This window comes from Streptomyces sp. JHA26, from assembly GCF_002005565.1.
Classification (GTDB): domain Bacteria; phylum Actinomycetota; class Actinomycetes; order Streptomycetales; family Streptomycetaceae; genus Streptomyces.
Window position 1 is genome coordinate 115344 of sequence record NZ_BDJC01000002.1, and the last position, 55892, is coordinate 171235.

Sequence of the window (55892 nt, forward strand, 5' to 3'; positions counted from 1 at the left end):
CGCGAGGGTGGAACCGCCGTCGGCGTCCCGCACCCGCAGGACGAGCGCGAGCGTGACCGCGCCGGTGCCGCGCGACTCCGTGGCGTCGCCCTCGACGACGTACGCCCCGTCGTCGCGCGCGGTCAGGCGCAGGGAGCCCCGGTAGGTGATGGAGCTGCCGCCGATGCGGACCTTCAGCCGTCCCGCGACGGGATCGGCGCCGGCGTCCTGCTGGAGCCCCGGAACCGCCCGGGCGACCCGGACGGGGTCGGCCAGCACGTCCCTGAGCCGCTCGGCCGGAACCGGAACGAACACCTCATGCTCCATGTCTGCGCAGCCTACCCAGCGGGCGCCCGGCGCACCCCCCGTCGGCGCGAACTCGTCCGCCCCGCGGCACTCGGGCCGTCGGCCGTCGGGGGACGTGCCGGGCCCGCGCACCCGGTGGGTTCAGTACCGCGGATGCACCAGCGTGGACGGCGGCAGTCCGGGTACGCGCGTGCCGGCCGCCGACCGGGCGGCCGCGGTGAGGGACCGCCGGGTGAGGGTGCGCGGGCGGGAGGCCGCCGGGTCGAGGCGCAGGCCGGGGGACGTGCGGGCGGCGAGGACGAAGCCCCAGTCCCGGGGTGCGCGGGAGGTGCCGGCGGTGGAGCCGGTGCCGCGGCCGTCGACGCGGTAGGCCACGGTCCGCAGCCCCGCCGCGCGCAGCGTCGCGTCGACGGTCCAGAACGCCCGGGGCCGCGAGGAGACCGGCCCGGCGTGCACGGCCAGCCGCCCGCCGGGTGCCAGCACGCGCCGCAGCAGGCCGTAGAACTCCTGCGAGTACAGCTTGGTGCCGGCCGTGACGCCGGGGTCGGGCAGGTCCGAGATCACCACGTCGTACGTCGCGGTGGGCGTCGAGCGCAGCCGGTGGAAGGCGTCCGCGGCCCCGACGTGGACGCGCGGGTCGCCGTAGGCGTGCTCGTTCAGCGCGGACAGGGCGGGATCGTGCCGGGCCAGCCGGGTGAGGCCCGGGTCGGGTTCCAGGACGTCGACGCGGCGCACGCCCGGGTGGCGCAGCACCTCCCGCGCGGCGAGGCCGTCGCCGCCGCCGAGGATCAGCACCCGCGCGTGCGGTCCGGCCATGGCCGGGCGCACCAGGGCCTCGTGGTACCGGCGCTCGTCGCCGCCGACCCGCAGCCGGCCGTCCAGGAAGAGGTGGAGCGGCCGGCCGTCGGTGCCCCCGGTGAGGACCACCTCCTGCGCGTCGGTCCGGACGGCCACGCGGACGTCCTGGCCGTAGACCGCGCGCCGGGCCGCGCCTTCGAAGTCGTCGGCGAGGACGGTCGCCGAGGCGAGGACGGCCAGCACGACGGCGTTGGCGGTCAGCAGCAGCCGGCGGGCCCGGCGGCTCAGGTCCCGCCGGAACAGGCCGAGGACCAGGGCGGCGCCGACGGCCGCGTTGACCGTGCCGGTGAGCAGCGCGCCGGTCAGCTGGCCGAGGAAGGGCAGCAGGACGAAGGGGAAGGCGAGGCCGCCGACGAGGGCGCCGACGTAGTCCGCGGCGAACAGGTCGGCGACGGCGCCGCCCACGTCCTGGCGGCGGATGCGCTGGATCAGCTCCATCAGCAGCGGCACCTCGGCGCCGATCAGCAGGCCGATGGCGAGCGAGAAGGCGACCAGGAGGAAGCGCGGTCCGTCGGACCACAGGCCGCCCCAGCCGCCGGTCCAGGCGAAGACGGCGTACAGCACCATGGCGCTGGAGCCGCCGACGAGGGCGAGGACGGCCTCGACGGCGCCGAACCCGGCCGCCGCGAACCGGCGCAGCCGCTTGGCGGCGAGCGAGCCGACGCCCATGGCGAAGACCATGACGGACAGGACGACGGACGCCTGGGTGACCGAGTCGCCGATCAGGTACGAGGCGAGGGCGACCAGTTCGAGTTCGTACACGAGTCCGCAGGCCGCGCAGACGAAGACGCCCGCGAGGACCAGGAACCGCCCGGTGCCGGGCCGGACGGGCAGCCGGAGGGTCTCACCGGATCCCGCCGCTCCGGCCCCCGCCGGATCGCTCGGGCCACCCGGCCCCCGAGGGCCGCTGCGACGGTCCGGTCCGTCCGGGCGGCCGCCGCGCCCGTCCGCGCCGTTCCAGGACGGCGGAGGGCCGGGCGGAGCGGGAGCGTGCGGTTCGATCACGCAGTGACGTTACGTCACTCTCCCACTGCGCTTCGTCACCCACACGTGTGAAACTTCCGTTCCACGGGTCCCGCGGGTTTACCCGGCTCACGCCCCGGACGAGCTGAGCTGCGGCGCCGGCACCCGGACGCCGACCCGGGTCCGGGTCGCCACCAGCTGGCCGTCCTGCGGATAGGCGTGCCAGGTGCGCCAGTGCACCTGCCCCTCGTGCCGGTGCGCGAGCAGCGCGGTGAAGGCGTGCGGGCTGCCGGGGAAGACGCCGGCCAGCCCGTGCGGGTGGTCGGCGACCAGGGCCAGCAGTTCCTGGGCGCGGCCCGCGAAGGAACCCGGCGTGAGCAGCTCCACGCGGGCGGCGAACTCGTACTCCCAGTCGCCCACCCGCTTGGCCACACCGAGCGGAAGCGGGGTGCTGCTGCCCGGGATGCACGCGACCGTCTCCGAGCAGCTGCCGCCGTCCGCCTCCTCCAGCAGCACTTGGTGGGAGGCACCGAGGAGCCGCAACTGCAGCCTGGAGCCCGCCAGTTCGAGATCGAGGCTGGCCAGCGCGGGCAGCGGTTCGCGCCCCAGCGCCCAGGCCAGGTCGGCGGCGCGGGTGTCGGTGTAGGCGGTGTTCAGGGTCGTGAGCATGGATCGGCTCCGCAAGCGCACAAGGGAAAAGGGCGTGGGGCCCGCGCACCCCGGCACTGTCGGGGAGGTGGCCCGGTCAGCCCGGTCGGCCGGTCAGGAGGGGGGTCAACAGGTCGTCCGAGGGGCTGCGTCGACGAAGGAGAGCGAATCATGAACTGTGGCGGTACCACAGCGTTTTTACCCAACTTCGTGGCGTTTCCATCCCTCGGGGGGCTCCACAGCTCAACTGTTCAACCAGGGCGTGCGCCCGGCCCGCTCGGTGCGCGCCGGTGTGCGAGAGCGCCCACCGGGTGTGATTCCCGATGGGCGCTCTCGATGGGGACGCGGGACCCGGACCCAGGCGCGGGTCCCCTCGAAGCGGATGCGGTTCCCCCTGGCCGGAGCTCAGCTGCCCCGTGTCAGCTGCCTCCACCGCATCCGCCGCCCCCTCCCCCGCAGGACGACCCGCCTCCGCAGGACGAGCCGCCGCCGCAGGACGAACCGCTCCCGCAGGAGTGGCCTCCGTGGTGCCCGCCCGAGGACGAGCTGCTGTCTCCGGCCCACCAGCTGTTGTTGCTGCTGTAGCCACCGCCGGACGACCGCGAACCCCGGCCGCGCGCGCGGCCGGCGGTGGAGCCGCCCCGCACGCGGGAGACGATCCCGGCGAGGGCCAGAGCGACGACGACGACCAGGATGATGCCGACGAGCATGGCGTCACCCTCCTTCCATTCCCCCGGGCCCGTGGCCCGGAAGTTCCCCCGAAGCAACCCCCCGTGGGCGCCTCGCTTCCGATGGAGCTCGTTGCGTGAACGGGAGATGCCCTCGCCCGACGCGCCCCAAAGCAGAGTTGAGGAACTCCAGAGCTTCGGCGCAGGATGGCCGCCATGACCTCCAGCGCACGCCCCTTCCTCAACCGCCGGCTCGCCGAGTTCGGGACCACGGTCTTCGCCGAGATGTCCGCCCTGGCGGTGAAGACCGGGGCGATCAACCTGGGCCAGGGGTTCCCCGACACCGACGGCCCCGAGGAGATCCGGGAGGCGGCCGTACGGGCCCTGCGCGACGGGCGCGGCAACCAGTACCCGCCGGGTCCGGGCGTTCCCGAGCTGCGCACCGCCGTCGCCGCCCACCAGCAGCGGCACTACGGCCTGTCCTACGACCCGGACACCGAGGTCCTGGTCACCGCCGGCGCCACCGAGGCCATCGCCGCTTCCCTGCTGGCCCTGCTGGAACCCGGCGACGAGGTGATCGCGCTGGAGCCGTACTACGACTCGTACGCGGCCTGCATCGCCATGGCGGGCGGCACGCGGGTGCCGGTGACCCTGCACCCGCACGAGGGCGCGTTCCGCCTCGACCTGGACGAGCTGCGCGACGCGGTCACCGACCGCACCCGCCTGCTGCTGCTCAACACCCCGCACAACCCGACGGGCACCGTCCTGACCCGCGCCGAACTCGCGGCGGTCGCCGAACTGGCCCTCGAGCGGGACCTGTTGGTGGTGACGGACGAGGTCTACGAGCACCTGGTCTTCGACACGGCCGAGCACGTCCCCCTCGCGTCCTTCCCGGGGATGCGCGAGCGCACGGTGACGATCAGCTCGGCCGGCAAGACGTACTCGTTCACCGGCTGGAAGGTCGGCTGGATCACCGCGCCGCCCGCCCTGGTCACCGCGGTCCGCTCGGCCAAGCAGTACCTGACCTACGTGGCGTCGGGCCCCTTCCAGTACGCCGTCGCCGAGGCCCTCGCACTGCCCGACTCCTACCTCTCCGGCTTCCGCGCGGACATGGAGACCAGACGGAACCTCCTCGTGTCCGGCCTCGCGGAGGCGGGCTTCGACGTCTACCGCCCCGCCGGGACGTACTTCGTCACCACCGACATCCGCCCCCTCGGCGAGAGCGACGGCTTCGCCTTCTGCCGGGACCTGCCGGAACGCGCGGGCGTCGTCGCCATCCCCAACGCGGTCTTCTACGACCACCGGGAGGCGGGCGCCCCCTTCGTCCGGTTCGCGTTCTGCAAGCGGACGTCGGTCCTGGAGGAGGCCGTGCGGCGGCTGAAGACGCTGGGGGGCTGAACGGCGAGAGCCCGGCCCCGGCACACGACCCCGGACGGCGGTCGGTGCCCTGGCCGGGCTCCCCGGTGCGTGGGGGCGGACTACTCGCCGCCCTCGTCCTCGGGCTTCTCCGCCCCGTCGACCTCCTGCTCCAGGCCGAGCTGCTCCACCAGCCAGCGGTCGAACTCGATGGCGGCGCGCACCCAGCTGACCGTCGAGGAGACGAAGTGCTCCAGGCTGACGCCCATGCCGATCAGCATCTGCGCCTCGCCGATCAGGCGGACGGTGCCGTCGTCGTGGGTGTGGGAGTACACCTTGGGCCACAGGGTGCGCCGGTTCCAGTCGTCGAGCGACTCCAGCAGCTGCGGCTTGGCGTCGATCTCGTGGGGGCGGTCGTAGAACGTCCGCACCGAGAAGATCTGCTGGTCGCCCTCGCCGCGGAACATGAAGTACGTACGGAACTGCTCCCACGGCGCCGCGAGGTCGCCCTCGTCGTCGACGACGTACTTGAGCTCCATCTGCTCGAGGAGCTGCTTCACGAGGTCCTGATCCGGGACGACGGGGCCCGCCGGCCCTTGGGGCTGCGGCTCGGGCTGGCCCCCGAAGTTCGGAATCGAGGACGGGTCGATGCTCACCGTGTTTTTCCCTTCGTACGGATCACACCATCCTCCCCCATGCAGGGAGGGGCGTGGCAAGCCCGCCGTGGCCCTGTCAGCCCTGGGCTGACACGATCCGGCCGGTCGGGTGGACCCCGGCGGACGGCCGCGGGCGTCCGTACGGGCGGCCCGCCACCCCGCAGGGGGATGACGGGCCGCGTCCGGACCGTCGGGGCTACGGCGTCCTGTCGCTCGCCGGGCCCACGATCAGGTCGTCGCCGAAGCGGTCCACGCGGACCGTGTCGCCGTCCTTGATCTCGCCGGCGAGGATCTCCCGGGCGAGCCGGTCGCCGATCGCGGTCTGCACGAGGCGGCGCAGCGGGCGGGCGCCGTAGGCCGGGTCCATGCCCTCGTCGGCCAGCCACGCCAGGGCGTCGTCGGTGACCTCCAGGGTGAGGCGGCGCTCGGCGAGGCGCCGGGCGAGCGCGTCGATCTGGAGCCGTGCGATCCGGCTCAGCTCGTCCTTGCTCAGGGCGGAGAAGACCACGAGGTCGTCGAGCCGGTTGAGGAACTCCGGCTTGAACGACGCCCGGACCACCTCCAGGACCTGTTCCTTCTTCTCCGTCTCGCTGGTCAGCGGGTCGACCAGGTACTGGCTGCCCAGGTTGGAGGTCAGCACCAGGATGGTGTTGCGGAAGTCGACGGTGCGGCCCTGCCCGTCGGTGAGGCGCCCGTCGTCCAGCACCTGGAGCAGGATGTCGAAGACCTCGGGGTGCGCCTTCTCCACCTCGTCCAGCAGCACCACGGTGTACGGGCGCCGCCGCACGGCCTCGGTGAGCTGGCCGCCCTCCTCGTAGCCGACGTATCCGGGCGGGGCGCCGACCAGCCGGGCGACGCTGTGCTTCTCGCCGTACTCCGACATGTCGATGCGGACCATGGCCCGCTCGTCGTCGAAGAGGAAGTCGGCGAGCGCCTTGGCCAGTTCGGTCTTGCCGACACCGGTCGGGCCCAGGAAGAGGAACGACCCGGTGGGCCGGTCGGGGTCGGCGATCCCGGCCCGGCTGCGCCGCACGGCGTCGGACACGGCCCGCACGGCCTCGGTCTGCCCGATGAGCCGCTTGCCGAGCTCGTCCTCCATGCGCAGCAGCTTCTGCGTCTCGCCCTCCAGCAGGCGCCCGGCGGGGATGCCGGTCCAGGAGGCGACGACGTCGGCGATGTCGTCGGCGCCGACCTCCTCCTTGACCATGGTGTCCCTGGCCACCTCCTCCTCGGCCTCGGAGGCGGCCTCCAGGTCGCGCTCCAGGGCCGGGATCTCGCCGTAGAGCAGCTTGGAGGCGGTGTCGAAGTCGCCGTCGCGCTGGGCGCGCTCGGCCTGCCCGCGCAGTTCGTCGAGCTTCTCCTTCAGCTCGCCGACCCGGTTGAGGGACTGCTTCTCCTTCTCCCAGCGGGCGGTGAGGCCGCGCAGCTCCTCCTCCTTGTCGGCGAGGTCGCGGCGCAGCCGCTCCAGGCGCTCCAGCGAGGCGGCGTCGGTCTCCCGGCCGATCGCCAGCTCCTCCATCTTCAGCCGGTCGACGGCGCGCTGGAGCTCGTCGATCTCGACGGGCGAGGAGTCGATCTCCATGCGCAGCCGGGACGCGGCCTCGTCGACGAGGTCGATGGCCTTGTCGGGCAGGAAGCGGGAGGTGATGTACCGGTCGGACAGCGTCGCGGCGGCCACCAGCGCGCTGTCCGCGATCTGCACCTTGTGGTGGGCCTCGTAGCGGCCCTTGAGCCCGCGCAGGATCGCGATGGAGTCCTCGACGGTCGGCTCGGCGACCAGCACCTGCTGGAAGCGCCGCTCCAGGGCGGGGTCCTTCTCGATCCGCTCGCGGTACTCGTCGAGCGTGGTCGCGCCGACCATGCGCAGCTCGCCGCGCGCGAGCATCGGCTTGAGCATGTTCCCGGCGTCCATGGCGGAGTCGCCGCCGGCGCCGGCCCCCACGACGGTGTGCAGCTCGTCGATGAAGGTGATGATCTGGCCCTCGGAGTCCTTGATCTCCGCCAGGACGGTCTTCAGCCGCTCCTCGAACTCGCCGCGGTACTTGGCGCCGGCGACCATCGCGCCGAGGTCCAGCGCGACCAGCCGCTTGCCCTTGAGCGACTCGGGCACGTCGCCCTTGACGATCCGCTGGGCGAGCCCCTCGACGACGGCGGTCTTGCCGACACCCGGCTCGCCGATGAGGACGGGGTTGTTCTTGGTGCGGCGGGACAGCACCTGCACGACGCGCCTGATCTCGTGGTCCCGTCCGATGACCGGGTCCAGCCTGCCCTCGCGTGCGGCGGCGGTCAGGTCGGTGCCGAACTTCTCCAGCGCCTTGTACTGCCCCTCGGGGTCGGCGGTGGTCACCCGGCGCCCTCCCCTCGCCCTGCGGAAGGCCTCCTGCAGCTTCTTCGCACTGGCTCCCTGCCCCTCCAGTACCTCACCGGCCGCGCCGCCCTTCGCGGCGATGCCGAGGAGCAGGTGCTCGGTGGAGAGGTACTCGTCCCCGAGTTCCTTGGCGCGGGCCTGGGCGTCGGCGACCACGGCGAGCATCTCACGGTTGGGCTGCGGCGGCGCGACCGTGGACCCGGTGACGCTGGGCAGCCCGGCGAGGATGCGCTCGGCGCCGGACCGCACGACCGCGAGGTCGGCCTCGACGGCGGCGAGCAGGTCGGTGATGTTCTCGTTGTCCTGTCCCTGGAGCAGAGCCAGGAGCAGGTGGGCGGGGGTGAGATCGGGGTGTCCCTCGGTCACGGCCCGGTTGCTGGCCGCGTTGATCGCGTCCCGGCTCCGGTTGGTCAGCTCGGCGTCCACGTTCTGGCTTCCCTCCTGCGTCAACCGTCGGCGGTTCGGCCGCGTCTTCCATGACTGACTCGGCCAACGTGCACAAAGTTGAGTCTATTCCACTCAAGGGGGAAACGGCGGCGGGCCGTGCCGCGAGGGACTTCCGGCCGGACGGGAAACACATCGATGCCCGGACATGTCCGGGCATGACGACAGCGGCGTCACCGTGTTCAGGTCACGGTGACGCCGCTGCCGGGGGGAAGCACCTGAGCGATCTGTTACGACGGGGGAATCGCGTCAGGCACTGCGGGGGGTGGCCGAGATGGTCCTCACTTCGGGGAGCTCCGGCTGAGCGAGCCGGTGGTCCCTCTGGTCCAGGTTCACAAAGATCATTCCGTACCGGACGGCACACCGCACGGGCCGCGGCGCCCCCCGAGGCCGCCGCAGGCATCGGTACGCCCGTACGTCGCCGTCCTCGTCCAGCGTGACGACGACCGGCTCGCCGAAGACCGTCACCATCAGGGAGTCACCGGGATGCGGGATCGCGGTGACCAGATCGATGAAGTGCCAGCCGGAGCGGTAGGCGGTGGCCATCTCGCGACGGAAGGAACGGTCGTCGGGTGGAGTGGTCATCGTGATCAATTCCAAGACGTGTCGTCGGTGTGGTCCCCACCCACGACAACCGTGATCGACCCGGTGTTCGCCCGAACGTCACTGGACTTGCCGGCCAGGCCGCTCGCGGCCCCAAGCACCACAACGGCGGAAAGAGCAGCGGCAAGTACCGAGCGAAGCATTCTCTTACTCATAGTCGGCTTCGTCCTCACTCGATGGTCTCCTCTTCCCCCGTCGGGTAAGACGATGGCTCATTCGGGCACGTCATGGCCACACAATCGGTGCATCATGTTCCTGCATGTTCAGGACCCTGGGGGGTGGAAAAATGGGGACAAACGGGAAACAAGCGGCGCATCCCCATGCCATAACCGAACTTTGTGACGAAGGCAGCCGCCTCTACGTCAGCGCGCTGCGGGCCGGCCGCATCGCACGCGCGGACGTCGGGGAAGCCCCTTGCCTGATGGAGTTCGCCCTGCTCCACCCGGATCCCGACGACGCCACCTGGCTGCGCCCCGTCCCTCCGACGGTCGCCCTGGCACAGCGTCTCCACCCCCTCGAGCGGGAGATCACGGAACGCAGGCGCCTCTCGGTCGAACTCGCCGACGCCTTCGAGCCCTTCATGGCCGCGAGCGCCCAGAGCGCCGCGACCACCCACGCCATCACCGTGCTGGAGGGCAAGGATCGCATCAACGCGGCCCTGAACCTGGCCACTTCCGAATGTCACACCGAAGTCCTCACCGTGCAGCCCGGTGGCCGCCGGCTGGAGAGCAACCTCCTGAAGGGCCTCGAACGGGACAGGCCGCTCATCGAACGCGGAGTACGGCTGCGGACGCTGTACCAGCACACCGCGCGGCACAGCCCCGAGACCCTGGCCTACGTGGAGCGGATCGCCAACGGCAAGGTCGAGGTCCGGACCATCGACGAACTGGTCGAGCGGCTCATCATCTGCGACGAGACGGTGGCCTTCATCCCGACGCGGGAGGACCGCCAGGTCGCCCTGGAGCTCCGCCATCCCGGACTGGTCCGGTACCTGATCAAGGTCTTCGAGTTCATGTGGGCCCGCGCCGTCCCGCTCAAGGTCGGGACACCGTACGAGACGGCCCCCGACGGCATCACCGACATCCAGCACTCCATCGCCAAACTCCTGGTCGAGGGCCACGTCGACGAGGCCATCGCCCGGCGCCTGGGGATGAACGTGCGCACCTGCCGCGCGCACATCGCCAAACTCGCGACCGTCCTGGGCAGCGGCAGCCGCGCCCAACTGGGCTACCTGATCGCGCAGTCGGGGATCCTCGAACAGGCCCAGGGCGGCCAGGGAGGGAGCCACCCGTGACCGGGGGAACGCACCGGCACGCACGGGAGGAGCTGTGCGAAGCGGGCCTCGGCCTCTACGCCCGCGCCCTGCGGGAGGGGCACCTGCCCGGCGAGGAGGCGGCCGAGGCGCCCTGCCTGGTCGACAACGGCCTCCTGCACCCGTCGGTCGACGACCTGACCCGGCTGGAGCCCGTCGCACCGGCCGTCGCCCTGCAGCGCCTGCTCCGTTCCTCGGAGGAGCGCATCGTCGGCGAACGCCGCCGCGGGCAGCGGCTCGCCGACGCCTTCGAACCCCTCATGCGACTCGAGGGGCCCACCGCCACGGGCGGGGACACCCCGTCCCTCAGGATCCTCAGCGGCAAGGAACGGACGAGCCGGGCCATCACCGAGGCCATGGCCGCGGGCCGGGAGCAGCTCCTCGCCATCCAACCGCACGACGGCCTCGTCGCCCCGCCCTTCCACCACCACGAAGCCGCCATGCGACGGGACCAGGCGTTCCTCGACAACGGCGGCCGGGTGCGCGCGCTGTACCAGCACACCGTCCGCCACGCCCCCCTGGTCATCGGGCGCTACGAGCGCCTGACGGGCGACGTGGAGGCGCGGACCCTCGACGAGGTCACCGACCGCCTCGTCATCGTGGACCGCACCGTCGCCTTCATCCCCGCCAGCGCCGACCGTTCACTCGCTCTGGAAGTCCGCCACCCCGCCCTGATCGCCTACTTCATCAACACGTTCGACCGCTTCTGGCACCTGGCCGTCCCCATGTACCCCCAGGCGGTCCGGCAGCCCACCCTCAACGGCATCACCCCCCGCCAGCGCGCCATCGCCGCCCTCCTCGTCGAAGGGCACACGGACGCCTCGATCGCCGACCGCCTCGGCATGAACGTCCGTACCGCACGCGTCCACATCGCCAAGCTCGCCGCCACCCTCGGCAGCGAGAGCCGCGCCCAGCTCGGTTACCTCATCGGACGTTCGGGGATTCTCGACCAGGAACGCTGACGGAGGGCGAGCCGTCCAGGCCGGCCTGGGCGATGCGCACCCCCAGCTGGGTCCGGCTCGTCGCGCCCAGGGTCTCCGACAGGCGGGCGATGTGCGCCCGGCACGTCCGCACGCTGATCCCCAGCCGCTCCGCGACCACCGCGTCCTGGTGCCCCTCCGCCAGCAGCGCCGCGATGGACCGCTCGCGGTGCGAGACGCCCTCGAAGCCGGTGTCCGGGAGCGGCGCCGTCAGCGGGACCGCCAGGCGCCACAGGCGCTCGAAGACCGTCACCAGGTAGGCGATCAGCGCGGGGTGGCGCAGCTCCAGGGCCATCGTGCAGTCGGCGTTGGCGGGGATGAACGCCACCGTGCGGTCGAAGAGGATGAGGCGGTCGACGACCTCGTCGAGGGTGCGGGCCTCCACCGCGTCGCCCATCAGCTCCAGGTAGGTGAGCAGCCCCTGCCCGTGCCGGGCGACGTGCGTGTACAGGTCCCGCATCCGCACCCCGCGCCCGCGCAGCGCCAGCGCCCGGTGCAGCCCCTCCGACAGCTCGTGCTCGCGCCGGATGCCGCCGGGCTGGACGGTGAGCACCTCCGTCGTGCACGCCTGGGTCGCCTCGTCCATCGCGCCCTGGATGCGGGCCAGTCCGTCCAGCACCCGGATCGCCGTGCCCTCCGCGGCCGCCGGCGTCCGGACGTGCCGGCCCAGGCCCGCGTACCGCTCGAAGGCCTCCACCGCCGCGCCCACCCGCCGCTGACTGGCCCTGACCTCCTCGTGCACCCCGCGCAGCAACCGCGTCATGACCTCCTGCGGGGAGGTCGGCACGAGCCAGTCCATGTCGTCGGGGTCGGGGTGCAGCAGGGCCAGCTCCAGCAGGCAGGGCACCGGCTCCGCGTCCCGGCGCGGCACCCGGCCGAGCCGCACGGCCCGGGAGTACACGCGGTCCCCGGCCGCGCACAGCCGGTCGGCACCGTGTGGATGCTCCTGAGCCCCGTGCCCGGTCATCGCCCATCCCACCCCCGGTTCCGGCCCTTTCCGCAGCGCAACTATGCGCGGACGGGACCGGGTCCGCAACACGGCTCCACGCCGGTCGGCGACCGGGGGACACCGGTTCGCACCGGTATGCCCGTGCGGTGGGCGACGGCTACTTCAGCCCGATCTCCGCGCAGTCCGAGGCGAACTTCGGCGTGCAGATGTCGGAGACCTTGTAGAAGCCGTCCGCCACGACGGTGTCCTTGATGTTGGCCTTCGTCAGGGCGACGACCGGGACCAGCTGCGCCGGGATGCCCTGGTTGCTGGGGCTGTCGACCCTGTCGCGGGTGAGCGCGTCGAACTGGATGTCCCGCCCCTGGAGGTACGCCACGACCATCTCCGCGGCGCTCTCGGCCTCCTGCGGGTAGGGCTTGTAGACGCTCATGTACTGCTCGCCGGCGACGATCCGCCGGACCGCCGACAGCTCCGCGTCCTGGCCGGTGATCGGCGGCAGGTCGGTGACGCCCGCCTCCTCCAGGGCGTCGATGATGCCGCCCGCCATGCCGTCGTTGGCGGAGTAGACGCCGTCGATGTTCTTCGCGCCGATCGCCTCGATCGCCTCCGCCATGTTCGCCTCGGCGTTCTCCGGCGCCCAGTCCTTGGTGTCGAAGGACTGGGCGATGGTCACCTTGCCGTTCAGCTCGGACATCGCACCGGCCTTGAACTGCTTGGCGTTCGGGTCGGTGGGCGAGCCGTTCATCATGACGATCTTGTCGGAGGTGTCCGTCTTGCCGCCGAGCGCCTCGATGAGGGAGCGCCCCTGGACCTCGCCGACCAGTTCGTTGTCGAAGGAGATGTAGGCGTCGATCGGGCCCTCGGCCAGCCGGTCGTAGGCGATGACCGGGATGCCGGCGTCCTCGGCCTTCTGCACGCTCGGCGCGATGGCGTGCGCGTCCACGGCGTCCAGGACGATGGCGTCGACCTTGGCGTCGATCATCTTCTGCATCTGCTCGGTCTGCTTGGAGGCGCTCGCCCCGGCGTTGGCGTACTCGACCTTGCCCTGCTCGCGGGTCAGGGAGGCGATCTTCTTCTCGAAGTACGGGTGGTCGAACTGCTCGTAGCGCGTGTTCGCCGTCTCCGGGAGCAGCAGCCCCACCGTGATGTCGTCGCCCTTCGACGGGCTCGCGCCGTCACTGCTCTCCGAAGCGCCCAGCGCACCACAGCCGACCAGCGAAACGGTCATCGTGGACGCCGCCACGGATATGGCGATACGACGGATGCAGGAGATCACTTCTGGTGCCTTCCGGACGCGGGGGCCGCATTGCAACCCAGGTGACTGAAAAGCCAACGCGTCGCCGCCGCCATCGTCAAGCGGAACCACTTAACGAGATGACAACACCACGCTCCGCAGCCGATGTGGAGACGGAGCGGAATCATCTCCCGGTTCCCTTTACACGCCTTCCACGCACAGGGCACGCGAAGGGGTCCGGAGGTTCGGGCGAACCTCCGGACCCCTCGCGCGGCGTCAGTCCGGCACCTGCTGCTGCCGCTTGGGCCGCCACACCACCAGCGCGCTGGTCTGCTGGACCTCCTGGTACGGCACCAGGTCACGGCGGTACGACGCGTGCACCGCCGCCTCCCGCTGCCGCATCGCCGTGGCCGCGCCCTCCAGCGCGTCCGACAGCTCCGCTATGCGCGACTGGAGCGCGGCGACCTGGTTCTCCAGTTCGATGATGCGTTTGATCCCGGCCAGGTTGATGCCCTCGTCCTGCGACAACTGCTGTACCTGGCGGAGCAGTTCGATGTCGCGGGCCGAGTAGCGCCGGCCGCGCCCGGCCGTGCGGTCGGGGGAGACCAGGCCGAGGCGGTCGTACTGGCGCAGGGTCTGCGGGTGCAGACCGGAGAGCTGGGCCGCCACCGAGATGACGTAGACCGGGGTGTCCTCGGTCAGTTCATACGGATTGCGTCGACGACCGTCCATTCCCGTCAAGCTCCCTTCGCGGCCTGGAACAGCTCCGCCCGCGGATCCTCGTCCGCGGTCACCTCGCGATACGCCTCGAGCGCGTCACGAGCCTTCCCCGTCAGGTCCTTCGGGACACTCACCTCCACGGTGACCAGGAGGTCGCCGCGGGTGCCGTCCTTGCGGACCGCGCCCTTGCCCCGGGCGCGCATGGTGCGGCCGCCCGGCGTGCCCGCCGGCAGCTTCAGCGTGACGGGCGGACCGCCCAGGGTCGGGACGCGGATCTCGCCGCCCAGCGCCGCCTCGGCGAAGGTGACCGGGACGGTGACGGTGAGGTTGTCGCCCCTGCGGCCGAAGACGGGGTGCTCCTTGACGTGGACCACCACGTACAGGTCGCCCGCCGGACCGCCCCGCTCGCCCGGCGCGCCCTTGCCGCGCAGCCGGATGCGCTGCCCGTCCGACACCCCGGCCGGGATGCGGACCTGCATCGTCCGCGAGGACTTGGCGCGTCCGGAGCCCTTGCAGACGTCGCAGGGGTTCTCCGCGATCAGACCGCGGCCCTTGCAGTCCGGGCAGGGGTCGGTCAGCGAGAAGCCGCCGCCGGAGCCCCGGGCGACCTGGCCGGTGCCGACGCAGGTCGGGCACACGCGCGGCGTGCCGTTCTTGTCGCCGGTGCCCGAACAGGCCTTGCAGGGCTGCTGGCTGGACATGCGCAGCGGGACCGTCGCGCCCTCGATCGCCTCCGTGAAGCTGAGGGTGACCTCGGACTCGACGTCCTGACCGCGCCGCGGCTGGGTCCGCGTGCCGGGGCCGGCGTGGGGACCGCCGGCACCGGTGCGGTTGAACAGGCCCCCGAAGACGTCCCCGAGACCGCCGCCGAAGCCGCCGGCCCCGCCCTGGGCGCCGCCGAAGAGGTCGCCCAGGTCGAAGTTGAAGGTGCCGCCGCCCGCGCCCGGCCCCGGGCGGAAGCCGCCGTTGCCGAACAGCGCGCGGGCGTCGTCGTACTCCTTGCGCTTCTTGGGGTCACCGAGGACGTCGTTCGCCTCGGAGATCTCCTTGAAGCGCTCCTCGGCCTTCGCGTTGCCCTTGTTGGCGTCCGGGTGGAACTCGCGGGCGAGCTTCCGGTACGCCTTCTTGATCTCGGCCTCGGTGGCGTCCTTGGGGACGCCGAGGACCTTGTAGTAGTCCTTCTCGATGAAGTCCTTGGTGCTCATCCCCGACGTCCCTCCTCTCCTGCGTACGCGTACGTCGTGACGTCAGCCCTCCTCCGGGCCACCGTTCTCCTTGTCGTCGGCCGCCTCGGCCGGCTCCTCGGCCTTGACGGTCTGCGCACCCGGCTGCGGCTCGGCCACGGCCACCCGCGCGGGGCGGATGGTGCGTTCGCCGATCCGGTACCCGGGCTGCAGGATCGCCACGCACGTCGTCTCGGTGACGTCCGGTGCGTAGGAGTGCATCAGGGCCTCGTGGATCGTCGGGTCGAAGGGCTCGCCCTCCTTGCCGAACTGCTGCAGGCCCATCTTGGCCACCACGGTCTCCAGCGACTCCGCGACGGACTTGAATCCGCCCACGAGTTCGCCGTGCTCCCGGGCGCGGCCGACGTCGTCGAGCACGGGGAGCAGCTCGGACAGGAGGTTCGCGATGGCGATCTCCTTGACCGCGATGCGGTCCCGCTCCACCCGACGGCGGTAGTTCTGGTACTCGGCCTGGAGGCGCTGGAGGTCCGCCGTGCGCTCGCCGAGCGCCGTGCGTGCCTGATCCAGCTGGGCCACCAGGCCCGCGTTCTCACTCGCGTCCCCGGCCGGGGCCGCCTCCTCCTCGGGGGCGGCCGTCGGTTCGGCGGCGTCAGGGTCTGCGCCAGAGGGGACGTCGGGCTTCTCCTCGAAGCCCGGGGTCTCCTCGGTCACGCCGCACCGTCCTTGCGCTCGTCGTCCACGATCTCGGCGTCGACGACGTCGTCGTCGGCGCCCTTGTCACCGGCACCGGGGGCCTCGCCGCCGGCGGCCTGCGCGCCCTGGGCGTCGGCGTACATGGCCTGGCCCAGCTTCTGCGAGACGGCGGCGACCTTCTCGGTGGCGGTGCGGATCTCGGCGGTGTCCTCGCCCTTGAGCTTCTCCTTCAGCTCGGCGACGGCGGCCTCGACCTCGGTCTTGACCTCACCGGGGACCTTGTCCTCGTTGTCCTTGAGGAACTTCTCGGTCTGGTAGACGAGCTGCTCGCCCTGGTTGCGGGTCTCGGCGGCCTCGCGGCGGCGGTGGTCCTCCTCCGCGTACTGCTCGGCCTCCTGGCGCATGCGGTCGACCTCGTCCTTCGGCAGCGAGGAGCCGCCGGTGACGGTCATCTTCTGCTCCTTGCCCGTGCCCAGGTCCTTCGCGGTCACGTGCATGATGCCGTTGGCGTCGATGTCGAAGGAGACCTCGATCTGCGGGACGCCGCGGGGCGCCGGCGGCAGACCGGTCAGCTCGAACATGCCCAGCTTCTTGTTGTACGCCGCGATCTCGCGCTCGCCCTGGTAGACCTGGATCTGCACGGAGGGCTGGTTGTCCTCGGCGGTGGTGAAGATCTCCGAGCGCTTGGTCGGGATCGTCGTGTTCCGCTCGATCAGCTTGGTCATGATGCCGCCCTTGGTCTCGATGCCGAGGGACAGCGGGGTGACGTCGAGCAGCAGGACGTCCTTGACCTCGCCCTTGAGGACACCGGCCTGGAGCGAGGCGCCGATGGCGACGACCTCGTCCGGGTTGACGCCCTTGTTGGCCTCCTTGCCGCCGGTCAGCTCCTTGACGAGCTCGGCGACGGCGGGCATGCGGGTGGAGCCGCCGACGAGGACGACGTGGTCGATCTCGGACAGCTGGATGCCGGCGTCCTTGATGACGTTGTGGAACGGCGTCTTGCAGCGCTCCAGCAGGTCGGCGGTCAGCTGCTGGAACTGGGCGCGCGTGAGCTTCTCGTCCAGGTGCAGCGGGCCCTCGGCGGAGGCCGTGATGTAGGGCAGGTTGATCGAGGTCTCGGTGGACGAGGACAGCTCGATCTTGGCCTTCTCTGCGGCCTCGCGGAGGCGCTGGAGGGCCATCTTGTCCTTGGACAGGTCCACGCCGTGACCGGACTGGAACTGCTTGACCAGGTAGTCGACGACGCGCTGGTCCCAGTCGTCACCACCGAGGTGGTTGTCACCGTTGGTGGCCTTCACCTCGACGACGCCGTCGCCGATCTCCAGCAGCGAGACGTCGAAGGTGCCGCCACCGAGGTCGAAGACGAGGATGATCTGCTCGTCCTTGTCGAGGCCGTACGCCAGCGCGGCGGCGGTCGGCTCGTTGACGATGCGCAGGACGTTCAGGCCCGCGATCTCGCCGGCCTCCTTGGTGGCCTGGCGCTCGGCGTCGTTGAAGTACGCCGGAACGGTGATCACCGCGTCGGTGACCTTCTCGCCCAGGTAGGCCTCGGCGTCCCGCTTCAGCTTCTGCAGCACGAAGGCGCTGATCTGCTGCGGGTTGAAGTCCTTGCCGTCCAGGTTGATCTTCCAGTCGGTGCCCATGTGGCGCTTGACCGACCGGATGGTCCTGTCGACGTTCGTGACCGCCTGGCGCTTGGCCACCTCGCCGACCAGCACCTCACCGTTCTTGGCGAAGGCGACGACGGACGGCGTGGTCCTGGCGCCCTCGGCGTTGGTGATGACGGTGGGCTCGCCGCCCTCCAGAACGCTGACGACGGAGTTAGTCGTGCCCAGGTCGATGCCGACCGCACGTGCCATGGTGATTTCCTCCAGCTGACTTGAGTGGAACAGGCTCAAGTGTGCATGACGCGCACTGCTGGGTCAACAGACATGAGTCGAGTGGGCTCAACTCTTATCCGTTCCTTATACGCAAGGACGCGCTGACCTGCGCTTCCTGCGGACCGGTGGCCTGACGAACCGGAAAATCCGTCCCTCGAAGGGGGGAGTGCACGCCGGTGCCGGGACGCGAGGCGGGGACCCGGCGCGACCCCCGGGCGGCGGTGCCCGGGCCGGTCCACCGCGGCTCGTACACCCGCACCCGCAGCAGTCCCAGCACCGTGGTGGCCGAGGCGCCCGCCACCCCCAGCACGGCCGCCTCCCCCACCCGGCCGACGTGCACGAGCACGCCCACGAGCACCCCGCCGCACGCGCCCGCACCGAGCAGCACGACCACTCCCTGGGGGGTCAGCCCCAGCCGCCGCAGCCGGTGGGCGAGGTGGTCGGGACCGCCGCGCAGCGGGGACCGGCCGGCCAGCCGGCGCGACAGCAGGACGAGGACGGCGTCGACGCCCACCAGCGCGGTCAGCGCGAACAGCACCCCCGCGCCGGTACCGGGTGCCCGCCCCGCCCGGGTGAACACCGCGGCCCCGGCGAGCAGGAAGCCGGCGAAGAGCGCCCCGGAGGCCCCGAGCGCGATCCGGGCGGGGGGCCAGTTGTGCAGCAGGAACCCGGCCAGCGCGGCGGCCAGCGCGCTCAGCAGCACCGCGAGCCCGTCCATCAGCTCCGCCGCCGCGCAGACGCCGACGCCGAAGGCGGTCACGACACCCACCGCGCCGGCCAGCCCGTCGGCGTGGTCGAGCCCCCGGAAGGCCGTGGCGACCAGCGCGATCCAGACCGCCGCCAGCGCACCGGCCAGCGGCCCGGTCCCGTCGTACGGCACCACGCACGCCGCCGCGAGCGCCGTGCCGGCCAGCAGCCACCGCCGCCGCAGCCGCCAGAGGTCGGCGGCGAGGCCCAGCGCCCCGACGGCGCAGCCGGCGACGAGCAGCCGGACCACTCCCGTGCCGAGCGGGACGGCGCCCGTCCACTGGCAGGCGCCCGCGACCGCCCCGGTGCCGAGGACGACGGCCACGCCGCCGAGCAGGGGCACCGGGCGCGGACGGCGCCGGTCGACGAGGGCCAGACGCAGGGCGGACGCCCTCAGCAGGGCGGTGAGCAGGGCGGCGAGGAGGAAGGAGACGGTGGCGGCAGTGATCCCGTAGAGCACGGACCTAAAATAGGCCGAATATCACGATGTGCGATGAATGTCCTGTCCAGACCGGCGTGGCGGCGACGGGTGACGGCTCCCGGGCGGTCAGGGTTGCCTCAGCGACGCAGATCACCGCGGCCCTGACTACAGTGCGGCTGGAGATACGGGTAGTCTCGGACAGACTGCATAAGTTACCGCTTAGTAATGTCGGGGTGGGTGACGAACCCCCTCCCGATCCCTCGCAGGCCCGAGGAGCCCCCAAATGCAACTCGCCGCGATCATCGTGTCGCTGGTCCTGATTGTGGTCGGCGTGGCCCTGTTCGCCCGCGCCATCCTCCAGATCGTCAACTACATGCGGCTCGGCCAGAGCGTGCCCGCAGGCACCCGCACCGACGCACCCGGGCAGCGCACCGTCACCGTGGCCAGGGAGTTCATCGGCCACACCCGGATGAACCGCTGGGGCGTCATCGGCGTCGCGCACTGGTTCGTGGCGGTGGGCTTCTTCTCCCTGCTGCTGACGATCGTCAACGCCGCCGGGCAGCTGTTCCAGGCCGACTGGATCCTCCCGATCATCGGCGACTGGGCGCCGTACAACGCCTTCGTCGAGTTCATCGGCACGATGACGGTGCTCGGCATCCTGGTCCTGATCGTCATCCGCCAGCTGAGCCACCCGCGGAAGCCGGGCCGCAAGTCCCGCTTCACGGGCTCCAACTTCGGACAGGCGTACTTCGTCGAGGCCGTCATCCTCATCGTCGGCGTCTGCATCTTCATGCTGCACGCGCTGGAGGGCGCCCAGCACCACGTGGACGGCTACGAGGCCTCGTTCTTCATCTCGTACCCGGTGGTGACGTGGCTGGAGGGCATGGACCTCTCCACGCTCCAGAACCTCACCTACTTCTTCGCCGGCCTGAAGATCGCGACCTCCTTCATCTGGATGATCACGGTCGCCCTGAAGACCGACATGGGCGTGGCCTGGCACCGCTTCCTCGCCTTCCCGAACATCTGGTTCAAGCGGAACGCCGACGGCTCCACCGCACTGGGCGCGCTGCTGCCCATGACGTCGGGCGGCAAGCCGATCGACTTCACCGACCCCGGCGACGACGACGTCTTCGGCGTCTCCCAGGTCGAGCAGTTCTCCTGGAAGGGCCTGCTGGACTTCTCCACCTGCACCGAGTGCGGCCGCTGCCAGTCGCAGTGCCCCGCCTGGAACACCGGAAAGCCCCTCTCCCCCAAGCTCCTGATCATGTCCCTGCGCGACCACGCGCACGCCAAGGCCCCCTACCTGCTGGCCGGCGGCGGCAAGACCATGGAGGGCGAGGAGAAGGCCTCCGCCGAGCAGCTCAAGGACGTCCCCGCCGCCGCCCTCGCCGAGGCCGAGCGCCCGCTGGTCGGCACCGCCGAGGAGAACGGCGTCATCGACCCGGACGTCCTGTGGTCCTGCACCACCTGCGGCGCCTGCGTCGAGCAGTGCCCCGTCGACATCGAGCACGTCGACCACATCGTCGACATGCGCCGCTACCAGGTCATGATCGAGTCCGCGTTCCCCTCCGAGGCGGGCACGATGCTCAAGAACCTGGAGAAGAAGGGCAACCCCTGGGGCCTGGCCAAGAAGCAGCGCCTGGAGTGGACCAAGGAGGTCGACTTCGAGGTCCCGGTCGTCGGCAAGGACATCGAGGACCTCTCCGAGGTCGAGTACCTGTACTGGGTCGGCTGCGCCGGCGCCCTCGAGGACCGCGCCAAGAAGACCACCAAGGCCTTCGCCGAGCTGCTCCACATCGCGGGCGTGAAGTTCGCGATCATGGGCGGCGACGAGAAGTGCACCGGTGACTCCGCCCGCCGCCTCGGCAACGAGCCCCTCTTCCAGGAGCTCGGCATGGAGAACGTCATGTCCCTCAACGCCGCCTTCGGCGAGGAGATGGACGACGACGGCAAGGTCACCGAGGAGTCGCGGAAACCGAAGTCGGCGAAGAAGATCGTCGCCACCTGCCCGCACTGCCTCAACACCCTCGGCAACGAGTACCCGCAGCTCGGCGGCGACTACGAGGTCATCCACCACACCCAGCTGCTCCAGCACCTCGTCGACGAGGGCAAGCTGATCCCGGTCACCCCGGTCGAGGGCATCATCACGTACCACGACCCGTGCTACCTGGGCCGCCACAACAAGATCTACACGCCGCCGCGCGAGATCATCGCCGCCGTCCCGGGCGTCCGCAACGAGGAGATGCACCGCCACAAGGAACGCGGCTTCTGCTGCGGCGCCGGCGGCGCGCGGATGTGGATGGAGGAGCGCATCGGCAAGCGCATCAACAACGAGCGCGTCGACGAGGCCCTGTCCCTCAACCCGGACATCGTCTCCACCGCCTGCCCGTTCTGCCTCGTCATGCTGACCGACTCGGTCAACGGCAAGAAGAACGACGGCCAGGCCAAGGAGTCCATCCAGGTCGTCGACGTCGCCCAGCTCCTGCTGGACTCCGTCAAGACCCCGGCCGACCCGGCCGGCGAGGCGGAGCCCGAGAGCGCACCGGAGCCCGAACCGGTGAAGTGACCGGCCCACCCGGCAGCCCAACCACGGCGGCGGCCCCCGATCCCGAGCGGGTCGGGGGCCGCCGCCGTCGGCCGGGAAAGGGGAACTCCCGGGTACCGGGGCCGTACGACCCGCCGTCCGGCCCCCTAGGGGCCGCCTCGGCCGCCCCCCGTAAGGGATGTCACAGCTCGGCCGCAAAGAACCCCCCGAAAGCCCGGCCCCCGCACGTCACTCCCCGGGACCAGGTACGTTCGAGGGCGTGGCTGGATTCAGGATCGGACGCGGCCGGGACGACGGCGCTCCACACGCGCGACCGCAACACCCCCCGTACGGACAGCAGGCGCCCCAGGGACCGTCGTACGGCGGTCCCGCGACGCCTCGGCAGCCGTACCCGCAGCAACCGTACGGAGGTGGCGCACCCGGCCCCGGCAACGGCGGCTCACCCTGGCCACAGCCACACCACGGCCCTGGCCACGGCGGCGGCCACGGGGAGCCGGAGTACTTCGGCGACGGCGGCTACGGCCAGGGCGGCCCGCACCACCCGCACGGCGCACAGGCCCCGTACGACCCGTACGCGGCCAACAACCCCGGCCACACCCAGGCGTTCTCGATCGGCGAGGACCCCTACACCCAGGGCGAGACCTACCAGGCCGGCTCGGCGGCACCGCCCCCCGGCCCGATCGGCCCGCGCCTGCACTGGAAGGCCCTGCTGAAGGGCATCGTCACCGCCCCCGACCAGACCTTCCTCCGGATGCGGGACTACACGATGTGGGGCCCCGCCCTCGTCGTCACCCTCCTCTACGGCCTGCTGGCGGTCTTCGGCTTCGACGGCGCCCGCGAGGACGCGATCAACGCGACCCTCTCGAACGCGATACCGATCGTCCTGACCACGGCCGTCGCGATGGCGCTGAGCGCCTTCGTGCTGGGTGTCGTCACCCACACCCTGGCCCGCCAGCTCGGCGGCGACGGCGCCTGGCAGCCCACGGTCGGCCTGTCCATGCTGATCATGTCGATCACGGACGCGCCCCGCCTGGTCGTCGCGATGTTCGCCGGCGGCGACGCGCCCTTCGTGCAGATCCTCGGCTGGATCACCTGGGTCGCGGCCGGCGCCCTGCTGACCCTGATGGTCGGCCGCTCCCACGACCTGCCCTGGCCGAAGGCGCTCGGCGCGTCCGCGATCCAGCTGGTCGCCCTGCTGTCGATCGTCAAGCTGGGCACGTTCTGACACCCACCACGTGGAAGGGCCCCCGGCGCCGTACGCCGGGGGCCCTTCCACGTGTCCGGACGACTCAGGCGTCCAGCACCTGCCCGTCCCGCCGCACGACGGGAGGCAGCACGCTCCACGGGAAGTTGATCCAGTCGTCGGTGCGCTTCCACACGTACTCGCACTGGACGAGCGAGTGGGACTTCTCGTAGATCACCGCGCTGCGCACCTCGGCGACCGTGTCGAGGCAGAAGTCCCGCACCAGCTTGAGCGTCTTGCCGGTGTCGGCGACGTCGTCGGTGATGAGGACCTTCTTCTCGGAGAAGTCGATGACGTTGGGCACGGGCGCGAGCATGACCGGCATCTCGAGCGTGGTGCCGACGCCGGTGTAGAACTCCACGTTCACCAGGTGGATGTTCTTGCAGTCCAGCGCGTAGGCCAGCCCGCCGGCCACGAAGACCCCGCCGCGGGCGATGGAGAGCACTATGTCCGGCTCGTACCCGTCGTCGGCGATCGTCTGGGCGAGCTCGCGGACGGCGACGCCGAACTGCTCGTAGGTCAGGTTCTCCCGTACATCACTCATGCGCGCGTCCTGCTCATACCTGGGTCCGATGGAAGTTGATGAAGGACCGGGAGGCGGTCGGCCCCCGCTGCCCCTGGTACCGCGAGCCGTACCGCTCGCTGCCGTACGGGTGGTCGGCCGGCGAGGTGAGCCGGAACATGCAGAGCTGCCCGATCTTCATCCCGGGCCACAGCTTGATCGGCAGGGTGGCGAGATTGCTGAGTTCGAGCGTCACGTGCCCGGAGAACCCGGGGTCGATGAACCCGGCGGTGGAGTGCGTGACCAGCCCGAGCCGTCCCAGCGAGCTCTTCCCCTCCAGCCGCGAGGCGAGGTCGTCGGGCAGCGAGACGACCTCGTACGTGCTGGCCAGAACGAACTCGCCCGGGTGCAGGATGAACGGCTCGTCCCCCTCCGGCTCCACGAGCCGGGTCAGGTCCGCCTGCTCGACGGAGGGGTCGATGTGCGGGTACCGGTGATTCTCGAACACCCGGAAGTAGCGGTCGAGGCGGACGTCGATGCTCGACGGCTGCACCATGGAGTCGTCGAAGGGATCGATGCGCACCCGCCCGGATTCGATCTCGGCCCGGATGTCCTTGTCTGAGAGAAGCACGCACCGAGGATACGCAAGGCGCGCGGAGCAGCGACAACCGCCGCCGCGCCGCGCGCCCGGTACTGCTGGGATCTCCGTGCCCGGAGGCCGGCTACCGCTTCTCCGACACCACCGGCACGGCGCTCCGCAGCCGCGCACACCGCGGACATCGGACGAGCCGGCCGGGGCCGAGCCGCTCGGCCTGCTGCATCGGAAACGTGGCGGCGGTGAACACGTGCCCGTCGGCACAACGGAGAACGGTGCGCTCCATCAAGTCCTTCAAGTCCCTTCCCCAAGAGCCGCGTCGGCTGGACTGCCCTGACGACGAAAGCCACATTACGGGATCAAAGAGACGACTCTCCAGGCGGCACTCCGCCCTCCCGGGTACCCCCCGGAACGCCCTTCGGAACACCCCCCACGGTACGCCCCGACTCCAGCCCCGCGCAGCCGCTTCCCCCTCCCTGAAAGACCCTCAGGCCCCACGGCGTGAGCACCGGGGGCCTGGGATGGGGTAGAGTGACCGAGCGTCCACCACCGACTCCGGTCGGCGGATTACGCGGGTGTAGTTTAATGGTAGAACATCAGCTTCCCAAGCTGAGAGCGCGAGTTCGATTCTCGTCACCCGCTCCACAGGCAAGGCCCAGGTCATCGACTTGGGCCTTCTTGGCTGTCCGGCCCGCGTGCGTGAGCCGGGCACCTCATGCCCGTCCGGTGGCCTTCAGGAGCCGGCTTCGGCCGGTGGCCCGTCGTCGTTCAGCACCGGGGCGCTGCGCACCAGACGCAGTGCCGTCGTCAGGAGGAGGCCGCCGACGATGTTGCCCAGGACCGCCCAGGCCAGCCACACCAGCCAGTCCACGTAACCGTATGCCGTCCTGCCGGTGTGCAGGCCGGCGAACGCGATCAGGGAGTCCAGGACCGAGTGCCACAGCCCGAGCCCGGCCAGGACGAACGCGGCGATGATCGATGCGGTGATCTTCCCGGTCATGGAATCCGTGCCGTGGTGCATACGGGTCATGAGCGTGATGACGCCGCCGCCCAGCACGGCCAGGCAGAAGGTGCTCAGTGCGTACCCCCCGTCGACGAAGTGCGCGCCCGCCGTGACCGCCGTGCCGTGCAGGTCGGGGAAGGCCTGCATGACGATCCAGGTGAAGACCCACCCGCCGATCAGGTTCATCACCAGGACCGTCGCCCACATCCGCGCCAGGTCGAGCCAGGTGGCCGCGCCGGCGATCACGGTGGCGACGGGCACCAGGAAGCCCTCCGTGAACAGCTCGCTGTGGCCGAGCAACAGGGCGATGAGCCCCACAGAGAAGGCCAGCCCGGCCAGCAGTTCGCTGCCGGTCTCGTGCCGCACGAACAGCAACACCATGATGCCGACCCCCACGTCGATACCACCGAGCAGCGAGGTGGCCACCAGCGACGTCCAGGTGCGGTGCAGCCGCGGCCGGCCCTCGGCCACGATTCGTTCCGCAGCCTCGGCGACCCGTCGCTCTCCGGGGCCCTGCATGATCTCGCCGTCCGGCTTCATGTGGTTCCTCCGGCCCCGCGTGACCGCGGAAGCGTGTCGTCGGCCGCGTCGCAGAAGCGTCCCGGATGAATCTTCGGCGAGGCCGCCCCCGGATTCCGTCACCCACGCCGTCCCACCCGGTCCGGTTCATGGAGGACCCCGGAAACGGGCGTGCCGTGGCCGCTGAAGCACTGTCCCCGCTCAAGGTGGCGCACGACAGCGGAACAGCGGGACACGAGGAGGAGTGCCGCGCCGCTTCCCACCCGTGGCCTCCGCCGAAAACACCCGTTCGTACCAAGCGTGCTGGCACCCGGCTCCGTGGCGGGTGAGGGTCGACGCTGGCGCTCTTCGCCGGCGCCGTCGGTTCATCCCCTGCAAAGGAGTCTGGTGCCCATGTCCGAACGCAACACTCTTATGCGAAGTCTGCACGACGTGGGGCTGGCAACGTGGTTCGGTGGTTCGCTCATGGGTGCCGTCGGCCTCAACGGCGCGGCCCGGTCCGAGGGCGGGTCGCAGACGGCCACCGCCCGGTTCTCCTCGTCCGGCTGGGCGAAGTGGACGCCGGTCAACGCCGTGGCCATCGGCATCCATCTGTTCGGCAGCGGTGGCATGCTGGCCGCGGACGCTCCCCGTGTCGCCGGCCAGCAGGGCGCGGCCGCCGCCACGCTCGCCAAGACCGTCTTTACCGGTGCGGCCCTGGCCGTCACCGCCTACTCCCGCGTCCTCGGCAAGCAGGTGGAGCTGGCCTCCTCGGACGACCCCGAGGACGTCGAGAAGGCGGCCAAACACCCCATCGACACCGACAAGGCCCAGCGCCGCCTCGTCTACGCGCAGTGGGCGGTACCGGCACTGACCGGCTGCCTGGTGGTACTCAGCGCCCTGCACGGCGAACAGCAGCGTTACGCCGGGCAGGGGCAGGGCATGTGGCAACGGGCCCGCTCGATGGCGTCACACATGCCGTCGGCCACCGACTGGCGCTTCACGCACTGAGCGAGAGGGAGCGGTGAGGTTCCCCTCCTACTGTGGAGACCGTGACCGGAGGGCTGGGGCGAGGACTACCAGAAGCAGGCCGAGTACGAGATGGGCGTCATCATCCAGATGGAGGTTCCCCGGCTACTTCCTCGTGGTCGCCGACTTCATCATGTGAGCCAAAGAGCAGGGCGTCGCCGTCGGTGGACGCTTCCTCCGGACGGGGACTACCTCGTCACCACCACGTGGCGTGCCCTGTCGGCCTGCCTGGTTCGCGACAGCGTGCAGACCGACCAAGGAGTACGGCCGGGACGGAAGGTGATCCCTAGTCAGTGCCGCCGAGCGCCATCCCGTCCTGGCCCAGGATGAGGACCTGGGGGCTCTCCTGCGACCCGTCATTCCTCGGCATCTCCATGCCGCCGTTCTCGCGCACGCGTGCTTTCTCACACGGTGCGCCCCTGGACGAGGGTGATCCACCCTCGTCCAGGGGCACGGTCCGGCAGCGGAGGCTCAGTGCGCTTCGCGGCGGGCCAGCGCCCCGTGCGAGCGGGTCACCAGCGCGGCCAGCAGGGCGGCGCCGAGGGGTACGGCGACCAGGAGGGCGGCGAGTGTCTCCCAGGGGACGACGATCGGCACGTACGGCGGGGCGTCACCGACGCCGCCCCAGCCATTGTCGAGAGCCTCCTGATAGAAGCGCGTCTGCTCGCGCTCCTCGGTGAGCCGCAGCCCGACCGCGGGCAGGACACCGGCCGCCGAGCCGAGGACCACACCCATCGCGGCGACCACACCGCACTGGAAGCCGCTGAGCATGCGGCGCACCCGGGGCGGGGCGCCGACCGCGGCGAGCGTCTTGAGATCGGCCTCCGCGTCGGCCTGGGCGAGACCGGTGGCTATGCCGGCCGCACCGATGGTGACCAGGCCGGCGAAGACGGTCAGCGCGAGCAGGACGAGCCCGTTCCCGTCGACCCAGCCCTGCTCCACGGTCAGCTCGACGTCGCTGCCGAGCTTGGCGATCTCGGCGTCGAGCCTCTGCAGCTGCTCGGAGCTGGGCATCCGGTCGGTGCTGAAGAAGGCGCCGAGGGGGACGGTGGTCAGTCCGGCGGCCTTGGCGGCGGCGGGGCTGAGCACGCTCTCCACTCCGTAGGAGTCGGGCGAGCCGGACACCTGGTAGGCGGGGAAGGACTTCAGCTCGCCCGGGACCGGCTTGTTCTGCTCGGCGGCGCGGTCGGCGGCCTCCGGGTCGGTGATCAGCTTGATGCCGACGGTGCCGTTCCTGTCGACCTGGGGCCTGTGGAAGCTGACGAGCTTTCCGTCGGCGAGGGCCTCGGCCGCACCCGGGTCGTCGATGCCGAGGACCTTCAGGAGCGGGGCGTCGGCGACGAGGAAACCCTCCTCGACGTAGATGCCGTTGCCGTCGGGCGAGAGACAGCGCCAGTCCTTGGCGAGCGCGCGCCGCTGCTCCTTGCTGTACTTCTCCGCGGGGTCGGAGCCGTCGGGGGAGGTGGCCCACAGCGGGCACTCGTTGGCCGGCGGGATGACGACGTCGAAGCGGCCACAGCCCTCTTCCTCCCCGTACGGGGCGCAGCCGGGCTTTCCGACTGCGATCCGGAACACGTCGGCGCGGACGTCGACGGGCAGCGTCCGCTGCACGGCGTCGCGGACGGCGGGGACGTCCCGGCCGCCCTCCTCGGTGACGAGCGCGGCGACGGCCCCGTGCGGCAGGCTGGCCCGGTACTCGGCCTGGCTCTGGGCGTCGCGGCTCGCGGCGTACGTCGAGACGGCGACGGTGCCCGCGACGGCGGCCAGGACGGCGGCGACAGCGGGTGCCGTACGGCCCCGGTTGCGGACGGCGTCCCGCAGGGCGAGGCGCGGCGAGAGCGGCAGCCAGCGACCGGCCCGGCCGAACAGGCCGACCAGGGCGGGCGTCATGGCGACCACACCCAGCTCGGCGATGGCCGAGCCACCCGCGACCAGGACGAACTGGTCGGAGACGACCGAGCCGTACAGGGCGATGGCCGCGCCGAGCAGGAAGGCGCCGAGGCCGATCAGCGGCAGCACGCGGTTGCTGCGGCGCACGCCGCGACGGCCGGTGAGGGAGGCCAGGACGGTCTGCCGGGAGGCGGTGACGGCCGGGATGACCGCGGAGAGCAGGCCGGTGAGGACGGCGAGCGCGGCGATGGCGAGCAGTTCCAGCGGCCTGACGGTGAAGCCACCGAACCGCTGCCCCATGTAGTCCTCGAGGAAAGGCCGGAGGGCGAAGGTCAGGACCAGGGCGAGGACGATGCCGACCAGGGCCGCCGCGACGCCGATGACCAGGCCGCCGCTCAGCACGATGGCCCGGATATGGCTGCGGGCACCGCCGTTGGCGCCGACCAGGCCGAGCTGGCGGCGGGAACGACGGGCGCCGACGGCGAAGGCGGGACCGGCGAGCAGGCAGATCTCCAGCATCGCCAAGCCGACGACCGTGCCCACGGCGGCGAGCGCGGCGGCGTCGGCGGCCCCGCTGCTCTCGTAGTTGGCCCAGCCTTCCTTCTGGTAGAGCGGCACCTCGGAGTCGGCGGGCGGGTCGAGGGCCACGGCGCGCGAGGTGACCAGGACACCCTTGGCGTTGATCGCCTGGACCGTGTTCCACGTGAAACCACCGGTCTTCTTCACCAGGTAGGTGGTGGAGACGTCGGGCTTCGGCGCTCCGGCCTTCTCGACCGCCTTGGCGTACGGCGCGAGGAAGGCCCCCGGCAGGGCGTTGACCTGCTGTGCCGTGAGGTCGCTGGGCAACTCGTACGAGCCGCTGATCACATAGGTGCGGTCGAAGCCGCGGGCGGTGAGGGTGGAGCCGACGGACAGCCCGCTGCTCTCCAGGAACCGGGTGGTCGCGGCGATCTCGTCGTTCTTCTCGGGGAAGCGGCCCTCCTGCAGCCGCATGATGCCCCGGGCGACGGGATCGGCGGCGGCCAGCTCACGGACCTCGGTCTGGAGCAGACCGTGAGTGGTGGTCAGCTTGGCGGTGCCGCTGCTGTCGGTCAGCACCGCCGAACCGGCCGGGATGGTCTTGGTGACATCGGTCGGGCCGTCGGGCCAGGCCGTGCCCGGCAAGTAGTACTCATCCCCGGCCGGGGTGTACTGCTCGCCCTCGGGGTCCTGCAGGATGGCCACGCCGCCCGTCCGGGCGTCGGAGAAGCGAGCGTCGGCGGCGCCCAGGGCGCGCTCCATCCGCTGCGCGGGGGTGAGTTCGGCGCTGCGCACGGTCAGGTCCAGGGCGCTCACGCCCAGGATCGGCAGCGCGATCATGGCGAGGACGAGGAAGCTGCGGCCCTTGGAGCGCCAGGCGTCACGGCGGGCGATGCGGATCGCGGCCCGCCAGGAGTGGAACCAGGTCGTCACCGCTGGGCCGCCCGGCCGGTCAGGAGCGAGTCGGCGTCGCTGCGTAGGGTCTGGTCGACGACGGCGCCGTCCCGCAGGAAGACGACCCGGTCGGCCCAGGCGGCGAACCGCGGCTCGTGGGTGACCATGATGCCGGCGGCTCCGGCGTCGCAGCGGGAGCGCAGCAAGGCCAGCACGGACTCGCCGGTCTCGGAGTCGAGGGCGCCGGTGGGCTCGTCGGCGAGGACGAGTCGGCGGTCGCCGACGAGGGCGCGGGCGATGGCCACGCGCTGCTGCTGGCCGCCGGACAACTCGTCGGGGAACCGGTCGGCGAGTTGGCCGAGGTCCATCTCGGCGAGGGCGGCGAGGGCCTCGGTGCGGGCCTTGCGGGCCGATATGCCGTCCAGTTCGCGGGGCAGGGCCACGTTCTCGGCGGCGGTGAGGGCCGGGATGAGGTTGTAGTCCTGGAAGACGTAGCCGATGCTGCGGCGGCGCAGGGCGGCGAGCCCCTTGATGCCGAGGGCGGTGATGTCGGTGCCCTCGACGAAGACCTGCCCGGAGGTGGGGTTGTCGAGGCCGCCGGCGATGGTGAGCAGGGTGGACTTGCCGGAGCCCGACGGGCCCATGACGGCGACGAGTTCACCGGGGTGGACGTCGAGGCCGATGCCGCGCAGGGCGTGCACCTCGGTGGCGCCGGAGCCGTGGACGCGGGTCAGGTTCCGCAGGCTCAGCACGGGTTGCCGCTGTTGTGTGGACATGGTTTCCCCTCGGGCGTACGCCGGCGAGCGGCCGGACGTCGGTGCGACGGACGGTCGTTGGCAGCGCCGTGCGTACGGTATGGGTCTGGTCGGGTGGTTCGGAGTCTTCAGGTGCCACGAGTGGGTCGGGTGGAGCCGGTGGACTCGGTCGGCCCTGTGGGTCCGGTCGTTCGGGCGCTCGGGGCCGGTCGTGAAGGTCGGACGTCACGGGCGGTGGCGTGCGGCTTCCTCCGCCCCGGCCGCCGCCCGCGCCCCCGTCCCCGCCGCTCCCGCTACCGCTCCCGGTGGGGCCGGCTCCGGCCCCGCCGCCTGGGCGGTCGACGAGAGACGGATCAGCCGGGACTCGCAGTGGTCGAGCCAGCGCGCCTCGGCCTCGGTCTGGAAGATCAGCTGCTCCAGGACGAGGAGCCAGGCGATGTCGTCCCGCTCCCGGTCCCCGTTCTTCTCCACGGCGGTGAGGGCCTGCGCCTTCAGCCGGGTGTAGTCCTGCATGGCCTTCACGGTGTGCCGGCGCTGGGACTGGATGACGTCACGGATGTCCACCCCGGGCGCCCCGACGGCCATGGCCAGCTTGATGGCCAGCTCGTCACGGGCCGGGCTGGTGCGGTCGACGGGGTGCTCGAACCAGCTGCGAAGTTCGACGCGACCGCTGTCGGTGATCGCGTAGAGCAAGTGGCCGTCCTCGTCCTCACCGTCCTGCACGACCATGCCGTCGCGTTCGAGCCGGCTGAGCGTCGTGTAGACCTGACCCACGTTGAGCGGCCAGGTGGAGCCGGTGCGGAACTCGAACTCCGTACGGAGCTGTGAGCCGTAGCGCGGGCCGCGTTCGAGGAGGGCGAGAAGCCCGTGACGGATGGACATACCGAGTATGTATACCGAGTAAGTCCGTGGTGGACAAGCGTCCTGAGGCGGACGCCGGAGGTCCGACTCAGGGGGGACCCGGGCCGTCGCGAGCCGCTCAGCGGCGGCGCATCCGCACCCCGAGGAAGCCGATGCCGAGGCCCACCAGAGCCAGCCCCACGCCAGTGTGAACACGGGAATCCGCCGGTCGGAGAGGCCGAGGGGGGCCTCGGTGCCGGTCCCGTGAGCGGCCGCCGACTGCTCCGCGGGCAGGCTCTCGGCGGCCGGGGCCGTCCGTCTTGGGTACCGCATCGCCCCCCTCGTCCGACTCCTCGGCGGACTCCTCCTCTGTTGCCGTTGCAGTACGAGCGGGCTTCACCGGGCTCGTGGAGGACGGCGAGTCGGAGGGGGCGGCCGGTCGGCCGGGCCGCGCCCGGGACCGCCCGCAGCGGGTGCAGCGGGCACCTCGTCGGCCAGCAGCGTAGAACGAAAAACGCCCGGTCCTCCCGCCCGACTGGGTCTCTTCCGCATCACCGCACAAAACTCGGACCGCCAGCTCGCAGCAGCAACGAGACCGACCGGAGGAGACCCCGATGAGCAAGCTCACGGAAGGAAAACGGCAGCGAACCGCTCGTCGTCTGGGGCGTGCCGCCCTGTTCGCCGCAGTACGCGGCGTCGCCACGGCTGCGGGCTCTGCTCTTGTCGGGTGCGGCCTGGTCTGGTGGCAGAGCCGATGAACGAATCGCGGGCCGGCGCCGGAGCGGCAGCGTGGTGGGGCGAGCCCGGTGCTCATGAGCACAGCACGCCGCTTCCACTCGGCAGGGGAAGGCGTCGAGGCGGCCGAGGCCTTCGAGCCGCCCCGGCGCGTGGGAGTCAGTACGCTGAGTGCAGCGGGATCGGGCCCGCCGCACAGTGTCCGGGAGGCGTGTCATGACTGCCGAGATGGTGGCCCCGGCGTGGATGCACCAGCAGATCACGGCCGAGGAGTACGAGTCGTGGTCCGAGGAGCAGTGCGCCGGCATCGAGATCGTGGACGGAATGGTCGTCGTGAGCCCTAGCGCCTCCAAGCGGCACAATCGGCTGGCCCGACTCCTGGCGAACGCCCTGGACGCCGCAGCCGGCCCCGACTGGAACGCCGACACGGATTTCGACGTCCGGCTTCAGGACCTCCCGCTGACCAATCGCCGCCCCGACGTCATCGTCTACCGTGCGGACACGATCGACATCACACCCACCCGGCCCGAGCACGTACTGCTCGTGGCCGAGGTGGTGTCGCCGGGCTCGGAGACCACCGACCGGATCGTGAAGGTGGACCAGTACGCCAAGGCCGGGATCGGCTTCTACTGGCGGATCGAGCAGGCCGCGACGGGCACACCGCTGGTGTATACATACCTGCTCGATCCCGCGACGAGGACGTACCGGGACGGGGACGTGTTCACCGGTGTCCTGAAGATCACCGCCCCCTTCGCAGCGGAGATCGACCTCGGCCAGATCTGAACCGGTCGCAGGGCAGTCAGAGGGGTTGCTCAGCCTGCGGTGGTGCGCCCGGCAGACTCCTGCGGATGTTCGAAAGCAGCCGAGGCTCCCTCGGGCGAGCAGAGCCCGGAGGCGTAGAGCCCACGCGGACGCCGCCGCATCTCTGGTCGGACGGCTTCACCGTGCCGTGCCCACCGCGTGCCCTTCAGAGCGGACGACTACGGTCATCAGGAGCATGTACCGAAGAAGCACACCATCTTCGTTGAACGCGTAACTGCAGGTCAGCGCGAGGGCGACCGCCCAAGCGCCCTCGCTTCCCAAGCTGAGAGCGCGAGTTCGATTCTCGTCACCCGCTCCATGTGAAACCCCCAGGTCAGTGACCCGGGGGTTTTGTTGTCCAGACCGGTGAGCGGGCGCCGCACCATCGGCTCGTCGATGGTGCGGGCGGGCAGCGCCCGCAGGAGATGCGTAGGGATTCACGGGTGAAGGCCGATGGCCGGTACAGGCCCCGCTCCTCCAGTTGCCGCAACTCGCGGCTCGCCACTGCACCATGGACACGGGGGTCCCGTGGTACGACCGAGGCAAGGCCGTCCCCGTAGAGCAATGCCTGGTGGACGACCTCCGTGGGTGGATTCACGGTCGGGTAGTGCAGCAGCAGGCCCATCAGTCCCCCGGTCATCGCTCCTGCGGTGAGGCCGACGCAGCGCGGACAGCATGGTGGAGACACGACTGCATGTGTTCTCAGCGACCGTCCCCACCCTGCCGCACAACATCCGTGCGTACCAGAGCCGCACGAGTTGCCCGAGCACCGCCACTTCCCGAGCGAAGAGCGCGAGTTCGGCTCTCGTCGTATCAGAGCGGGAGATCGTCGGGGAGTACCCGGAACGCCTTGTGGTGGCCCAAGGGGCGTACGGCCCGGAAGCCACGTCGGTCGAGGGTGAGGATCGCGTCCGTGTCGTAGTCGGCGGCGAGCGCCACGTTGACCGCGACAGCGAGGTCGAGGTCCAGCGCACGGTAGCGGACACGGACGGACTGGGCGGCGCCCAGGTGGTCCTCCGTGATCTCCGGCATGACGACGCGCCCCCGGCCCATCCAGCGCCGGAGGTCGTCGACCGCGCCGAGGGCGGCCGCCCTGCCGAACTCGCGCGTGGCGACGTGATCCAGCTCGGCCAGCAGCAACGGGGACATGACCAGGAGGCCGGCCGCCATGATCGCCTCGTTCGCCGCCCGGTGTTCCGGGTGGGCCGAGTCCAGGGCCGCCAGGAGGCCGGACGTGTCGGCGATGACGATGATCACGCGGCGGTTCCGGAATCCGGGTCGGTCTCACGGCGGACGGCGTCGGCGACCGCGTCACGGACCTCCGCCTTGGAGGGCGTGCGGCCCGTCCCCTCGAAGGTGCGCGAGAACAGCGGCTCGTCCCAGACCCTGTTCGCCATGGCCGCGAGGTGGATGTCCTGGCGGATGATCTCGGCCTCGCTCATCCCCCGGCGCTTGGCCGCCTCCTTAATGATCGCCAGGTCCTCGGGGTCGGCGTAGACGTTGGTGCGCTTCATGGACATGTACCAAGAGCAGTCCATGTACCGGATTGATGTATCCGGCGCACTTCCCCATGTCCCGGTCGACGACATACCAGTACGCGGCGTACGACACGATCTCGCACGATCGCCCCGCCAGTCGCACAACAGGACCGGGCGCGCCCCGAGGCGGGCACCGGCTGCCGTCGCGGGTCGCTCTGGTCGGTACCCCGAAAACGTGGCTGAGGCCGGTGGGGATACAGCAAGGCACACATGCGCGCCTGATCGGTCGGCGCCCCGCCATCGTGGCCGGCTGTCGTCGGCTGAGGTACGGACGGGCCATGGGGAAGCGTTCACCGCCCGCCGGTGGGCCTGCGCGATCCTCCCCGCAACCCGTACGACCTTCAGTGACCGATCCCTCCGGAACTACGGATCGGAAGGGTTTCGAACCGGCCGCCAGGGTGGAGGCCAGGGCATCTCGCGCAAGGTACCGATCTCAGCTATCCGCAGGCTCCGCCGAGCGTGCCGGTAGAACTCGACGCGGGCGGCCCGGTAGTCACTGAAAGCCTGTGCCCACGATGCCGGATCGCCGGCCAACTGCCCGCGAGCGAGCCATTCGAGATGCCAGACGCACCGGTTGAGCTTTCGCACCGCCTCAGCCGTGGCAGCGTCGGTCAGGAGACTGAGAGCCTCCACCATGGTCGCCCTCCGGCCTTCCACGGTCGCGGCCTGTTCCAGCTCCGCATCCGTCGGTTCGAGGGGCGCCGGATGGTCGGTGAGACCGCGGTGTGCGGCAAACCGCTGGTAGCGGGTGGCGCACTCCTTCACCGCATGGCCGTAATCGCTGTATGCCTGAAGAAGCTGACCGTCCCAGCGTGTCTCCTGCTGCCTCCGCCATCGACTTCGCTCGGTCAGCGCCCCCACCACGTACGACATCAGGCCACCGACCACCACGCCCAACAGCGTCGGCAGCTGGTCAACGATCCCACCCATATGCCCCCCAGCCCTGAGACGTCTGAGGCCTGCATACCCGCGTGGGGGCGACAATGGCACTCCGCGTCGGAGCGCCGCTCCCTCGGACCATTCCTGCGCCGTACGACACCGCACGTCGTGGGCCGACCCGCACCACGGCCGCACCGGATCGAGCGGGGGAATCGCGGGGAATCACGGGGCGTGGCCTTCGCCTGCCGAAGTCGCGGCAGCGGCCCAGGGAGCGGAAAGGCGCGTGTCAGACGCGCCCACGTCGCAGATGACGGGAAGCGGCAAGGCAGGAGGACAGCCAGGTCGCCTCCGAGCGGTCGATGATCAGGTCCGAAACAGTGATCATCCCGTCCACCGGGCCGTCGAGCCGGATCGAGTGGTCGTCCACGCGACGCACCTCCCAGTCCGCGTCACTGTGCCAGAGGCGAGCGGTCCTCTCGCCCCGACGCTGAGCGAACACGAGGTCCTCCCCGTGTTCGTTCCTGAAGTAGCCGACGTAGTCCTCGTCGGTGATCTCACCACCGCACAGGTCGGCCAGAAGCGGTTCGATCGCGGGCGGTGTCTCGTTCATGTGGTGGGCTCCTCGTCCGAGTCGGTGTCCTGCCGGGCCGACGACAGGGCGAGCATGCGTGCGGCTGATTCCAACAACGCCCCGTACGTGATCACTTCTATGCGGCCCTGGTGCGTGTTGTAGGTCCGCAGCGTCTCCGCGACCTCATGCGCCGTGATGCCTCCGGTCACGTACCGCGGGTGTCCGATCACGACCGTCGCCGACGCCCGGCGGGTGTCGACTCCGTGCTCGGCCAGGATGCTCGGGCGGTTCTCGTCCATGGCCCGGAGGTAGTTCTGGGCCTGGGAGACCGCGCGGTGCGCCGGGGCACCCAGCATGAGGTGACCGGAGTCCCGTATGACCAGGTTCTTGATGTTGGCGCGCTTGAGCTCCACCACGTGCAGGGAGCCGTCGCCGCGCAGGAGCGGGATGTCGAGGATGGTGTCCGGGGTGTACTGCCGGCGTGCCAGCTCGGCCACGTAGGCCCCGCCGAAGATCCATTCCTGGTTCTTCAGACACCCGTGGAGGACGCTCTCGGAGCTTTCCGGGTCGTCCACCGCGGCACTCAAGGCAGCCAGACCGGCCTGCCTTGCTCTCAGTTCGAGCAACTGGGCCAACATTCCCGCGTCGACATCGGCCAGGGCGTCGTCCAACATCAGCGCGGCCTCGGCGGAGGCGGGCCGGGGCAGGTTGCGCAGCACTGTCTCCATGTGGCCGTACTGCTGGAGTCGCCTCACGTCTCGGCCGGAGAGCTGGATGCCGCCCTCCCCCTTCCCGAGGGCCATGTGGTCGACCGACCGAGCTATGCCACGGAAGAAGTCCCGGGCGTCTGCCGCTGTCGCGTCGGGGTTCTCCCGGCACAGGACATCGAGAGCAGCGACCGCCCGGTCGGCCCCCAGGGCGGCCCACCTCCGCATGCCCTCCTCGTGGCGACGTCGGGCATCCTCGTCGTAGTAGTGCTCCAGGATCTCGAGGAACATCTCGCCGCCGGCATACGCGGCGAACCGCTGAAAGCGCTGGGCGAGGTCGAAGTCCCCGCAGAGGATCGCCTCTTGGGCCACGTCGTTCAAGGCGTCCACCAGTGGCCTGCCCTTGCCGTACTTCCCGCCGGGCCCCTCCATGACGTCCAGCACCGCGTCGATGCGGCGCCGGACAAGCGCCTCCTCCGCGAGCTCACGTGCCGCCCGGACCATGCGCCAGAGCGTGAAGCTGGACCGAAAGGTAGTCACCCCGACACCCTAGGACCGGGCACCGACAGTCACGCCTGCCGAAGTCGTCCTGCTCTCCGGCATCCGCCGTGACCTGCGCCCGGGAGGCAGCCACGGCCAACAGCACTGCTCTTGCCTCACCAGCCCCGAAGAACTCCCGCGCCCTCGCTCGGTCGTCCTCGACTCGCGGTGCTGTCGCTGTTCCTGCGCGGCGACAGCGCGATGACGGCCCGGATCGAGGCGACCCGCAGAGCGGGGTTGCCCGTCCGCGTCCCGGCGCTGACCGTCGTCGAGGCGGTACACGGCAAGACCGACATGCCGCGCCTGCACTGGTACCTCTCCCGGCTCCGGCCGTCGTCCTCACCTCGGACAGGGACGACTGGGCCGGGCTCTGCGGTGACCGCGTCGTCATCCGGGACGTCTGACGCCCCGTCCGGACCGTGCGCGACCGCGACCGGGCGTCCACACCCTGCCTCCGCCCGACCGGGAACCGGCACCACGGATCCCCCCCACCCGCCCCCGACGGGCCGCCACGCAGTGTCCGGGCCCGGGAGGAGGAACGCGGCCCGGTGGAATACGACTTACGACTTCGGCAGCGCCCTTCCCCGGGGAGTCCCCCAGGGCAGGGGCCACGGCCCGGCCGCCGCCTCGATCGCCCGGCGGCCCCCGGGTTGTCCGCGAACTTCCCCGGAATTGTCCGTGATCGGTAACGGACGCATCCTGTGGCCGCCTTTCTCCGTCCTGTCAGGTGGACTCGAGGTGATCGAGGCGGACAACTGCGGGAAGGCGGGGCGGGCATGGCACGGCACAGTGGCGGACGGGGCTGGTACGGCAAGGTCGTCGGGGCGGCGGTCGGGGTGACGCTGCTCGCCGTCGGTGCGTCGGTGTGGACCGCGCAGGCCGACTCCGTGGGCGCTTCGTCGACGCCGAAGGCGACCGCGTCGGCCACGCCGGGCGGTGCCGTCGAGAAGGTCGCGGTGACCATCGCACACGCCTCGGACGCGGGGGCGCGCGGCGTCAACATCACCATCGACGACGGTCCGGACCCCGCGTGGACGCCCCAAGTGCTCGACGTGCTGCGGGAGTACGGGGTGAAGGCCACCTTCTGCATGACGGGGACGCAGGCGCAGGCCCACCCGGACCTCGTGAAGGACGTGGTCGCGGCGGGGCACCGGCTGTGCAACCACTCGGTCTCGCACGACACCGCCATGGACAAGAAGTCCGAGGCCTACCAGTCGCAGGAGATCCTCGACGCCGAACGCATGATCGTCGAGGCGTCCGGGGGCGTGCGGCCGATGTACTACCGGGCACCGGGCGGCGCCTTCACCCCCTACAGCCGCAAGCTCGCCGCCTCCCACGGCATGCGCCCGCTGGGCTGGAACGTGGACACCAAGGACTTCGAGCGACCGGGCACGGACGCCATCGTCGCCACCGTGGAGCGGGAGCTCCCCAACGGGCCGACGGTCCTCTTCCACGACGCGGGGGGCGACCGTTCCCAGACCGTCGAGGCCCTGCGCCGCGTCCTGCCCCGGCTCGAGGAGCAGGGCTACTCCTTCGGCTTCCCGGTGCGCTGATCCCGCACCAGGGTGCCGGAGGCCCTCGACCACCCGGCCGAGGGCGAAGGAAACGAGGGACACGGGCGGCTCCGGCCGCCCGGAACCGCACTCGGACACCAGCTGAGGCCGCGCGATACCGCCCCATCGTCCCGGAATCGCCGCGCGCCAGGCAGACTCTGCGGTGTAGTTCCGTTGACAGAGGAGGACTCGCGCATGATCACGCTCACCAAGGAAGACGGCCCGGCCGACCTGGACGGAGTGACCCATCTGTCCATCGGCGTCTCCTGGGACCCGACCGCCGGAAGCAGCGGCGGGGTCATGGGCAAGCTGCGCCGCAAGACCGGTACCGACCTGGACCTGATCGCCATCGCCATGCAGGGCGGCGACCCCGTGCGCCTCGCCGGGATCGACTCGCTCGACCCGATGGGCAACGGCTCGCTGCTGCACAGCGGCGACAACCAGACCGGGCACGGGGACGGGGACGACGAGACGGTGACCGTCGAGTTCGCGCGGCTCCCGTCCGCGATCACGTCGATCGTGTTCGTCGCCGCGGCCTACAAGAAGGGCAGCTCCTTCCAGAAGGCCCGCAACGTCAGCTTCAAGGTCTACGACGCGACCGGCGGCAGCTCCCAGCAGGTCGCCGACATCTGGCCCAGCCTGCTCAGCCAGGACAACGGCTGCGCCGTGGCCAAGGCGGTGCGGGTCGGTGACACGTGGAAGCTGCAGGTGATCAACGAGACGGGGAAGATCAAGCAGGGCGACGAGCACGCCCTGATGCGGTTCGCCGTCAGCAAGTAGTACGGGAGCGACGGCGCGGCAGCCGTCGCCCGGGGGGCGGGGTGCGGGGGTCGGGGTACGGGGTCTGCGGAGGGTTCCGTGCCGGTGGCGGTTCCGCCTCCGCCCGTCCGCCCGTTCGCCCGGTCCCCGGCGACCGTCCGGCGGCCGGCCTGGAAGGCGTGCCGCGTCAGTCCTCCTCCGCGGCCCGCGCGTCCCCCAGCAGGTCGCGCAGCAGTCGCTCGTCGGCCGGGTCGAGGCCGGCCACGAAGCTCGCCAGGACCGCCTCGCGGTCGCTCTCCGCGTCCAGCACCCGGCGCATCCTGCGGGCGGCCAGACCCGCCTGGTCCGCGGCCGGCGTCCAGGCGAACGACCGGCCCGCGCGTTCCCTGCTCACCACGCCCTTGTCCAGCAGCCGGGTCAGGATCGTGACCACCGTCGTGTGGGCCAGGTCCCCGCCCAGGCGCTCCCGCACCCAGCCGGCCGTCGCCGGACCCTCCGCCTCACGCAGCACCGACAGCACCAGCGCCTCCAGTTCGCCCTGTCCCCGCCGCCGGGGACGCCGGTGATCCGTCACGCCGCACTCCGTTCCGCCGCCGCCCGCTTTCGGGCGGACATCGTATAGACGCCCGGGCCGGCCGGAGTGCACGCGCATCGAACGGGCATCCGCATGGGCGAGGCAGGACCACTCGAGGAGCAGGCATGGAGATATCAGGCATCATCAGCGCCGTCGTGATCGGCATCGTCATCGGCGTCCTGGGCCGGCTCGTGGTCCCCGGGCGTCAGCGCATCGGCGTCCTGTGGACCATCGCGGTCGGCATCGTGGCCGCCCTCGTCGGCTCGGCCCTCGCCGCGGCGTTCGGCGTCGCCGACACCGGGGGCGTGGACTGGGTCGAGTGGCTCATCCAGATCGTCCTCGCGGCGCTCGGCGTGGTCGCCCTCGACCGGGCCAGGGCCCGCCGCTGACGGGCCCCGCCCCCGCCCGCGGCCGGTGTGCTCCTTGTCTCGGTCCGGGACGGGGACGCGTGTGCGGCGTCCTCCGTGCCCGGACGGGCGCCGGCGCCCCCGCGAGGCCGTCGGCGGAGGTCACGGCGGTGCGGACAGCGGCGGCACCGGCGGACCCTGTGGCCGGAGCGGTGCAATATCTGTGGCCGCGGGAGAAGAATTCACCACGGCACGCCGAGAATATTCCCCTCCCGGCCGTCCGGGGCCGGATTATTCCACGCGTCCGGGAGATCACGGCGTGCTAGTGTCGATGGCAGTTGCAGTAGTGGTTGCCTGAAGGTTTTTCCGACGGGGTGATCATCGCGGCGACCGGAGTGCGCACAGGGCGGGCTCCGAGCACCGTTTCCGAAGGAGATTCATCATGGCCACCGGTACCGTGAAGTGGTTCAACGCCGAAAAGGGCTTCGGCTTCATCGAGCAGGACGGCGGCGGCCCCGACGTCTTCGCCCACTACTCGAACATCAACGCCCAGGGCTTCCGCGAGCTGCTGGAAGGCCAGAAGGTGTCGTTCGACGTGGCGCAGGGCCAGAAGGGCCCGACGGCCGAGAACATCGTTCCCGCCTGACGCTCACACGCACTTCGCAGCTGGGGCCCGCACCTCGAGGGGTGCGGGTCCCAGCTCGCCGCGTTTCAGGGCGCGATTCCGCATTCCTCCGGGACTCCCCCGGTCATTGCATTCCCTGAATTCTTCGATTCCCCGGATTCACCCGATTCTCCCGGTCGCCCGGCTCACCTCGCCGAAGCCGACCGGGGCCGGCTCGTTCTTGCGATTCCCTGCGCTGCTCCTCACCGCGGGACTCCCTTGATACGTGCCGTATCAAGGAAGGTTCCCCATGAACCGCACACGAACGAACAGCCGCTTCTCCCGCACCCGCGCCGGAGCCCCGGGCTCCGGCAAGGGCGGTGGCCGGTTCTCCGAAGGCTCCGGGCGGTCCGGCGGTCCGCGCCGCGCCCAGGGCTCCGGACGCCGGCCGGCCGCTCCCCAGGGCGAGTTCGCGCTGCCGAAGACGATCACTCCGGCGCTGCCCGCCGTGGAGTCCTTCGCCGACCTCGACATGCCGCCGGCCCTGCTGGACGCGCTCGGCCGCGAGGGCGTGACCGTGCCGTTCCCGATCCAGGCGGCGACCCTGCCCAACTCGCTGGCCGGCCGTGACGTGCTCGGCCGCGGCCGTACCGGTTCGGGCAAGACCCTCGCCTTCGGCCTCGCCCTGCTGGCCCGTACGGCGGGACGCCGTGCCGAGCCGCGGCAGCCGCTCGCCCTCGTCCTCGTCCCCACCCGCGAACTCGCCCAGCAGGTCACCGACGCGCTCGCCCCGTACGCCCGCGCCGTGGGCCTGCGGTCGGCCACCGTCGTGGGCGGCATGTCGATCGGCAGGCAGGCCGGCGCCCTGCGGGCGGGGGCCGAGGTCCTCGTCGCGACGCCGGGCCGCCTCAAGGACCTCATCGACCGGGGCGACTGCCGGCTGGACGACGTCGAGACCACGGTCCTGGACGAGGCCGACCAGATGACCGACATGGGCTTCATGCCCCAGGTCACCGCCCTGCTCGACCAGGTGCGCCCCGACGGGCAGCGGCTGCTCTTCTCCGCCACCCTCGACCGCAACGTCGACCGGCTGGTGAAGCGCTACCTGACCGACCCCGTGGTCCACTCCGTCGACCCGTCGGCCGGCGCGGTCACCACGATGGAGCACCACGTGCTGCACGTGCACGACACGGACAAGCACCGCACGACCACCGAGATCGCGGCGCGCGACGGCCGGGTCATCATGTTCCTGGACACCAAGCACGCCGTGGACAAGCTGGTGAAGCACCTGCTGAACAGCGGCGTCCGCGCGGCGGGCCTGCACGGCGGCAAGTCCCAGCCGCAGCGCACGCGCACCCTCGCCCAGTTCAAGGACGGACACGTCACGGCGCTGGTGGCGACCAACGTCGCGGCCCGCGGCATCCACGTCGACAACCTCGACCTGGTCGTCAACGTGGACCCGCCCACCGACCACAAGGACTACCTGCACCGCGGCGGCCGTACGGCCCGCGCGGGCGAGTCCGGCAGCGTCGTCACCCTGGTCACCCCCGGCCAGCGGCGTGACATCAGCCGGCTGATGGCGGCGGCCGGCATCACTCCGCAGATCACCCCGGTCCGGTCGGGCGAGGCGGAGCTGACCCGCATCACCGGCGCGCAGGCGCCGACCGGTGTCCCCGTCGTCATCACCGCGCCGGTCGTGGAGCGTCCCCGACGCGCCGCGTCCGGGGGCTCCTCGTCCCGTGGCCGCCGTGGCCGCGGCACCGGACAGGGCCGCACCGCGCAGGGCGGCGGCACCGGCCAGGGGCGCACCGGACAGGGCCGGTCCCCGCAGGGTGGTTCCGCCCAGGGGCGGACCGCCGGGGAGGCGCCCCGGCGCAGGCCGCGGCGGCAGTCCGCCGGCGGCTCGGCCGCCTAAGGCCCAGGCCGGCAGTGGACCGGGCCCCACCACCGGGGCCCGCCACCAGGCCCCCCATCGGGGCTCTACCACCGGGCCCCACCGGGGCCCTCACCCGGCCGAACGGCCATCACGAACGGCAAGCTCCTCCGATCCCCTCCCTTCCCCTGTGAGGCGTCATGCGCTGTGTCATCGCCCGGTACCCCTTCGACCTGACCAAGGACGGAGTGATCAGCTCGATGAAGGGCGTCACGCCCGAGCCCGTCACGGGCGAGTCCGTGACCATCGGCCGCCGCCGCTACCCCGTCAAGCAGGTCGGCGCGGTCGTCACCCGTCAGGACCGCCGTGACTTCACCGGCGGCGAGGTCACCCGGGCCATGGCCCGGCTCGGCTTCACCTGCCACCCCGCCCCCGGGGCCGTGCCCGACCCCGCGCCCGCCGCCACGCCGGTGCAGACCGCGTCGGCGCTGCTGGGCGGCGCCTCGCCGCTGGACGACTGAGGCCGCGTCGGAACGCGGGACGGACGAGGGCCCCGGCGTCAGCCGGCGGCGGCCAGACCGGTCGCCCGGCCCTCGTCGTCCCACCGGACCTCCAGGACCCGTTCGACGGCGTCCCGGTCGACCGGGCCGAACACGTGCGGGAACAGGGTGCCTTCGGCCACCCCGGGCGGCGGGACGGGGACCGCCGCCTCCCACACGCACGGCGAGGTGAGCCGCTCCTCGTCGATGCCCAGGGCGAGCAGGGGGCGGGGAGCGGTGCGGTAGTAGGCGTCGGCGACGGCGAGGGTCGTCTCCTCGTCCGGTGAGCAGTGGACGAAACCGTCCTCGGCGAGCGACGCGGGCGCGTACGGCCGGCCGGGATCGGCGTCCCAGTCGGCGAGCGGTACGACGTGATAGATCATCGTCCGATTGTCCCCGCGGTACGCCCTCGCGTCCTCACGCCGAGGGCGCGGCCGCGGTGCCCGGGCGGGTCGTCGGCCCGCCCGGGGGCGGGACCGAGGTCGCCGGCACCGGCCGGCCCACGGTCGGCGACGTGCTCGGTTCGGCGGACGGCTCGGCGGGGGCGGACGTACGGGGGACCGGCCGGCCCGGGTCCCGGGACGGGACGTCGGACGGGGAAGGCGCGGACGTCGACGGCGACGGAGACGGCGCGGACGGCGACGGCGAGGGGGCGGCCGGGGGTGCCAGCGGTACGGCCGGGCGGGCCGGCGGGCCGGGGTCCGTCCACGGGACGGGCAGCGTGAACAGGGCGGCGACGGCGGCACAGGTCGCCGCGGCCCCGGCGGCGGCCCGCAGCAGGCGGCGTCGGGACGCCGCCCGGCGGATCGCCTCGTAGCGGCCCGGCGGCGGGCCCAGGAAGTCCGGCTCCGGACTCAGGACCACCAGCAGCGGGTCGTACGGATCGTCGTGTGCGTACTCCGGGCCGTCCGGATCGTCCTCAAAGCGTGTGGTCAAGGCTTCTCCTCAGATGGACGCGGAGCAGTTCGCGGGCCGCGTGCAGGTCGGCCTTGACGGTTCCTTCCTTGCGCCCGGTCAGCGCGGACACCTCCCGGATCGGCATGTCAGCGTAGTAGTGGAGGAGGATCGGCACGCGCAGTCGCTCCGGCAGGGACTGCACGAGCAGGCGCACCGAGGGGTCGGCCTGCTCGGAATGCGGGCGGACCGCGACCTCCGCGGTGACCCGGCGCACGGCCCGGCGCTCGCGCTCCAGTTTGCGCCAGTGGTCGCGGACGAGGTTGGCGGCGGTGACGTAGAGGAAACCGCGCGGCTCGTCCACGGACGTCCAGCGGGCCCAGAGCCGGGTGAACGCCTCCGAGGCGATCTCGTGGGCCGTCCCGTCGTCGTCGACGAGGCGGCGGCACCAGCCGGCCAGGCGGGGGTAGAGGGCGGCGAACAGCTCGGACGCCGCCCTGTCACGGGACCGTTTCAACGCTCTCCATGGTCGTGTGGGGGCCGGGGGGAAGACGCCCGCGCGGGGGTGCGCGTTCCCGTGGTCACGACGGTGCGGAAGCCGTCTGCGCGCCGGCCGCCGCCGTGGTCGTGGTCGTGGCGGTCAGCTCGGCGAAGACGATGACGTTGTCCCGGTAGCCGTCGCCGTCGTGCGGGCCGCCGCACGTGATGAGCCGCAGCTCCGGGCGGTCCACGTCGCCGTAGACGTCCCGGGTCGGGAAGTGGGCCTTCGCCACCGTGCGCACGGACGTGACGGTGAACACCGGGACCGTGCCGTTCTCCAGGCGCGCCTCGATCCGGTCGCCGGGGCGCAGCCGCGCGAGGTGGCGGAAGACGCCGTCCCCGTGGCTGCCGACCGTGACGTGGCCGAGGACGACCGACGGCCCCACCTGGCCCGGCGTGGGCGAATGCCGGTACCAGCCCGCACGGTCGTGGTCCGTGAGGGGCGGCACCTGCACCGTGCCGTCCGGTTCCAGCCCCAGCCGCATCACCGGGGTGTCGACCCCGATGGCCGGGATGCGCAGGCCGACCGGGACCGACCGCGCCAGGGGCCGCACCGGCCCGTCGTGGGACCGCGCGGGGGGCGCCGTGCGCGCGGGCGGTGGGGTGGCGGCCTCCTCGGTCCCGTGCCCGCCGCCGCAGCCCACGAGCAGCGAGGCCAGGACGAGACCGGTCAGGGCGCGCCCGGAGAACGCGGTCACGCCCCGGTCGCCCGGCGGCGGCGTACGACGAAGGCGACCGCGCCGCCCGCGACGAGCAGCGTGCCGGCGCCCGCGCCGACGAGCACGTCACCGTTCCCGGAGGACGACGGGTCCGTCGCGCCGGTGTCGGGCGCGCCCTCGGGCACGGTGGAGACCTGACCGCCCGAGGACCCGCCCGGCGCGGCGGCCGCGGGCGGGGAGCTGACGGACGGCACCGGCACCGGCACCTCGCTCGGCTCGGTGGCCGGGTGGCTGACGGACGGCACGGGGCTCGGCACCTCGCTCGGCTCGGTGGCCGGGGAGCTGACGGACGGCACCGGGCTCGGCCCACTGCCGGGTGCGGTGGTCGGGTCGTCGGCGAACGCGGGGACGGTGCTCGCCAGTACGGCGGTGCACGCGAGGGCCAGGGCACTGAGGACGGTGCGGCGCATCGGGTCGCTCTCTCTCGTCGGTCGGTCCGCCCGCCCGCCCGTGGTCGGCGGGCGGGGACGCGTGGTCGCGTGGATCGCGGATCGAGCGGAGAGACGAGGCGGCGACGGAGCGGGTTGCAAAGAGATGGCAAAGTCGTCGGTGCCCGCACACGCAGGAGGGCCCGCACCGTACGGTGCGGGCCCTCCTGTGCGGTTCGCGCGTGTTACGCGGGAACGATGTTCTCCGCCTGCGGGCCCTTCTGGCCCTGCGTGACGTCGAAGTTCACCCGCTGGCCCTCCTGGAGCTCACGGAAGCCCTGGGTGGCGATGTTCGAGTAGTGGGCGAAGACGTCGGCGCCGCCGCCGTCCTGCGCGATGAAACCGAAGCCCTTTTCGGCGTTGAACCACTTCACGGTACCGGAAGCCATGTTTTTTCTCCTAGGCAGTGCTGGGGACCCGCACCGTGCGAGTCCTCCCATCGCTGCGATGATCACCTGCCCGGAAAACCGGTAACGCACATGGCAACCACAACTGCAACTGATGTCGACCCTAGCACGAAATGGCCCGGAGACCCGGGTGAAAAAACACGGCGAAAATCACCGCGGGAATGGGAATGCAGTTGTCTTCTCGCTTACCCGTGAATATCTGTTTCGCCGGTATCAGATTTTCCCCCGTCACCGTGGACGCCGCCGGACCGTCCGGACCGCCCGGGCGGCGCGGCGCGGTCCGCCGGGGGCGCGACCCGCCGTGGCGCGGGCCGCCGTGGAAATCCGTTTCCCCGCACCTGAACTCCCGTCGTGCCCGTCGGATATCTGCCGCGGCGGACACACATACGGCGACGGCGGACCACGTTCCGCGTGGTCCGCCGTCGCCGTGTCGCGCCTGTCAGGTCACGACGCCACCGGCGCCGGCCCCACCAGTTCCGTCAGGACGTCCTCCATCGTCACGAAGCCCAGGACCGTGCCCGTCCCGCCGGTGACCGCGGCCAGGTGGCTGCCCTCGGCGCGCAGGGCGGTGAGGGTGTCGTCGAGGGGGGTGTCGATGCGGACCCGGGTGACCCGGTGCAGGGCGCCACGGGGGAAGGGGCGGTCGCGGTCGGTGACGCCCAGGGTGTCCTTGATGTGCAGGTAGCCGAGCACGGTGCCGCCGGGGCCGGTGACCGGGAAGCGGGAGTAGCCCGCCTCGGCGGCCAGGCGCTCCAGTCCGGCCGGGGTGATGGTGTGCGGGACGGTGCGCATCCTGGGCGTGGGGACCAGGATCTCGCCGACCGGGCGGGTGCCCAGCTCCAGCGCGTCCCGCAGGCGCTCGCCGTCGGCCGGGGTCAGCAGCCCGGCCTCGCTGGCGTCGACGACCATGCGGGCCAGCTGGTCGTCGGTGAAGACGGCCTCGACCTCGTCCTTCGGCTCCACCCGCAGCAGCCTGAGCAGCGTGTTGGCGAAGGCGTTGATGCCGAGGACGACCGGCTTCAGGGCCCGGGTGAGGGCGACCAGCGGCGGGCCGAGGACCAGCGCGACGGTCACCGGGGCGGCCAGCGCGATGTTCTTCGGGATCATCTCGCCGATCAGCATGTGCAGATAGGTCGCGAGGGCCAGGGCGAGGGCGAAGGCCACGGGGTGGACCAGCGCGTGCGGCATGTGGACGGCCTCGAAGACCGGCTCCATCAGGTGCGCGATGGCCGGTTCCGCGACCGCGCCGAGCACCAGGGAGGAGACCGTGATGCCGAGCTGGGCCGTCGCCATCACGGCCGACAGGTGCTCCAGCCCCCACAGGGTCATCCGGGCCCGCTTGTCGCCCGCCTCGGCGCGCGGCTCGATCTGGCTGCGACGCACGGAGATCAGGGCGAACTCGCCGCCCACGAAGAACGCGTTGGTCAGCAGCGTCAGGGCGCCGACGAGGAGCTGCACGGCGGTCATCGGGCCACCTCCGGCTCCCGGCGGGACGACCGGTCGGCGGCCACCGGCTCCACCGGCTCCACCGGCTCCGCGGCCGGCTCGGGCCGTGCGGGGGCGGTGACGCGCAGGCGGTCGGCGCGGTGGTGGTCGACGTCCAGCACGTCCAGGCGCCAGCCGTCCAGGTCGATGACGTCGCCCACGGCGGGGATGCGCGCCAGGTGGGTGGCGACGAGGCCGGCCAGGGTCTCGTAGGGGCCGTCGGGCGCGGTCAGGCCGATCTCCGTGAGCCGGTCCAGCCGGAGCGAGCCGTCGGCCTCCCAGGCCGCGCGGCCGTCCGCCGGGGCGGGGACGGGCAGCAGGTCGGGCGCCTCGACGGGGTCGTGCTCGTCGCGCACCTCGCCGACGACCTCCTCCACGATGTCCTCGACGGTCGCCACGCCCGCGGTGCCGCCGTACTCGTCGATGACGACGGCCATGGTGCGGGTGGCGCGCATGCGCTCCAGGAGGCGGTCGGCGGGCAGGCTGTCCGGCACCAGGAGCGGCGCGGTGGCCAGCTCGGTGACCGGGGTGACCGCGCGCCGCTCGGGCTCCAGGGCCAGCACGTCGCGGATGTGGACGGTGCCGACGACCTCGTCCAGGCCGCCCCGGTGGACCGGGAAGCGGGACAGGCCGGTGGCGTGGGCGAGGGCGGCCGCGTCCGCGGCGGTGGCGTGGGCCTCCAGGGCCTTGACGTCCACGCGCGGGGTCATGACGTTCTGCGCGGTCAGCTCGCTCAGGTGCAGGGTGCGCACGAACAGCTCGGCGGAGTCCGCCTCCAGGGCGCCCTCGGCGGCCGAGTGCCGGGCGAGGGCGACCAGCTCCTCGGGGCTGCGGGCGGAGGCCAGCTCCTCGGCCGGTTCCAGGCCGAAGCGGCGGACGAAACGGTTCGCCGTGTCGTTCAGGTGCCGGATGAAGGGACCGAACGCGGTGGTGAAGCCGCGCTGCGGACCGGCGACGGCCTTGGCGACCGCCAGCGGGCTGGAGATCGCCCAGTTCTTGGGGACCAGCTCGCCGACGACCATCAGGACGACGGTGGAGACGGCCACGCCGAGCACGGTCGCCACCGTGGAGGCGGCACCGCCCAGGCCGATCGCCGTCAGCGGGCCGCGCAGCAGCACCGCGAGCGACGGCTCGGCGAGCATGCCGATGACCAGCGAGGTCACGGTGATGCCGAGCTGGGCGCCGGACAGCTGGAGGGTCAGGGTCCGTACGGCCTTCAGGGCGCCGTCGGCGCCGCGCTCACCGGACTCGGCGGCCCGCTCCAGGTCACCGCGCTCGACGGTGGTGAGCGAGAACTCGGCCGCGACGAAGAGCGCGCAGGCCAGGGTGAGGAGGAGGGCCAGCAGGAGCAGCAGGACCTCGGTCACCGCGCCACCCCGCTTCCCTCACGCGCATACAGGGGGACTGGCGGGCCGTCCATGTCGGCACGGCCGGTACTGGGGGGCTCCATTGCGGAACGGGACTCCTTAGCGGGGTCGGTGGGGGCGGTGCGGTCCGCCCGAGGTTTCCCTCACAGGGTAAAGGACGAGCAAAGAAAGCGGGAGTCCGCGGACCCCTATGCTTCTACTCGCCTGTAGAGAACGGCCGGACGGTTCCGGTTGTTCCCCGCACGCACGTCCCCCGGCACGAACGTGAAGGAGTGAACGCCTCGATGGTGTTCAAGCGGCTGCTCGGTCCCCTCGGCGTGGGCGGTCCCACGGTGGACACCGCCCTCGACCCGGCGGCGGCCCGGCCGGGCGGTGCGCTGACGGGCCGGGTCGACCTCGTCGGCGGCACCACGGACGTCGACGTCGAGCACGTCGTCCTGGAACTGGTGGCCCGGGTCGGGGCCGAGCACGCGGACGGGGGGAGCGAGGGCGTCGTCACCTTCGACCGGTTCACCGTCGGCGGCGGCTTCCGGCTGGCCGCCGACGAGCGGCGCAGCGTGCCCTTCACGGTGACGCTGCCCTGGGAGACCCCGGTCACCGAGCTGCACGGGCGGCCGCTGGGCGCCGCCCTCGGCGTGCGCACCGAGCTGGCGGTCGCCGGCGCCCGGGACAAGGGCGACCTCGACCCGCTGGCCGTGGCGCCCCTGCCCGCGCAGGAGGCCGTCCTGGACGCGCTCGGGCGGCTCGACTTCGGCTTCCGCTCCGCCGGCCTGGAGCACGGCCGCATCGGCGGCACCGGGCAGCGGCTGCCCTTCCACCAGGAGATCGAGCTCACCCCGGCCCCGCGGTACGCCCACCAGGTCGACGAGATCGAGCTGACCTTCCTGGCCGCGCCCGGCGGGCTGGAGGTGGTCCTGGAGGCGGACAAGCGCGGCGGGCGCCCCGGGGACGGCCACGACGCCCTGAGCCGCTTCACCGTGCCGCACGAGGGGACCGCGGCGCAGGACTGGGACGCCCTCGTCGACGGCTGGGTCCGGGAGCTCGTCGAACACCGGGCGTCCTACGGCTCCCACGCCGTGTACGGGCACGGGGGCGGGAACGGGCACGAGCCGGGGCACCGCTCCGGCCCGGGCGCCGGCACCGCCGTCGCGGCGGGTGCGGCCGGGTTCGCGGTGGGCGTCGTCGGCGGCATGGTGGCGGCCGAGACCGTGGACGAGATCGTGGACTTCCTCGAGGGCGACGAAGGGGAGGCAGAAGAGGGGTGAGCGGCGGCACCGCCGGGCCCCGATCGACCCGGGGCCCTTCCTGCCGTAGATTCCGACCGGGCCCGCGACGCGGGCCCGGACCGCACGCCACCTGGGGAGTCCCGTGTTCGGACTGAGCGAGTTCGCGATCGTTCTCGTCGTCGTCATAGCCGTCCTCGCCGTCAAGAAGCTCCCCGGTCTGACCCGCTCGGCGGGCAGGTCGGCGCGCATCCTCAAGGCGGAGGCCCGGGCGGCGGAGGACGAGCGGGCCCCGGGGACGCCGCGCGTGATCCCCGGCGAGACGGTCCGGCGCGAGGACACCGGCGGCGGCGCCACCGGCACGGGAGACGCCGGCACCGGAGACACCGGCACCGGACCGGGCCGGGGCGACGCCCGGGCCTGAGGGCACTCGGCGACCCGGCCCGGGGACGCACGGACCGGATACCGGACCTCCGCCGCCTCCCCTCGCCGGGACATATCGGGCGCTTTATCCCCAACTGGGGTACATAATCAGAACATGAGTACGGCAACGTATGAACTGCTGGCCGCTTCGCACGCGCTCAACCTGACCGGTGCCTTCATCGGCGGACTGGTGGTCGCGGGCGTGCTGATCCTGGCCGTACGCATCGGCATGAGGGCCATGGAGCAGGAATCGCCCCGCCCCCACGCCGACGAACAGCCTCACCTTCCCCCCACCGGCCCCGTCTACGAGGAACGGGAGATCCGGGAACCGGACGAGATCCCGCTGAGTACCGACGGGAGCCCACGGCTGATGCCGTACCAGCTCCACCACGCGGGCAGCCGACGAGGAACGGACCAGAGCCGGCGCCGTTGGCTGCCGGGATCGAGCGGCTCCTTCGGCAGCGGCAGCCCGGGACGCATCTGACCCTCCGCCGCCGTCCGTCCGGCCTCGTCCGGGCGGACGTCGGCGTGCGGTCCGGCGCCGGGGGACCTTGACTGGAGGGACCCCCGCGTGTCCTCGCGGGGGCTGACGCGTACGAGGTCCCTGGAGGCGACATGGCCGGTCCCCGGACGTTCAGGACGGCGGCGGTGGTGGCGCTGCTGACGGCCACCGCGCTGGCGGGCTGCTCCGACGACGGTGGCGACGGCGACGGCGGCGTCCCCACGGATCCCGCGAGCGCGGCGGTCAGCCGGGCCGCGTCGGCCGCGTCCTCGCTCGCCTCCGAGGGCTCGGACGCCCTGGCCTCGGCGACGGCGGAGGCCGGCCGGTGGCTCGAGGACATCACGGGGGGCGCCGACGTCAAGGGCGACGTGAAGGCCGGGACGCCGAAGACCGGCACCGACGGGCGCACCGCGGTCGACGTCACCGTCCACAACACCGCGGACGGGACGAAGTCCTTCGCGGTGCAGGTGAACTTCACCAGCCCCGACGGCACCCTGCTCGACACGGTCGTCGTCACCGTCGACGACGTTCCCGCCGGCCGGTCCGGCAGCGCCACCGCCCGCAGCAGTCACGACCTGTCCGGGGACGTGCGGACGGTGGTGGCCCGCGCGGTGCGCTACTGAGGGACCGCGCGGCCCGCACCGGGCGGGCCGCGCACGCCGCACCGCCGCTACCTCACCAGCCACGCCGTCGTGTCCGGCCCCAGCCGGCCGTCCTCCAGGGGCACGCTGGTCAGCACCACCTCGCCCGCCGGCAGGGCGACCGGCGCGTCCGAGAGGTTGGCGACGCAACGCCAGCCGTCCGAGCGGTCGAACTGGAGCACGCCCGGCGGCACGTCGTCCGCCCAGGTCAGCGACTCGCCGTCGAGCAGCTTGCGGCGCAGGCGCAGGGCCGTGCGGTACAGCTCCAGGGTCGAGCCCGCCACCCCGTCCTGGGCCTGCACGGAGTACTCCGCGAAGCGCGGCGGCTGCGGCAGCCAGGCCGCGCCCGCGCCGAAGCCGTACGACGGCCCGCTCGTCGTCCACGGCAGCGGCACCCGGCACCCGTCGCGGCCCTTGCGGACGTGCCCGGTCTGCTCCCAGATCGGATCCTGGAGGACCTCGGTGGGCAGGTCGGCCACCTCCGGCAGGCCGAGCTCCTCGCCCTGGTAGACGTACGCCGAGCCGGGCAGCGCCAGCATCAGCAGCGTCGCCGCGCGGGCCCGGCGCAGGCCCGCCCGCTCGTCGATCGCCGGGGCGCGGCCGCCGGACAGCAGCCAGGCGTCCGTGTCGGTGCCGGGCGGCAGGATCAGCCGGGAGGCGTGGCGGACCACGTCGTGGTTGGACAGCACCCAGGTCGCGGAGGCGCCGGCGGCGTGCGCGTCGGCCAGCGAACCGGCGATGATCTCGCGCAGCTCCGCCGCGTCCCAGCGGCCCTGGAGGTACTCGAAGTTGAAGGCCTGGCCCAGCTCGTCCGGGCGGGCGTACAGCGCGCGCCGGGCGCCCGGGACCCAGGCCTCGGCCACCGCCGTCCGCGGCGGGCTGTAGGCGTCGAGGATCTTGCGCCAGTCGCGGTAGACCTCGTGCACGTCGTCGCGGTCGTAGAAGGGGTGGGTGCCCGGGGCGAACTCCGTGAGGGCGGCCTCGCTGCTCAGCTCGGGGGCGCCGAGGTCCCGCAGCGGCTCGGTGAGGTCCTTGACCAGCGCGTGGGCCACGTCGACGCGGAAGCCGTCGACGCCGCAGTCGCACCAGAACTTCAGCGTGGTGCGGAAGTCGGCGCGGACCTGCTCGTTCTCCCAGTTCAGGTCGGGCTGCTGGGGTGCGAAGAGGTGCAGGTACCACTGGCCGTCCGGCACCCGCCGCCAGGCGCTGCCGCCGAAGACGGACTGCCAGTCGGTGGGCGGGAGCTCGCCGTGCTCGCCGCGGCCGTCCCGGAAGACGTAGCGGTCGCGGGCGGCCGAGCCGGGACCGGCGGCCAGGGCCTCGCGGAACCAGGCGTGGCGGTGCGAGGTGTGGTTGGGGACCAGGTCGACGATCACCTTCAGGCCGAGGCGGTGGGCCTCGGTGACCAGGGCGTCGAAGTCGTCCAGGGTGCCCAGGCGCGGGTCGACGTCGCGGTGGTCGTCGACGTCGTAGCCGCCGTCGGCCAGCTCGGACGGGTAGAACGGGCTGAGCCACAGGGCGTCGACGCCCAGGGCGGCCAGGTGGGTCAGGCGCTGGGTGATGCCGCGCAGGTCACCGAGCCCGTCGCCGTCGGCGTCGGCGAAGCTGCGGGGGTAGACCTGGTAGATGACGGCCTGCCGCCACCAGTTGGGGTCCTTGGACGACAGGTCGGGCGTGCTGGTGGTGCTGCGTACGGTCACGCGGGCTCCTTCGCGGTGCGTGCGGGCGACACGAGTAGGTCTGTCCACATCACCCCAAAAGTGAACGCGCGGGCGGCGGGACGCGCCGGTGACCGGGCCCTCCGGCGGAATCCGGACGGCACTGCCTAGTCGTCGCGGTCGAAGCGGTGCCGGTGGGTGAGGACGTCGTGGGCGACGTCGCGGGCGGTGCGGCCCCGGGCGAAGGCGGCGCCGCGCAGCCGGGCCAGGGCCTCGTCGGAGCCGACGCCCAGCTGGGCCATGATCATGCCGACGGCCTGGTGGACCTCGTCGTGGTCGTCGGTCAGCCCGCTCGGCCAGGCGACCTCCCCGTCCCCGTCGTCGTCCTCCCCCTCGGGCGGCAGCGCCATCAGGGCCGTGGTCATGACGCCGGCCAGGAGCCGGGCCGTGTTCAGCTCGGGCCCGGTGAGGCCGCCGGGGGTGTCGCGGTAGAGGTCGAGGGTGCCGACGCACACCGTGTCGCTGCCCAGCGGCAACGCGTGGACGGCGCTCACGCCGACGGCCGTCGCCTCCTGGGCGAAGAGGGGCCAGCGTTCGGCGTCGGCGCCGGACCGCAGGTCGCCGGCGAGCACCGGGGCGCCCGTCGCGGCGGCGAGGACGCACGGCCCGTCGCCCAGGGTGGCCTGGACCTCCGCGAGGTACGAGGCGCGGTCGTTGCTGGCGCACAGCCGGACCGGGAGGCCGTCACCGTCGCGCAGCGACGCGCTCGCGCCGGTCACCGGCAGCAGCCTGACCGCGACCCTGCAGAGGCGTCCCGGCACCCCGGCGTCGTGCCCGTCGTCCGGGGGCCGGCGGGAGTGGTCGCCGGGCAGCACGCGCACCGCCTCCTTCGCTCGCGTGGCCGCAAGCCCGACTACCCGTGACCGACCGGTGGAAACCGGGACGCGGGGCTCCAGGGCCTGTTGCGAGAGCGGCTCTACAGCGGAGGCTGCGCGGGCGCCGGGCCCAGGGTGGTCGTGCCGGGTGCCGTGCGGTGCCCGAGGCCGGTGCGGTAGGCGTCCAGGGCCGCCTCCACCCGGCCGGTGCGGCGCAGCAGGTCGCCCAGCAGCCGGCACAGGTCGGCCAGGTCACCGGCGGCTCCCGCCCGCTCCAGCAGGCTCAGCGCCCGCACGTAGTGCTCCTCGGCGGCCTCGGTGTCGCCGGCGTCCTCGGCGATGATGCCGAGCAGCCGGTGCGCGCCCGCCGCGTGCACGGCACCGCGTTCGGAGGACAGGTCGTCCAGGACCCCGCGCAGCAGCTCGGCCGCCTCCGCGGACTTGCCGCGCCGGTGCAGCACGTCGGCCAGCTCGACGGCGACCTGGCTGCTGTAGAGGGCGGCACGGGTGACGGACAGCATGTCCAGGGCCTGCCGCATCTCCTCCTCGGCGCGGGGCAGCTCGCCGTTCTGGGCGCAGACGTAGCCGCGCATCCAGTGGCAGTTGGCCAGCTCGGTGCGGAGCTGCAGCGTGCGGTACAGCTCGGCCGCCTTGGCCAGGGAGGCGTCCGCCTCGGCGAGGCGGCCCTCGGCGAGCAGCGTGCGGGCGACGGAGCGGTGCATGCGGGCCACCAGCGCCGGGTCGCCGGCCCGGGGCGCGAGGGCGAGGGCGAGTTCGGCGGCCTGGGCGGCCCGCGCGTGGGCGCCCATGTCCATGTAGGGGCCGATGACGCTGGCGTAGAGCAGCAGCAGCGCGTCGGGGTCGTGCAGGCCGCCGCGGTTCAGCTCGTCGAGGGTGGACTCCAGGAGGTAGACGGCGTACCGGAGCTCACCGGCGAGGTAATGGGTGAGGGCACGTCCGCGCAGGGCCGGGACCCGGGCCGGCAGCGGCGCGTCGGCGTCGGCCAGGCACTCCTCCGCCCGCTCGAAGTACCGCCGGCCGCTCGCCAGCTCGCCCGTCTCCACCGCGCACTCGCCGAGCCCGAGCAGCGCCTCGGCCCGCTCCTCGGGCAGCTCGTACGCCTCGGCCTCGGCGAGCAGCTCGCCGTACTGCCCGGCCGCCCGCTCGGCGCCGCCGGTGGCGAGCGTGCGCCGCGCCTCGGTGAGCCGGAGCCGCAGGTCGGTGGCGAGCCGTGCCGGACGGCCGGTGGCCAGCTCCTCGTAGCCGACGCCGAGCCGCTCGGCGAGGTGCCGCAGCGCCTCGTCGGAGGGGCGGACGCGGCCGGCCTCCAGGGTGGAGATGTAGGCGGCCGTGTACGCCGGTTCGGCGAGCTGCCGCTGCGTCATCCCGCGCTCGGCCCGCAGCCGCTGCACCCGACGTCCGATGGTC

54 protein-coding genes, 1 tRNA gene and 1 pseudogene (2 of these 56 cut by a window edge) are annotated in these 55892 nt (G+C 72.2%); 18 read left to right on the forward strand and 38 right to left on the reverse strand.

Features of this window, described 5'->3' with window-relative positions:
• The 4 genes from JHAT_RS01865 to JHAT_RS01880 all read right to left on the reverse strand — a co-directional run.
• A protein-coding gene (locus JHAT_RS01865; protein WP_077796232.1) for an SRPBCC domain-containing protein crosses the window boundary here: on the reverse strand, positions 1-306 show its start. It extends 537 nt beyond the left edge of the window; the window shows 306 of its 843 coding nt (coding positions 1-306); the start codon lies at positions 304-306; the stop codon falls past the left edge of the window.
• Between the two features lie 120 nt (positions 307-426).
• A complete protein-coding gene (locus JHAT_RS01870) occupies positions 427-2148 on the reverse strand; it encodes a polyamine aminopropyltransferase (RefSeq protein WP_077796233.1) in 1722 nt (573 codons plus the stop codon).
• 87 nt (positions 2149-2235) lie between these two features.
• Positions 2236-2775: a DUF2617 family protein gene (locus JHAT_RS01875; protein WP_171990699.1), complete on the reverse strand. Its 540-nt coding sequence runs from the start codon at positions 2773-2775 to the stop codon at positions 2236-2238.
• A 398-nt stretch (positions 2776-3173) separates the two neighbouring features.
• Positions 3174-3464: a hypothetical protein gene (locus JHAT_RS01880; RefSeq protein ID WP_077796235.1), complete on the reverse strand. Its 291-nt coding sequence runs from the start codon at positions 3462-3464 to the stop codon at positions 3174-3176.
• A 165-nt stretch (positions 3465-3629) separates the two neighbouring features.
• On the opposite strand from JHAT_RS01880, the gene JHAT_RS01885 reads away from it, so the two are divergent.
• Positions 3630-4820, forward strand: a complete 1191-nt coding sequence (locus JHAT_RS01885) for a pyridoxal phosphate-dependent aminotransferase (RefSeq protein WP_077796236.1) — start codon at positions 3630-3632, stop codon at positions 4818-4820.
• An 80-nt stretch (positions 4821-4900) separates the two neighbouring features.
• Here JHAT_RS01885 and JHAT_RS01890 read toward each other — a convergent pair whose 3' ends face one another.
• From JHAT_RS01890 to JHAT_RS01900, 3 genes are all read right to left on the reverse strand, one after another.
• Positions 4901-5434: a YbjN domain-containing protein gene (locus JHAT_RS01890; RefSeq protein ID WP_077796237.1), complete on the reverse strand. Its 534-nt coding sequence runs from the start codon at positions 5432-5434 to the stop codon at positions 4901-4903.
• A gap of 196 nt (positions 5435-5630) precedes the next feature.
• The gene (gene clpB / locus JHAT_RS01895) at positions 5631-8228 is read right to left on the reverse strand and encodes an ATP-dependent chaperone ClpB (RefSeq protein WP_077796238.1); all 2598 of its coding nucleotides are present in this window, start codon (positions 8226-8228) and stop codon (positions 5631-5633) included.
• A 267-nt stretch (positions 8229-8495) separates the two neighbouring features.
• Positions 8496-8831, reverse strand: coding sequence for a hypothetical protein (locus JHAT_RS01900; RefSeq protein WP_077796239.1), 336 nt, complete (start codon positions 8829-8831; stop codon positions 8496-8498).
• A gap of 304 nt (positions 8832-9135) precedes the next feature.
• Here JHAT_RS01900 and JHAT_RS01905 point away from each other — a divergent pair, with 304 nt between their 5' ends.
• Positions 9136-10143 carry a helix-turn-helix transcriptional regulator gene (locus JHAT_RS01905; protein ID WP_077796240.1) on the forward strand — a complete coding sequence of 336 codons (1008 nt, stop codon included), beginning with the start codon at positions 9136-9138 and terminating at the stop codon, positions 10141-10143.
• A complete protein-coding gene (locus JHAT_RS01910) occupies positions 10140-11123 on the forward strand; it encodes a helix-turn-helix transcriptional regulator (RefSeq protein ID WP_077796241.1) in 984 nt (327 codons plus the stop codon). The genes JHAT_RS01905 and JHAT_RS01910 overlap by 4 nt, the downstream gene beginning before the upstream one ends.
• Here JHAT_RS01910 and JHAT_RS01915 read toward each other — a convergent pair.
• The 7 genes from JHAT_RS01915 to JHAT_RS01945 form a co-directional block, all read right to left on the reverse strand.
• Positions 11086-12108: a helix-turn-helix transcriptional regulator gene (locus tag JHAT_RS01915; RefSeq protein WP_077796242.1), complete on the reverse strand. Its 1023-nt coding sequence runs from the start codon at positions 12106-12108 to the stop codon at positions 11086-11088. The genes JHAT_RS01910 and JHAT_RS01915 overlap by 38 nt on opposite strands.
• Positions 12109-12247: 139 nt before the next feature.
• A complete protein-coding gene (locus tag JHAT_RS01920; protein WP_077796243.1) occupies positions 12248-13366 on the reverse strand; it encodes a sugar ABC transporter substrate-binding protein in 1119 nt (372 codons plus the stop codon).
• Positions 13367-13600: 234 nt separating this feature from the next.
• On the reverse strand, positions 13601-14056 hold the full coding sequence (locus JHAT_RS01925; protein WP_077796244.1) for a heat shock protein transcriptional repressor HspR: 456 nt from the start codon (positions 14054-14056) through the stop codon (positions 13601-13603).
• A 5-nt stretch (positions 14057-14061) separates the two neighbouring features.
• The gene (gene dnaJ, locus JHAT_RS01930; RefSeq protein ID WP_077796245.1) at positions 14062-15249 is read right to left on the reverse strand and encodes a molecular chaperone DnaJ; all 1188 of its coding nucleotides are present in this window, start codon (positions 15247-15249) and stop codon (positions 14062-14064) included.
• Positions 15250-15291: 42 nt separating this feature from the next.
• The gene (grpE, locus tag JHAT_RS01935) at positions 15292-15939 is read right to left on the reverse strand and encodes a nucleotide exchange factor GrpE (RefSeq protein WP_077796246.1); all 648 of its coding nucleotides are present in this window, start codon (positions 15937-15939) and stop codon (positions 15292-15294) included.
• The gene (gene dnaK / locus JHAT_RS01940; protein WP_077796247.1) at positions 15936-17780 is read right to left on the reverse strand and encodes a molecular chaperone DnaK; all 1845 of its coding nucleotides are present in this window, start codon (positions 17778-17780) and stop codon (positions 15936-15938) included. The genes grpE and dnaK overlap by 4 nt, the downstream gene beginning before the upstream one ends.
• Positions 17781-17874: 94 nt before the next feature.
• Positions 17875-19008, reverse strand: a complete 1134-nt coding sequence (locus JHAT_RS01945) for an MraY family glycosyltransferase (RefSeq protein ID WP_077796248.1) — start codon at positions 19006-19008, stop codon at positions 17875-17877.
• Positions 19009-19252: 244 nt separating this feature from the next.
• Here JHAT_RS01945 and JHAT_RS01950 point away from each other — a divergent pair, with 244 nt between their 5' ends.
• Positions 19253-21535: a (Fe-S)-binding protein gene (locus JHAT_RS01950; RefSeq protein WP_077796249.1), complete on the forward strand. Its 2283-nt coding sequence runs from the start codon at positions 19253-19255 to the stop codon at positions 21533-21535.
• Positions 21536-21692: 157 nt separating this feature from the next.
• On the forward strand, positions 21693-22739 hold the full coding sequence (locus tag JHAT_RS01955; RefSeq protein ID WP_077796250.1) for a Yip1 family protein: 1047 nt from the start codon (positions 21693-21695) through the stop codon (positions 22737-22739).
• Positions 22740-22803: 64 nt separating this feature from the next.
• Here JHAT_RS01955 and JHAT_RS01960 read toward each other — a convergent pair whose 3' ends face one another.
• A complete protein-coding gene (locus tag JHAT_RS01960; protein WP_077796251.1) occupies positions 22804-23301 on the reverse strand; it encodes a phosphoribosyltransferase in 498 nt (165 codons plus the stop codon).
• Between the two features lie 13 nt (positions 23302-23314).
• Complete coding sequence (gene dcd / locus JHAT_RS01965) at positions 23315-23890, reverse strand: dCTP deaminase (RefSeq protein ID WP_077796252.1); 576 nt, start codon at positions 23888-23890, stop codon at positions 23315-23317.
• A gap of 535 nt (positions 23891-24425) precedes the next feature.
• On the opposite strand from dcd, the gene JHAT_RS01975 reads away from it, so the two are divergent.
• Positions 24426-24499: transfer RNA gene (locus tag JHAT_RS01975), tRNA-Gly, on the forward strand.
• 88 nt (positions 24500-24587) lie between these two features.
• On the opposite strand, the gene JHAT_RS01980 is transcribed toward JHAT_RS01975, so the two are convergent.
• Positions 24588-25397, reverse strand: coding sequence for a formate/nitrite transporter family protein (locus JHAT_RS01980; protein WP_077796254.1), 810 nt, complete (start codon positions 25395-25397; stop codon positions 24588-24590).
• 372 nt (positions 25398-25769) lie between these two features.
• Between JHAT_RS01980 and JHAT_RS01985 the strand changes: the two genes are divergently transcribed.
• Positions 25770-26366, forward strand: coding sequence for a hypothetical protein (locus JHAT_RS01985; protein ID WP_077796255.1), 597 nt, complete (start codon positions 25770-25772; stop codon positions 26364-26366).
• A 313-nt stretch (positions 26367-26679) separates the two neighbouring features.
• Here the strand turns inward: JHAT_RS01985 and JHAT_RS35060 are convergent.
• From JHAT_RS35060 to JHAT_RS02000, 4 genes and pseudogenes are all read right to left on the reverse strand, one after another.
• Positions 26680-26760 (reverse strand): annotated as a pseudogene (locus JHAT_RS35060) (DUF2587 domain-containing protein); the annotation flags it as partial.
• Between the two features lie 95 nt (positions 26761-26855).
• Positions 26856-29726, reverse strand: a complete 2871-nt coding sequence (locus JHAT_RS01990) for an FtsX-like permease family protein (RefSeq protein WP_077796256.1) — start codon at positions 29724-29726, stop codon at positions 26856-26858.
• On the reverse strand, positions 29723-30463 hold the full coding sequence (locus tag JHAT_RS01995; RefSeq protein ID WP_077796257.1) for an ABC transporter ATP-binding protein: 741 nt from the start codon (positions 30461-30463) through the stop codon (positions 29723-29725). Before JHAT_RS01995 ends, JHAT_RS01990 begins: the two co-directional genes overlap by 4 nt.
• Before the next feature lie 204 nt (positions 30464-30667).
• The gene (locus JHAT_RS02000) at positions 30668-31324 is read right to left on the reverse strand and encodes a PadR family transcriptional regulator (protein WP_077796258.1); all 657 of its coding nucleotides are present in this window, start codon (positions 31322-31324) and stop codon (positions 30668-30670) included.
• A gap of 909 nt (positions 31325-32233) precedes the next feature.
• Between JHAT_RS02000 and JHAT_RS02005 the strand changes: the two genes are divergently transcribed.
• Positions 32234-32800 (forward strand): Uma2 family endonuclease, encoded by a 567-nt coding sequence (locus tag JHAT_RS02005; RefSeq protein WP_077796259.1) that lies wholly within the window; start codon positions 32234-32236, stop codon positions 32798-32800.
• Between the two features lie 831 nt (positions 32801-33631).
• On the opposite strand, the gene JHAT_RS02010 is transcribed toward JHAT_RS02005, so the two are convergent.
• The 5 genes from JHAT_RS02010 to JHAT_RS02030 form a co-directional block, all read right to left on the reverse strand.
• On the reverse strand, positions 33632-34075 hold the full coding sequence (locus tag JHAT_RS02010) for a PIN domain-containing protein (protein ID WP_077796260.1): 444 nt from the start codon (positions 34073-34075) through the stop codon (positions 33632-33634).
• Positions 34072-34338, reverse strand: a complete 267-nt coding sequence (locus tag JHAT_RS02015) for a CopG family transcriptional regulator (RefSeq protein WP_077796261.1) — start codon at positions 34336-34338, stop codon at positions 34072-34074. The genes JHAT_RS02010 and JHAT_RS02015 overlap by 4 nt, the downstream gene beginning before the upstream one ends.
• A 381-nt stretch (positions 34339-34719) precedes the next feature.
• Positions 34720-35286, reverse strand: a complete 567-nt coding sequence (locus JHAT_RS02020) for a hypothetical protein (protein WP_077796262.1) — start codon at positions 35284-35286, stop codon at positions 34720-34722.
• A gap of 235 nt (positions 35287-35521) precedes the next feature.
• On the reverse strand, positions 35522-35845 hold the full coding sequence (locus JHAT_RS02025; protein ID WP_077796263.1) for a hypothetical protein: 324 nt from the start codon (positions 35843-35845) through the stop codon (positions 35522-35524).
• Positions 35842-37053, reverse strand: coding sequence for a Shedu anti-phage system protein SduA domain-containing protein (locus JHAT_RS02030; RefSeq protein WP_107481793.1), 1212 nt, complete (start codon positions 37051-37053; stop codon positions 35842-35844). The genes JHAT_RS02025 and JHAT_RS02030 overlap by 4 nt, the downstream gene beginning before the upstream one ends.
• A 776-nt stretch (positions 37054-37829) precedes the next feature.
• Between JHAT_RS02030 and JHAT_RS02040 the strand changes: the two genes are divergently transcribed.
• Positions 37830-38606: a polysaccharide deacetylase family protein gene (locus JHAT_RS02040; RefSeq protein WP_077796264.1), complete on the forward strand. Its 777-nt coding sequence runs from the start codon at positions 37830-37832 to the stop codon at positions 38604-38606.
• A gap of 195 nt (positions 38607-38801) precedes the next feature.
• Positions 38802-39386: a TerD family protein gene (locus JHAT_RS02045; protein WP_077796265.1), complete on the forward strand. Its 585-nt coding sequence runs from the start codon at positions 38802-38804 to the stop codon at positions 39384-39386.
• Positions 39387-39552: 166 nt separating this feature from the next.
• On the opposite strand, the gene JHAT_RS02050 is transcribed toward JHAT_RS02045, so the two are convergent.
• Positions 39553-39939 carry a BlaI/MecI/CopY family transcriptional regulator gene (locus JHAT_RS02050; RefSeq protein WP_171990700.1) on the reverse strand — a complete coding sequence of 129 codons (387 nt, stop codon included), beginning with the start codon at positions 39937-39939 and terminating at the stop codon, positions 39553-39555.
• A 125-nt stretch (positions 39940-40064) separates the two neighbouring features.
• Between JHAT_RS02050 and JHAT_RS02055 the strand changes: the two genes are divergently transcribed.
• From JHAT_RS02055 to JHAT_RS02070, 4 genes are all read left to right on the forward strand, one after another.
• Positions 40065-40328 carry a GlsB/YeaQ/YmgE family stress response membrane protein gene (locus tag JHAT_RS02055; RefSeq protein WP_077796267.1) on the forward strand — a complete coding sequence of 88 codons (264 nt, stop codon included), beginning with the start codon at positions 40065-40067 and terminating at the stop codon, positions 40326-40328.
• Positions 40329-40728: 400 nt separating this feature from the next.
• Positions 40729-40932 carry a cold-shock protein gene (locus JHAT_RS02060; protein ID WP_077796268.1) on the forward strand — a complete coding sequence of 68 codons (204 nt, stop codon included), beginning with the start codon at positions 40729-40731 and terminating at the stop codon, positions 40930-40932.
• Positions 40933-41200: 268 nt separating this feature from the next.
• Entirely contained in the window at positions 41201-42805 is a 1605-nt protein-coding gene (locus JHAT_RS02065; RefSeq protein ID WP_077796269.1) for a DEAD/DEAH box helicase, read from the forward strand.
• Between the two features lie 158 nt (positions 42806-42963).
• Positions 42964-43284, forward strand: a complete 321-nt coding sequence (locus JHAT_RS02070; RefSeq protein ID WP_077796270.1) for an SCO5918 family protein — start codon at positions 42964-42966, stop codon at positions 43282-43284.
• A gap of 38 nt (positions 43285-43322) precedes the next feature.
• On the opposite strand, the gene JHAT_RS02075 is transcribed toward JHAT_RS02070, so the two are convergent.
• From JHAT_RS02075 to JHAT_RS02110, 8 genes are all read right to left on the reverse strand, one after another.
• Positions 43323-43685 carry a DUF952 domain-containing protein gene (locus JHAT_RS02075; protein WP_077796271.1) on the reverse strand — a complete coding sequence of 121 codons (363 nt, stop codon included), beginning with the start codon at positions 43683-43685 and terminating at the stop codon, positions 43323-43325.
• Positions 43686-43719: 34 nt separating this feature from the next.
• Positions 43720-44238: a hypothetical protein gene (locus JHAT_RS02080; RefSeq protein WP_077796272.1), complete on the reverse strand. Its 519-nt coding sequence runs from the start codon at positions 44236-44238 to the stop codon at positions 43720-43722.
• Complete coding sequence (locus JHAT_RS02085) at positions 44222-44713, reverse strand: RNA polymerase sigma factor (RefSeq protein ID WP_077796273.1); 492 nt, start codon at positions 44711-44713, stop codon at positions 44222-44224. Before JHAT_RS02085 ends, JHAT_RS02080 begins: the two co-directional genes overlap by 17 nt.
• A 64-nt stretch (positions 44714-44777) precedes the next feature.
• On the reverse strand, positions 44778-45434 hold the full coding sequence (locus JHAT_RS02090; protein ID WP_077796274.1) for a class F sortase: 657 nt from the start codon (positions 45432-45434) through the stop codon (positions 44778-44780).
• Complete coding sequence (locus JHAT_RS02095; RefSeq protein ID WP_077796275.1) at positions 45431-45865, reverse strand: Tat pathway signal sequence domain protein; 435 nt, start codon at positions 45863-45865, stop codon at positions 45431-45433. Before JHAT_RS02095 ends, JHAT_RS02090 begins: the two co-directional genes overlap by 4 nt.
• Before the next feature lie 203 nt (positions 45866-46068).
• Positions 46069-46272, reverse strand: a complete 204-nt coding sequence (locus JHAT_RS02100) for a cold-shock protein (protein WP_003975194.1) — start codon at positions 46270-46272, stop codon at positions 46069-46071.
• A 462-nt stretch (positions 46273-46734) separates the two neighbouring features.
• Entirely contained in the window at positions 46735-47757 is a 1023-nt protein-coding gene (locus tag JHAT_RS02105; protein ID WP_077796276.1) for a hemolysin family protein, read from the reverse strand.
• Positions 47754-49142, reverse strand: coding sequence for a hemolysin family protein (locus JHAT_RS02110; protein ID WP_077796277.1), 1389 nt, complete (start codon positions 49140-49142; stop codon positions 47754-47756). Before JHAT_RS02110 ends, JHAT_RS02105 begins: the two co-directional genes overlap by 4 nt.
• Before the next feature lie 284 nt (positions 49143-49426).
• Between JHAT_RS02110 and JHAT_RS02115 the strand changes: the two genes are divergently transcribed.
• The 4 genes from JHAT_RS02115 to JHAT_RS02130 all read left to right on the forward strand — a co-directional run bounded on the left by JHAT_RS02115 (position 49427) and on the right by JHAT_RS02130 (position 51913).
• Positions 49427-50407 carry a sporulation protein gene (locus tag JHAT_RS02115; RefSeq protein WP_077796278.1) on the forward strand — a complete coding sequence of 327 codons (981 nt, stop codon included), beginning with the start codon at positions 49427-49429 and terminating at the stop codon, positions 50405-50407.
• A 103-nt stretch (positions 50408-50510) separates the two neighbouring features.
• A complete protein-coding gene (locus JHAT_RS02120) occupies positions 50511-50789 on the forward strand; it encodes a twin-arginine translocase TatA/TatE family subunit (protein ID WP_077796279.1) in 279 nt (92 codons plus the stop codon).
• Between the two features lie 114 nt (positions 50790-50903).
• Positions 50904-51272, forward strand: a complete 369-nt coding sequence (locus JHAT_RS02125; RefSeq protein ID WP_077796280.1) for a DUF6479 family protein — start codon at positions 50904-50906, stop codon at positions 51270-51272.
• 131 nt (positions 51273-51403) lie between these two features.
• Positions 51404-51913, forward strand: a complete 510-nt coding sequence (locus JHAT_RS02130; protein ID WP_077796281.1) for a hypothetical protein — start codon at positions 51404-51406, stop codon at positions 51911-51913.
• Between the two features lie 47 nt (positions 51914-51960).
• Here JHAT_RS02130 and JHAT_RS02135 read toward each other — a convergent pair whose 3' ends face one another.
• From JHAT_RS02135 to JHAT_RS02145, 3 genes are all read right to left on the reverse strand, one after another.
• On the reverse strand, positions 51961-53631 hold the full coding sequence (locus JHAT_RS02135; protein WP_077796282.1) for a glycoside hydrolase family 13 protein: 1671 nt from the start codon (positions 53629-53631) through the stop codon (positions 51961-51963).
• 125 nt (positions 53632-53756) lie between these two features.
• Entirely contained in the window at positions 53757-54464 is a 708-nt protein-coding gene (locus JHAT_RS02140) for a GAF and ANTAR domain-containing protein (RefSeq protein ID WP_253195375.1), read from the reverse strand.
• A 101-nt stretch (positions 54465-54565) separates the two neighbouring features.
• A protein-coding gene (locus tag JHAT_RS02145; protein WP_077796284.1) for a helix-turn-helix transcriptional regulator crosses the window boundary here: on the reverse strand, positions 54566-55892 show its 3' portion. 23 nt of this gene lie beyond the right edge of the window; the window shows 1327 of its 1350 coding nt (coding positions 24-1350); its start codon lies off the right edge, out of view; its stop codon occupies positions 54566-54568.

Bases quoted from the DNA above. Each gene is read 5' to 3' on its own strand.
- JHAT_RS01875 (WP_171990699.1), bottom strand. From the start codon at position 2,775: ATGCTCACGACCCTGAACACCGCCTACACCGACACCCGCGCCGCCGAC.
- JHAT_RS01880 (WP_077796235.1), bottom strand. From the start codon at position 3,464: ATGCTCGTCGGCATCATCCTGGTCGTCGTCGTCGCTCTGGCCCTCGCC.
- JHAT_RS01885 (WP_077796236.1), top strand. From the start codon at position 3,630: ATGGCCGCCATGACCTCCAGCGCACGCCCCTTCCTCAACCGCCGGCTC.
- JHAT_RS01900 (WP_077796239.1), bottom strand. From the start codon at position 8,831: ATGACCACTCCACCCGACGACCGTTCCTTCCGTCGCGAGATGGCCACC.
- JHAT_RS01905 (WP_077796240.1), top strand. From the start codon at position 9,136: ATGGGGACAAACGGGAAACAAGCGGCGCATCCCCATGCCATAACCGAA.
- JHAT_RS01915 (WP_077796242.1), bottom strand. From the start codon at position 12,108: ATGACCGGGCACGGGGCTCAGGAGCATCCACACGGTGCCGACCGGCTG.
- JHAT_RS01925 (WP_077796244.1), bottom strand. From the start codon at position 14,056: ATGGACGGTCGTCGACGCAATCCGTATGAACTGACCGAGGACACCCCG.
- dnaJ (WP_077796245.1), bottom strand. From the start codon at position 15,249: ATGAGCACCAAGGACTTCATCGAGAAGGACTACTACAAGGTCCTCGGC.
- dnaK (WP_077796247.1), bottom strand. From the start codon at position 17,780: ATGGCACGTGCGGTCGGCATCGACCTGGGCACGACTAACTCCGTCGTC.
- JHAT_RS01950 (WP_077796249.1), top strand. From the start codon at position 19,253: ATGCAACTCGCCGCGATCATCGTGTCGCTGGTCCTGATTGTGGTCGGC.
- JHAT_RS01955 (WP_077796250.1), top strand. From the start codon at position 21,693: ATGTCACAGCTCGGCCGCAAAGAACCCCCCGAAAGCCCGGCCCCCGCA.
- JHAT_RS01960 (WP_077796251.1), bottom strand. From the start codon at position 23,301: ATGAGTGATGTACGGGAGAACCTGACCTACGAGCAGTTCGGCGTCGCC.
- JHAT_RS01980 (WP_077796254.1), bottom strand. From the start codon at position 25,397: ATGAAGCCGGACGGCGAGATCATGCAGGGCCCCGGAGAGCGACGGGTC.
- JHAT_RS01985 (WP_077796255.1), top strand. From the start codon at position 25,770: ATGTCCGAACGCAACACTCTTATGCGAAGTCTGCACGACGTGGGGCTG.
- JHAT_RS01995 (WP_077796257.1), bottom strand. From the start codon at position 30,463: ATGTCCACACAACAGCGGCAACCCGTGCTGAGCCTGCGGAACCTGACC.
- JHAT_RS02000 (WP_077796258.1), bottom strand. From the start codon at position 31,324: ATGTCCATCCGTCACGGGCTTCTCGCCCTCCTCGAACGCGGCCCGCGC.
- JHAT_RS02005 (WP_077796259.1), top strand. From the start codon at position 32,234: ATGACTGCCGAGATGGTGGCCCCGGCGTGGATGCACCAGCAGATCACG.
- JHAT_RS02015 (WP_077796261.1), bottom strand. From the start codon at position 34,338: ATGTCCATGAAGCGCACCAACGTCTACGCCGACCCCGAGGACCTGGCG.
- JHAT_RS02020 (WP_077796262.1), bottom strand. From the start codon at position 35,286: ATGGGTGGGATCGTTGACCAGCTGCCGACGCTGTTGGGCGTGGTGGTC.
- JHAT_RS02025 (WP_077796263.1), bottom strand. From the start codon at position 35,845: ATGAACGAGACACCGCCCGCGATCGAACCGCTTCTGGCCGACCTGTGC.
- JHAT_RS02040 (WP_077796264.1), top strand. From the start codon at position 37,830: ATGGCACGGCACAGTGGCGGACGGGGCTGGTACGGCAAGGTCGTCGGG.
- JHAT_RS02045 (WP_077796265.1), top strand. From the start codon at position 38,802: ATGATCACGCTCACCAAGGAAGACGGCCCGGCCGACCTGGACGGAGTG.
- JHAT_RS02055 (WP_077796267.1), top strand. From the start codon at position 40,065: ATGGAGATATCAGGCATCATCAGCGCCGTCGTGATCGGCATCGTCATC.
- JHAT_RS02060 (WP_077796268.1), top strand. From the start codon at position 40,729: ATGGCCACCGGTACCGTGAAGTGGTTCAACGCCGAAAAGGGCTTCGGC.
- JHAT_RS02065 (WP_077796269.1), top strand. From the start codon at position 41,201: ATGAACCGCACACGAACGAACAGCCGCTTCTCCCGCACCCGCGCCGGA.
- JHAT_RS02070 (WP_077796270.1), top strand. From the start codon at position 42,964: ATGCGCTGTGTCATCGCCCGGTACCCCTTCGACCTGACCAAGGACGGA.
- JHAT_RS02075 (WP_077796271.1), bottom strand. From the start codon at position 43,685: ATGATCTATCACGTCGTACCGCTCGCCGACTGGGACGCCGATCCCGGC.
- JHAT_RS02095 (WP_077796275.1), bottom strand. From the start codon at position 45,865: ATGCGCCGCACCGTCCTCAGTGCCCTGGCCCTCGCGTGCACCGCCGTA.
- JHAT_RS02100 (WP_003975194.1), bottom strand. From the start codon at position 46,272: ATGGCTTCCGGTACCGTGAAGTGGTTCAACGCCGAAAAGGGCTTCGGT.
- JHAT_RS02105 (WP_077796276.1), bottom strand. From the start codon at position 47,757: ATGACCGCCGTGCAGCTCCTCGTCGGCGCCCTGACGCTGCTGACCAAC.
- JHAT_RS02115 (WP_077796278.1), top strand. From the start codon at position 49,427: ATGGTGTTCAAGCGGCTGCTCGGTCCCCTCGGCGTGGGCGGTCCCACG.
- JHAT_RS02125 (WP_077796280.1), top strand. From the start codon at position 50,904: ATGAGTACGGCAACGTATGAACTGCTGGCCGCTTCGCACGCGCTCAAC.
- JHAT_RS02130 (WP_077796281.1), top strand. From the start codon at position 51,404: ATGGCCGGTCCCCGGACGTTCAGGACGGCGGCGGTGGTGGCGCTGCTG.